Raw genomic sequence first — 57,076 nt, forward strand, 5'->3', positions numbered from 1 at the left:
TGATGATGCTGGCGGTCGAGCAGGACTGGGCACAGGCGTGGACCTACGTCTTCGCCGCTGTCGCGGGCGCCTCGCTGCCCCAGGTCGGCGCGAGCGTGCGGACCCGCTGGTCGCACCTGCTCGACGAGCCCGGGGAGAAGCAGACGGCCTTCGCGCTCGAGGCGGTGCTCGACGAGGTCGTCTTCGTGGTCGGTCCGGTGCTCGTCACGCTGCTGGCCACCGGCTACCACCCGGTCGCCGGGCTCACCTTCGCCCTCGTCAGCGGCGTGCTCGGCACCTTCGCCTTCGCCGCGCAGCGGCGCACCGAGCCCCCGGCCGGGCGCAGCTCGACGACCGGCGGGCCGAAGCCCCCGATGCCGTGGCGGCTGGTGCTGCCGCTGGCGCTGGTCTGCCTCACCCTCGGCGCGCTGTTCGGGGCCGCCGAGGTCACCACCGTCGCGTTCGCGGAGGAGCAGGGGCAGCGCGGGGCGGCCGGCTGGCTGCTGGCGGCGTGGTCGTTCGGGAGCCTGGTGGCCGGCCTCGTCACCGGGGCGATCGCGTGGCGCAGCGGCCCGGACGTACGCCTGCGCTGGGGCTCGGCGGCGATGGCGCTCGCCATGGCGCCCCTGATGTTCGTCTCCTCGATCCCCCTGATGGCTGTCGTGCTGCTCGTCGGCGGGCTCGCGATCGCCCCCACGATGATCGGCGCGATGACGATGGTGGAGCAGGGCGTGCCCTCGGGTCGGCTGACCGAGGGCATGGCGATCCTGCACACCGGGATCGTCGCCGGCGTGGCCCCCGGCGCGAGCATCGCCGGCTTCGTGGTCGACCACAGCGGGGCGTCGGCGGCGTACGCCGTGGCACTCGCCGGCGGCGTGCTCGGCGCGCTGGCCGCGCAGACGGCCCGGCCGTCGCGCGCATTGGCTACCGTTCGGCCATGACGTCGACCCGCTGGCGCAACTGGTCCGGCCTCGAGGAGGCGGCCCCCAGCGAGGTCGCGACGCCCGCGTCCGTCGAGGCCGTCGTCGGGGCCGTACGCCGCGCGCGTGAGGCCGGCACCACGGTCAAGATGGCCGGCACCGGTCACTCGTTCACCGCGATCGCCGCCCCCGAGCACACGCTGCTGCGGCCCGACGGGATGCGCGGCGTCGTCGAGGTCGACCGCGAGGCGATGACCGTGACGGCCCGCGCCGGCACGCCGCTGAAGGACCTCAACCTCGCGCTCGAGCGGCTGGGCCTGTCGCTGCACAACATGGGCGACATCGCCGAGCAGACCCTGGCCGGGGCCACGTCGACGGGCACCCACGGCACGGGTGGCACCGCGGCCGGGCTGTCCGCCCAGCTCGCCGGCCTCGAGCTGGTCACCGGCACCGGTGAGGTGCTGCGCGCCTCGGCCGAGGAGAACGTCGACGTCCTCGAGGTCGCCCGCGTCGGGCTCGGCGCGCTCGGCATCCTCACCAGCCTCACCTTCCACGTCGAGCCGCTCTTCGTGGTCGAGGCGCACGAGCAGCCGATGACCTGGGACGCCGCGCTCGCGTCGTACGACGAGATGGTGGCCGCGGCGCACCACGTCGACATGTACTGGTTCCCCCACACCGACGCGATGGTGGTCAAGCAGAACGTCCGCACCGACCTCGACCCCGGCGAGCAGGACCCGCCGTCGCGCCTGGCGGCGTGGTGGGAGGACGAGCTGGTCTCCAACACCGTCTTCGGCGCGCTGTGCCGCGTCGGCTCCCGGTCGCCGGGCCTGGTCCCGCGGATCAACCGCGTCGCCGGTCGCGCGCTCTCCGAGCGCCGCTACAGCGACCTTGCGCACCGGGTCTTCGTCAGCCCGCGCCGGGTCCGCTTCCGCGAGATGGAGTACGCCGTCCCGCGCGAGGTGGGCCTCGACGTGCTGCGCGAGTGCCGCCGGGTGATCGAGGCCAGCGACTGGCGCGTCGCCTTCCCCGTCGAGGTCCGCACCGCACCGGCCGACGACGTGCCGCTGTCCACCTCCCACGGTCGCGACAGCCTCTACCTCGCCTTCCACGTGCCGGCCGACACCGACCACCGCGCCTACTTCGGTGGCCTCGAGCCGCTGCTGCGCGAGGCCGGCGGGCGACCCCACTGGGGCAAGGTCCACACGTGCGCGGCCGCGGACCTCGCGCCGGCGTACGACCGGTTCGACGACTTCCTCGCGATGCGCGACCGGCTCGACCCGGACCGGGTCTTCGCCAACCCCTACCTCCGGCGCGTGCTGGGCGTCTGAGCCGCCGGGGCGCCTCAGACGTTCGCCGGGCCCTTGGGCAGCGGGGCGCGCCAGCCGCGCACGAGCGCCAGCAGGCGCCAGCCGAGGCAGGTCGTGAACCCTGCCGCGGCGACCACGAGCAGCGGCAGGTCCGTGCGGTCGAGCAGCACCGCGACGCACGCCCCGGCGAGGGCGGGCGTGGCGTATAGGACGCCCTCGAAGATCACCGGCACGCTCCCCGAGAGCACGTCGCGGATCATGCCGCCGCCGATGCCGGTGAGCATGCCCATCAGCGCGGCGGGCAGGGGGTCGAGGCCGTAGTCGACCGCCTTGAGGGCGCCGGTGACGCAGAAGAGCGCGAGCCCGAAGGCGTCGAAGAGGGTGACGACCCTCTCGAGCCGGCCCACCGTGGGGTGGAAGACGAAGGTCAGCAGACCGGCGGCGACCGGCACCAGGAGGTAGCGCCAGTCGGCCAGCGCGGCGGGCGGCGTCGCACCGATCAGGACGTCGCGGATGAAGCCACCGCCGAGCCCGGTGACGCCGCCGAGGACGATCACGGCGAAGAGGTCGAGGTTCTTGCGGACCGCCACGAGCGCCCCCGCCACCGCGAAGGCGAAGATGCCGACGAGGTCGAGGACGACGAGCGTCGCGGCGAACTCGGTCTCGGGCACGCCCGAAGGCTAGATCGCCCCGGCGCCCGCCCGCCAACCGGCCGCGAGGGATGGACGACGCCCACCCCTTGCCGACCCCGTCCCGGCGCGCCGCAGGCGCAACCCGACCCCGGCCCCGCGCTGGCGTAGGCTCGGTGCGATCGGATGCCCCGCATCGATGACCACCTCAGGCAGGAGCCCGCCGTCCATGGCCAAGCTGACGTTCACCGGACGCAGCAAGGACGGCAAGCGCCTGCTGCTGGTGGACGAGTCGGGCCAGGAGCACACCCTGGCCATCGACGCCCGGCTCCGCCGCGCCTTCACCGGCGCACCCGAAAGCAACGGCCAGTTGGAGATCCCGATGGAATCAACCCTCCGTCCCCGCGACATCCAGACGCGCATCCGTGCGGGTGAGTCGCCCGAGGCGGTCGCGCACGCCGCCGGCACGTCGGTCGAGAAGATCATGCCGTTCGCGGCGCCCGTGATGGCCGAGCGCGCCCATGTCGCCGAGCGTGCCCAGCTCGCCTCCGTACGCCGTCGCGCCACCGAGTCCGGGGCCCGGACCCTCGGCGAGGCGGTCGCTGCGCAGCTGCGGGCGCACAACGCCGACCCGGGAAGCGTCGAGTGGGACGCCTTCCGCCGTGAGGACGGCCGCTGGACCCTGACCGGCCTCTACGAGGTCGCGGGCCGCACCGGTGCCGCGACCTTCTCGCACGACCCGCGTGGCAACTTCGTGACCGTCGACGACGAGGACGCGCGCTGGCTGGTCGGTGACGCCGCCCCGGCGGCGCCCGCCGAGCCGGCCTCCGACGACCTCGCCCTCGCCCGCCAGCGCCGCCTCAGCGCGGTCGACGGCGACGTCCCGCTCGGCGAGGACGCCATCGAGATGGTGGCCGACGGCGCCGTGGCCGACGAGGTGGTCGACGAGGACTCCCCCAACGAGACCACCATGGAGATGTCCGGCACCGCACTCGGCTCCGAGCAGTCGATCGAGGCCTACCTCGAGGGCACCGACGGCACGGTGTCCGACGACGCTGCCTCCGATCGCTCGGCCGAGCCCGCGACCGCGCCCGAGCCCGAGACCGAACCCGAGCAGCCTGCCGCGCAGGCACCCGTCGAACCGGCGGCCAAGCCCAAGAAGCGCGGTCGCGCATCCGTCCCGAGCTGGGACGAGATCATGTTCGGTGGCGGCAAGGGCGACTGAGGTGCGGCTGGTCCACCTCAACGTCCATCCCCTGAAGTCCGGAGCGATCCGTCCGGTCGACTCCGCCGACGTGCTGGCCCGCGGCCTGGTCGACGACCGCTCGTGGATGCTCGTCGGGCCCGACAGCCGGGTGGTCTCCGCGCGAGAGGTGCCTGCGCTGTTCCGCATCGTGGCCGACACCCCGGCGACCGACCCGACGGTGTCGTCGGCGCTGCGGCTGCGCGCGGCCGGTCACCCGGACCTGGACGTCGACCCGCCCACGGGGGCCGAGGTGCCGGTGCACCTGTTCTCCCTCGACCTCGCCGCGAGGCCCGCCGGGCCGGAGGCCGATGCGTGGCTGCGAGACGCCCTCGGGACAGACGTACGCCTCGTGTGGTGCCACGACCCGGCGCGCCGCCGCCTGCAGCCCGGCTTCTCCTCCCCCGGCGACCACACGTCCTTCGCCGACTCGTTCCCGGTGACCGTCGCGTCGCTCGCCTCGCTGCGCCGGCTCGACGACTGGATCGTCGAGCGTGCTCTCGAGGTGGGCGAGGAGCCTCCGGAGCCGCTGCCGGTCGAGCGGTTCCGCGCCAACCTGGTCGTCGACGGCGACGAGCCGTTCGCGGAGGACCACTGGGGCGAGGTCCGCGTGGGCGATGTCCGCTTCCGTGTCGCCAAGCCCGTCGGCCGCTGCGTGATGGCCACCCTGGACCCAGCCACGCTCCGCACGGCGAAGGAGCCGACCCGCGCGCTGGCGCGTCACCGCCTCGTCGACAACAAGACGCTGTTCGCCACCCACCTGGTCCCGCTCGACGAGGGCAGGATCCGGGTCGGCGACGAGGTCACCGCACGCTGATCAGCGACCCGTCGCCACCGGGCGCGCGGGGTCGGTGATCCACCCGCTCCAGCTCCCGGGGTAGAGCGCGGCACGGATGCCGGCGACCTCCATCGCCAGCACGTCGTGCGCCGCCGTCACCCCCGACCCGCAGTAGGCGGCGACCGTCGCGGCCTGGGTGGCGCCCACCCGGGCGTACACCTCACGCAGCTCCTCGGGCGAGCGGAACCGGCCGCGGGCGTCCAGGTTGTCGGTCGTCGGCACGTTGACCGCACCCGGGATGTGCCCGGCGACCGGGTCGACGGGCTCGGTCTCACCCACGAACCGCTCCGGTGCGCGGGCGTCGACGAGCACGTCGACGTCGCGCACGTCGTCGGCACCGACGACCGGCATCCGTCCGGGGGAGATCGCGGTGAAGTCGCCCGGCTCCACCAGAGCCACACCGTGCTCGACGGGGTGGCCGCCCTCGCGCCAGGTGGTCCAGCCGCCGTCGAGGACGCGTACGTCGTCGTGGCCGTGGTGGCGCAGCAGCCACCAGGCCCGTGCCGCGGCCCGCCCCTCCCAGTCGTCGAGGACCACCACCGGTCGACCGTGGCGCACGCCCGCGCGCCGCATCGCGGCCTCGAAGGTGCCGACGTCCGGCAGCGGGTGTCGGCCCCCGGCACCCGGTGGGGCGGCCAGGTCGGCGTCGAGGTCGACGTACGCCGCTCCCGGGACGTGGCCGGCCTCGTGCAGGCCACGCCCCGGTGGGCCGCCCATCGCGTAGCGCACGTCGAGCACGGTGACGTCGTCCAGCGTCGCCGCCAGCTCCTCGGGACTGATGAGCGGGCCGAAGTCGTGGTCCATGCCCGGCACGGTAGCCGCCGGTCGGCGCCCGGGCTGTGACAAGATCGGCCGGTCATGGCTGAACTGCACTTCTTCACGGGCACGATGGACTCCGGCAAGTCGACGCTGGCGCTCCAGACCAACCACAACCACGCCGCCCGAGGACGCGTCGGCCGCATCTTCACCACCCACGACCGCTCCGGCGCGGCGGTCGTCTCGAGTCGCCTGGGCCTGACCCACGACGCGCTCGAGGTCGGCACCGACTTCGACTTCTGGGCCTACGTCGTCACCACGCTCACCCGCGGCGGTCGCATCGACTACCTCATCTGCGACGAGGCCCAGTTCTACTCCGCCGACCAGATCGACCAGCTCGCCAAGGTCGTCGACGAGCTCCAGATCGACGTGTTCGCCTTCGGCATCCTCACCGACTTCCGCAGCGTCCTCTTCCCCGGCAGCGCCCGGCTCGTCGAGCTCGCGGACCGGATGAACGTGCTCCAGGTCGAGGCACTGTGCTGGTGCGGCAAGCGCGCCACCCACAACGCGCGCACCGAGAACGGTGCGATGGTCACCGACGGCGAGGTGATCGTCGTTGGCGACGTCGAGCAGGCCGACGAGCCGCCCGCGGACGTGGCCTACGAGGTCCTGTGCCGCCAGCACCACCGCCGCCGGCTCACTGCCGCGCGGGCCAAGGCCGTCAGCCTGGCGCCGGAGCCGCTGCCCTTCGGCTGAGGTCGGTCCTCAGCCCACGAGGATGGGGATCAGCATCTCGGTCGAGGTGAGCGATCCGTGGAGCCCGACGAGGGTGTCCTCGTAGGCGAAGTCGCGGGTCGAGACGATCGCGGTGTCGTCGTGGCAGGCGACCATCACGTCGCCGAGCCGGGGCAGCACCCGCGCGTCGACGGCCCCGAACCACCCGCGGGCGACCGCGTCCTCGCGGGCCAGGACCGTCGCCCGGTCCCCCAGCACCTCGCGCCACGTGGCGAGGACGTCGTCGACGGCGCGCCCGGAGCAGTAGAGGTGGCGGAAGCGGGCCTCGCCGCCGAGCAGCCACACCCCGTCGCGCATCCCGTCGACGGCGTCGACGTCCACGCGCGCCCCGCGCGGGCTGTCGACCATGCCGTGGTCGGCCACCACCAGCAGCCGGGTCGCGGCGGGCAGCGCCTCGCGCAGCTGCTCGGCCTCGGCGTCGACCATGGCGAGCTGCTGGAGCCACTGCGTGGAGGCCACGCCGAACTTGTGGCCCGTCCAGTCGAGGTCGGAGTCGTAGACGTAGGTCAGCGACGGCTGGTGGGCCGACGCGCTGACGGTCGCGGCGATCCGCTCACCGACACGGTCCGCGCCGACGTACGCCGCACCGCGCTGCGAGGCCACGGTGAGCCCGGAGCCGTCGAAGTCGCGCTTGTTGACCGACGTGACGTGCACCCCGGCCTCCGCCAGCCGTCCGAAGGCGGTCGGGTGCGGCTGCCACTCGACCGGGTCGATGGCCTTGTCCCACCCGAGGTGGTTGAGCAGGCGGTCTGTGCCGGGGATGCGGGCGGTGAAGCCCACCAGCCCGTGGGCGCCGGGGACCAGGCCGGTGCCGAGCGAGGTGAGCGAGGTCGCGGTCGTCGACGGGACCCCGGCGGTGCCGGTCGAGCCGCCCTCGAGGAGGGAGGAGAGGTACGGCGCCGCGTGGGCGTGGCGGGCGAGGAGCTCGGCGCCCATGCCGTCGACGAGGAACACGACGTACGACGGCGCGGGCGGCAGCTCGAGGCCGACCGGGTGTCCGTCCAGGGGTGTGCCGAGCGCGCGCGCCACGGACGGCACCACGTCGGCGAGCGAGCGGTCGCCGTACGCCGGCGGGGTGAAGGCGCCCGTCACCGGGGAGCGTTCATCCGCGCGTGCGCGCGGACAGCGCGTCGGAGAAGGCCAGCAGCCCGGCCACGGCGTCCGAGCCCTCGGCAGCCGCGGAGACCCGCAGGGTGTAGTCGTCGCCGGCCAGGGTGCCGGTGTAGCCGTGGTCGGCGTCGCACTCGGGGTCCGAGCACGCGGCGGGCTCGAGGTCGAGTCGACCCACGCCGCCCCACCCGATGGTCAGCACGGCCTCGGCCGGCGGCGCGACGCCCTTCGTCGGGTTGGCCACCATCCGGGTCACGACGACGGTGCGGATCGACGTCAGCGTGACCGCCTCGGTCGTGGTCGAGGTGTAGGGCTCGGGCAGCAGGTCGTCGCCAGGGTGCTCGTCGGTGTGGGCGATCACCAGCCGGGTCGGGGTCAGCAGCAGCGCTGTGAGGTGGCGGCGCACCTCTTCGTGGTCGAAGGTCGTCTCGTGGTGGACGAAGTAGGACACGACCTCCTCACCGCCTGCGGCCGAGAAGACGCCGTCGGCGACGACCTCGGGGTAGTAGCCGGTGCGGTGGATCTCCTTGCGGAGGTCCTGGGAGACGTCCGCGTCACGGGTGGAGCGAGGCATGGTGGCAGTCTGTCACGCAACCGGGCTCAGTCGGGGAGCGTGTCCCCCGGCATCGTGCTCAGGCGGCGCACGAACCAGTCCGAGCGCGCGTCCTGCACCTGCTCGACGCGCACCGACGCACCGAGCACGCTGGCACCCTCGGCACCGGCGAGGACGAGCGGCAGGTGGAGGGCGCGCACCTGCGGCAGGTCGTGCTGGAGCTGGGCGACCTGGCGCACCAGGCGCTCGATCTCGGCGACGTCGACGATCTCGCTGCCGCGGTAGCCGAAGAGCAGCGGCGAGGCCTTGATCTCGCGCACCATGTCCTGGGCGTCGTGGTCGGCCAGCGGCGGGATCCGGTAGGACCGGTCCGCGAGGAGCTCGGTCAGCGGGCCCCCGATGCCGAAGGACAGCACCGGGCCGAAGAGCGGGTCCTCGATGGTCGAGATGGTGACCGGCACCCCGGGGGGTGCGTTGCGCTGCACGACGAAGCCGGCGCGCTCGGGATCGGTGATCACCTCGTTGAGCGAGGTCCAGGCGTGGGCCATCTCGTCGGGGGTGTCGATGTTGCGCCACACGTGCGCGAGGTCCGGGCGGTCACGCAGGTGGTCAGCGGTCGCCTTCAGCACCACGTCCCAGTCCAGCGCCTCCCCCGCCGCCACGGCCTCGTCGACCGACTCGACGGCATAGGTGTCCCACAGGTCGATCCCGTAGGCACCGAGCAGCCGGCGCTGCTCGACGAAGTCGAGGTCGCGGCCCTCCGGGTGCCGCATCAGCACCTCGTTGACGAGGTGCCGGGCGTCGTCGCGGTCGTTGGACGGCAGGTCGCCGACCGTCGACTGCGGCACCCGCAGCCACACGGCGTACTCGACCACGTGGGCGAGCGCGCGCACCGCGGCCTCCACGGCCGGGTACGACGGCACCGACCCGCGGCCGGCGCTCGACCCCGCGACGTCGGGCACGCGCAGCAGCTCGGGCACGCCCTCGGTGCCGAGGAAGGTCGACACGATCGGCTTGTCGGACTGCTCGCCGACGGCGGCCAGGACGTTGGCGACCTCCTCGCGCGCACCGGTCACGTTGAGCGGCGGGATGAAGATGGCCGCGACGGCGTCGACCTCCGGGTCGTCGATCGCGGCGTCGAGCGCGTCCTCGAAGTCCTCGGCCGTCGCGTCGGCGCCGAGCGCTTCCTGGCGGTTGACCACCAGCCCGACGGAATTGGCCGCGTCGGCGGCGAGCAGGCCGAGCGCGTCGGAGTTGCCGACGATCGCCACCCGGCGACCGCGCGGCAGCGGCTGGTGGGCCAGCAGCTGGGCGACGTCGAACATCTCCTCCAACGACTCGACCTGGATGATCCCGGCCTGCCTGAACATCGCGTCGACGGCCTGGGCGGGCGCGCCGATCTTGCGGACCGCGTGGCCCATCGGGACGCCCTGCGAGCTGCGGCCCGACCGCACGGCGACGATCGGCTTGCGGCGGCTGACCCGGCGGGCGATCCGGGAGAACTTGCGCGGGTTTCCGATCGACTCGAGGTAGAGCAGCACCACCTCGGTGGCGTCGTCCTCCTCCCAGTACTGCAGGAGGTCGTTGCCCGAGACGTCGGCGCGGTTGCCGGCACTGACGAAGGTCGTCAGGCCCAGGCCGCGGTTCTGCACCTTCTCCAAGATGGCCGAGCCGAGCGCACCCGACTGGCAGAAGAACCCGGCGCGGCCGCGGGGCGGCATCACCGACGACAGCGAGGCGTTGAGCGAGACGTCCGGGTCGGTGTTGATGATGCCGAGCGCGTTCGGGCCGATCAGGCGCAGGCCGTAGGAGCGCGAGAGGCCCACCAGGCGCCGCTGGCGCATCCGGCCCTCCTCGCCGGTCTCGGCGAAGCCCGACGAGATCACCACCAGCCCGTGGACCCCCTTGGCGGCGCAGTCCAGCACCACGTCCTGCACCGCGTCGGCTGGCACCGCGACGATGGCGACGTCCACGTCATCGGGGATCTCGCCCACCGACTTCCACGCCGGCATGCCCGCGACCGAGTCGGCGCTGGGGTTGACGACGTGGATGCGACCGGAGAAGTTGCCCAGCACGAGATGGCGCACGAGCGCGCGGCCGATCGTGTCCTGGCGGCGGCTGGCGCCGATGATCGCGACCGACTTCGGGGAGAAGAAGCGCTCGATCGAGGCGTACTCCGCGCGGTGCTCGCGCTGCTCCATCACCCCGATCGCCGTGTCGGTGGGGTCGATGCGGAAGACCAGCTCCATCACACCGTCCTCGAAGGCGCTCTTGACCTGGTAGCCGGCGTCCTTGAACGTGTGGATCATCGCTTGGTTGTCGGGCAGCACCTCGGCGACGAACTCCTCGACCCCGCGCTCGCGGCCCGCCTGGGCCAGGTGCTCGAGCAGCAGCTGGCCGATGCCGCGGCCCTGGTGCTTGTCCTCGACCAGGAAAGCGACCTCGGCGTAGCCGGGACGGATCGTGTCGTAGCGGCCCACCGCGATCATCTGCCCGGCCACGGTGAGGATCATGGCGACCCGGTCGCGGTGGTCGACGCGCGTGAAGCGGTCGAGGTCACGCTCGGACAGCTCGGGCATCGGCGAGAAGAAGCGGTAGTACTTCGACTGGTCGGAGACGCGGCTGTAGAACTCCACGAGCAGCTCGCGGTCCTCCGGCTGCATGGGCCGGATGTGCGCCGTCCGGCCGTCGCGCAGCAGCACGTCCGCCTCCCAGTGGCGGGGCGGGGGCGTCGTCCCCACGTCTGTTGCAGCGTCCGCTTCGGTCACGACAGCAATCTATCGGGCACCGGACGAACTCGCTGGCCGAGTGGTCGAGCCATCCCCTTCGGCGAGCCCCGGACCGATCCCCGCCGGTGACCGGGGAGAATGGCGCCCATGGCACGACGTACGAAGCAGGAGCCCCTCCCGGACGACTTCGAGGAGCACATCCTCGACACCGACATCCGCGACGAGATGCAGACGTCGTTCCTGGAGTACGCCTACTCCGTCATCTACTCCCGGGCCCTGCCCGACGCGCGCGACGGCCTCAAGCCGGTGCAGCGCCGCATCCTCTACACGATGGACGACATGTCGCTGCGCCCCGACCGCGGCCACGTGAAGAGCGCCCGCGTCGTCGGCGAGGTCATGGGCCGACTGCACCCCCACGGCGACGGCGCGATCTACGACGCCCTGGTGCGGATGGCGCAGCCGTGGTCGATGCGGCTGCCGACCGTCGACGGTCACGGCAACTTCGGCTCGCCCGACGACTCCCCCGCCGCCATGCGCTACACCGAGTGCCGGATGGCGCCCGCCGCGGTCGCGATGACGGCCTCGATCGACGAGGACACCGTCGACTTCAAGCCCAACTACGACTCGCGCGAGACCGAGCCGGTCGTGCTCCCCGCCGCGATCCCGCACCTGCTGGTCAACGGCGCAGCGGGCATCGCCGTGGGCATGGCGACCAACATCGCCCCCCACAACCTGGTCGAGGTGGTGCAGGCGCTCAAGCACCTCATCACCCACCCCAAGGCCCAGCTCGACGACCTGATGCGCTTCATCCCGGGCCCCGACCTGCCCACCGGCGGCAAGATCGTCGGGCTCGACGGGATCCGCGACGCCTACGAGTCGGGCCGTGGCACCTTCAAGATGCGCGCCACCGCACGGATCGAGTCGGTGACCGCGCGCCGCAAGGGCATCGTGGTCACCGAGCTGCCCTACGGCGTCGGCACCGAGCGCGTGATGGAGCAGATCAAGAAGCTCGTCCTGGCCAAGAAGCTGCAGGGCATCGCCGACATCAAGGACCTCAGCGACCGCGAGCACGGCCTGCGCCTGGTCATCGAGGTCAAGAACGGCTTCGTCCCCGAGGCGATCCTCGAGCAGCTCTACCGCCAGACCGCACTCGAGGACTCCTTCGGCATCAACGCCGTGGCACTCGTCGACGGCCAGCCCCGCACGCTCGGCCTGAAGGAGATGCTCGAGGTCTTCCTCGGCCACCGCTTCGAGGTCGTACGCCGCCGCTCGGCGTTCCGCCGCAAGAAGGCCGCCGACCGGCTCCACCTCGTCGACGGCCTGCTCATCGCCATCCTCGACATCGACGAGGTCATCCAGGTCATCCGCGGCTCGGACAACGCGGCCGCGGCCAAGGAGCGTCTCATCGAGATCTTCGAGCTCTCCGACGTCCAGGCCGACTACATCCTCGACATGCCGCTGCGCCGCCTGACGAAGTTCAGCAAGCTGGAGCTGGAGAAGGAGAAGACCGAGCTCGAGCGCACGATCGAGTACCTCGACGCGATCCTCGCCGACGAGAAGCTGCTGCGGAAGGTCGTCTCCGACGAGCTCACCGACGTCGCCAAGGAGCACGGCACACCGCGACGCACGGTCCTGCTGGCCTCGGCCGGCAACACCGTCACCGCCACCACGCCGGTCGAGGTGGCCGACGACCCGTGCTTCGCGCTGCTGTCGTCCAGCGGCCTGCTCGCCCGTACGACGTCCGGCGCCGCGCCCGGCCAGGGCGAGGGCCGTGCCAGCCACGACGTCGTGACCAGCGCCGTACGCACCACCGCCCGCGGCGAGGTCGGGGTGCTCACCAACCGCGGCCGGTTGCTGCGGGTGGGCGTGCTCGACATGCCCGAGCTGCCCGACTCGGCCAACGACCCGAACCTCCAGGGCGGCTACCCGCTCAGCGAGCTGCTCCCCCTCGGCAGTGGCGAGCGCGCCCTCGCGCTCACCTCGCTGGCCACCGAAGGGCCGGGGCTCGCCCTCGGCACCCGCGACGGCATCGTCAAGCGGGTCAACCCCGAGGTGCTCAACCGCGACGAGTGGGAGGTGATCGGGCTCAAGGAGGACGACGAGGTCATCGGCGCCGTGGAGCTCGTCACCGGCGAGGAGGAGCTGTGCTTCATCTCTTCCGACGCCCAGCTGCTCCACTTCTCTGCGGCCGGCGTGCGCCCGCAGGGCCGCGCGGGTGGCGGCATGGCCGGGATCAAGCTCGGCCCGGGCCAGCACGTCGCCTTCTTCGGCGCGTTCGACCCCACCGACGCCGTGGTCGTCACCGCGTCCGGCTCCTCGACCGCGCTGCCCGGCACCGAGGCCGGCGCCGTCAAGGTCACCCCGTTCACCGAGTACCCCGGCAAGGGCCGCGCCACCGGGGGCGTACGCAGCCACCGCTTCCTCAAGGGCGAGGACACGCTCGTCACCGCCTGGGCCGGGCCGGGCCCGGCCCGCGCTGCCGCGTCCAGCGGCGCACCGGTCGACCTGCCCGAGGCCAACGGTCGCCGCGACGGGTCCGGCGTGCCCGCCCCCCAGCCGATCGCCGCGGTCGCCTCACCGGTGGCCCTTCAGGTCGCCTCCCAGGTCGCCGTGCAGGTCGGCGAGTCCCCGACCACCGCTGTGGAAGGCTGAGCACATGTCAGCCTCCGCCCGCGCCCGTAGCACTGGACGCCTCGCCGCCACGGCCACCTCGGTGCTCCTCGCCCTGCCCCTGCTCGCTGCCTGCTCCGGTGACGAGGGTGGCGCGGAGGCCGAGGGCAAGACGCCCGAGGAGGTCCTGGCCGAGGCCTCGACGCTGCTGTCCGAGACCAGCGGGGTCGACCTCACCCTGTCCACGGACGCCCTGCCCCAGGGTGTCTCCGGCATCACCCGGGCCGTGGGCACGGTGACCGACGCCCCGGCCTTCGAGGGCTCCATCACGGTCGTCTTCGCCGGCCAGACCGTCGACGTGCCGGTCATCGCCGTCGACGACACCGTCTATGCCCAGCTGCCGTTCACGCCGGGATACGACAAGGTCAACCCCAAGGAGTACGGCGCACCCGACCCGTCCGGTCTCGTCGGCGAGGACGGCTTCGCCGGCCTCCTCGGCCTCACCGAGTCGCCCGAGGAGGGCGAGAGCGTGCGCGGCGGAGCGGACAACTCCGAGGTCCTCACCACCTACACCGGCACCGTGCCGGGCCAGGCGATGGAGGCGATCATCCCGTCGTCGTCCGGCGAGTCCTTCGACGTCGAGTGGCAGGTCACCGACGAGGGCGAGCTGCGCACCGCGACCCTCACCGGGGTCTTCTACCCCCGCGCGGAGGAGATGACCTACACCGTCGAGTTCGCCGACTACGGCATCGAGCAGGAGATCGCCGCGCCGTGAGCGTGGGAGAGCAGGCGCAGGTCTCGCGCACCTCGCGGCTGCTCCTCGCGATGGCGGCGGTCGCCGTCGCCTTCGCCGCCGCCGACACCTACGTCGTGGTGCTGGCGCTGCCGGACATGATGACCGGCGTGGGGGTGCCGATCGACCAGCTCCAGCGGGCCGCACCGATCGTCAGCGGCTTCCTGCTGGGCTACGTCGCGATGCTGCCCCTGATCGGCCGCATCGCCGACCTCCGCGGGAGGGTTCCCGTCCTGGTCATGGCGCTCGTGCTCTTCGCCCTCGGCAGCCTGATCACGACGCTGGCCTACGACATGCCCAGCATCGTCGCCGGCCGCTTCCTCCAGGGCGTCGGCGGTGGCGGGCTGGTGCCGGCGACGCTGGCCCTGGTCGCCGACCTCTATCCCGCCGAGCGCCGCGGCGTCCCGCTCGGGATCGTCTCGGCCGTCCAGGAGATCGGGTCCGTGCTGGGCCCGCTCTTCGGCGCCGCGGTCCTCGCCTTCTCCGACTGGCGCGCGATCTTCGCGATCAACCTCGCCGTCGGGCTGGTCCTCGCAGCGGCCATCCGGGCGCTGGCACCCCCCGAACGCACGTCCCGGGGACGGCGCCGCGTCGACGTGGTGGGCCTGCTCCTCCTCGTGGCGACCATGGCCGGCGGGGCAGTCGTGTTCCTGCGGCCGGCTCCCCTGATGCGCGACCTCACGTGGGGCCAGCTGTTCATCCCGTTCGCCGGCGACGGGCGCTGGCTCACGCCGATCGGTGCGGCCACGATGGTGGCGCTGGTGCTGCTCGTGGCGTGGTGCTGGTTCGCCGCGCGGCCTCTGTTCGACCTGCGCGGCTGGGTGCGGGTGCTCGTCGAGGCCGACCTCACCGGCGCCCTGCTCCTCGCCGCCGCCCTGGGCGGGGTGATCCTCGCGTTCGCCACGGCCGACCCCAAGATCGAGGTGTTCTCCCCTCGCGGCCGGTGGTACCTCCTCGGCGCGGCGGTCGCGACCGGAGCCTTCGTCTGGCACGTACGCCGTGCCGCGAACCCGCTCGTGCCCCGCGGGGCGCTGCGGCGTACGCCGGCGTGGGGGGCGCTGCTCGTCAGCTTCTTCGTCGGCGCCGCGCTGATCGCCGCGCTCATCGACATCCCGCTCTTCGCCCGCACCACCGTCTACCCCGACGACCAGCTTCCCGCCGCGCTCGTGCTCGTCCGGTTCCTGCTGGCGCTGCCGGTGGGTGCCGTCGCGGGCGGCTACCTCATCCGCACGGTCTCCCCCGCGATCGTCACCGCGGGCGGGATGCTGATGGCGGCGACGGGCTTCGTGCTCATGACCCGCTGGGGCCTGACCACCATCGAGGAACCGATCGCCAACGTCGCGCTCATCACCGGCGGCCTCGGCTTCGGGCTCGCGCTCGCGCCGGTCAACGCCGCGCTGCTGGCCCACACCGACGACGACGTCCACGGCGTGGCCAGCGCCTTCGTGGTGGTGGCGCGGATGGTCGGCATGCTGGTCGGCATCTCCGCCCTGACGACCATCGGCCTGCGCCGCTACTACGCAGAGCAGGGCGAGGTGCCGCCCGTGCAGGAGGTCTGCGACGGCAAGAGCCGGTGCCAGGAGTTCTCCGACCTGCTGCGCGTGGCCGGGATCGCCCAGGAGCACGCCGTCTTCTGGGGTGCGGCCGGCTGCGCGGTCGTCGCGGCGGTGCTCGCCCTCGTGGTGTTCCGGGGCGTGCGCCCCGACCGGGTCAGCACCCGCGAAGCCCTGTCGGGCCATTGAGCGCAGCTACCGCACCGGCCGGGCTCGCCGCCGCGTTCACGAGGTGTGGTGCACCTCCTGCAAGGCGTACACCGGCGTCTCGATCCCTTCGAAGCGCGCCTTGAGCTGCAGCGCGAGGTAGAGCGAGTAGTGCCGGGACTGGTGGAGGTTGCCGCCGTGCATCCAGAGGTGCTCGACCTGCGTCGGTTTCCACATGTTGCGCTGCTCACCCTCCCACGGACCGGGGTCCTTGGTCGTGTCCGAGCCCAAGCCCCACACCTTGCCGAGGCGGTCGGCGGTCTGCTGGTCGATGAGGTCGGCCACCCAACCGTTCATCGAGCCGTAGCCGGTCGCGAGGACGACCACGTCGGCCGGCAGCTCGGTGCCGTCGGCCAGCACGACCGCGTCCTCGGTGAGGTGGTCGATCTGGCCGTTGACCAGCTTGACGTCCCCGTTGGCGACGAGGTCGGCGGCACCGACGTCGATGTAGTAGCCCGAGCCCCGCCGCAGGTACTTCATGAACAGCCCCGACCCGTCATCACCCCAGTCGTGGTCGAAGCCGGACGCCTCGAGCCGGTCGTAGAAGTCCTTGTCCTTCTCCGCCATCGCCTCGTAGGCGGGGATCTGGAAGGTGTGCAGGATCCGGTAGGGCAGCGAGGCGAAGATCAGGTCGGCCTTCTCCGTGGTGACCCCGGCCGCGACCGCGCGCTCGGAGTAGAGGTCGCCGACGCCGATCTCCATCAGGCTGTCGCTCTTCACGACGTGGGTGGAGCTGCGCTGGACCATCGTCACGTCGACGTCGTTCTCCCACAGCGCCCCGCAGATGTCGAAGGCGGAGTTGTTGCTCCCGATGACGACCACCTTCTTGCCCCGGTAGGCGTCCGGTCCGGGGTGCGCGGACGAATGGTGCAGGTCGCCGGCGAAGACGTCCATGCCTGGCACGTCGGGGATGTTGGGCTTGCCGGACATCCCGGTGGCGAAGACGAGCTCGGTCGGGCGCAGGGTCAGCGGCCTGCCCTCCCGCTCCACCTCGACCGTCCACTGACCCGTCTCCTCGGAGTAGGACGCGCTGGTGGCCGTCGTGCTCGACCAGTAGGGCACCTCCATGATCTTCGTGTAGGACTCGAGCCAGTCGCCGATCTTGTCCTTGGGCGCGAAGACCGGCCAGTTGTCCGGGAACTTCAGGTAGGGCAGGTGGTCGTACCAGACGGGGTCGTGGAGGCACAGCGACTTGTAGCGGTTGCGCCACTGGTCGCCCGGCCGCGGGTGCTTGTCGATCACCAGGCTCGGGACGCCGAGCTGGCGCAGCCGCGCACCGAGGGCGATCCCGCCCTGGCCGCCGCCGATCACGAGGACGTACGGCTGGGTCGTGCTGCCGAGGCTCTCGGCCTCCTCCTGCCGGCGCTCGAGCCACGTCCGACGCTGCTTGTCGGCACCGTGCTCCGCGCCGCGCGGGCGGTGCTCGTTGCGAGGCTCCTCGTGGCCCTTGAGCTCGTAGAGCGTGGTGAGGAAGGTGAACGCGCGGTGCTGGCCCTCCTCCTCGACCAGGCGCACCAGGCCGCGGCCCCGGCCGACCGCGGTCTCGAAGACGAACCACGCGGTGGTCACCCCGTCCGCCTCGTCCGCGGGCTCGTCGAGGGCGAAACCGGACGGGTCGGTGCGCTCCAGGGTGCTGGTGAGCAGGTCGCCCACCCCGTCGCGGCCCTCGACGGTCGTGAGGTTCCAGCTGAAGGAGACGAGGTCCCTCCAGTACGACTCGGTGGCGAACATCGCGGCTGCTCTCGCGGTGTCGCGCGCGGCGAGGGCCGCCTCGAATCCCTCCAGCCAGGCGTGGGCGACCTGGCTCGCGTCGTTCGTGGTGGCGGGTGGCTCCAGGGTCTGGGTCATGGTGTCTCCTTCCGACGTGACCCACGACACACCCGGTCGTAGGATCGGCGGGAGGGTTGCAGGAGGTTGCAACGCCGGGGAGGCCAGGCCGGGAGGCACGATGGGCGACGACGTCGGCAGCTCGCACCGCGCTCGCGACCGGGCACTGACCGACGACACCGCGACTGCTGCCCGTCCGGAGATCAGCGCCTCCTGGCGCCGGGTCCGTGCGGGTGGCCTGGCGCCTGGGGCCGAGCCCGAGGTGGCGCCGCTGTCGGAGGCCGAGGTGGCGTCCCGCCGCTCGACGAGCACGCTCGCTCCCCTGCTGCCGAGCATCACCGCCTCCCTGGAGCCCGTCGTCGACGACGGGCTGCTGATGGTCGTGACCGACTCGGACGGTCGGGTCCTGTGGCGCCGCGGGCGCACTGGCGTACGCCGTCTCGCCGACCGACTCGGCTTCGTGTCCGGGTCGGCCTGGACCGAGGCCAACGTCGGCACCAACGCGATCGGCACCTGTCTCGTCCTCGGCGAGCCAGTGCACATCCGGGGGCCCGAGCACTACGTCGAGTCGCACACACGGTGGAGCTGCGCGGCCGCACCGGTGCGCGACCCGTGGACCGGCGAGACACTCGGCGCGATCGACATCAGCGGACCCGCGCGGTCCGTCCAGCGCTCGGTGCTGGCCCTGGTCGGGGTGAGTGCCCGGCTTGCCGCGGCGGAGGTGCGCACCGAGCACGCGCAGACCCTCGATCGCCTCAGGGCCTACGCCGCACCTGTGGTCGCCCGGGTGGGTGGCCGCGCCCTCGCCGTGGACCCGGCCGGCCACATCGCGGCCGTGACGGGGTTCACCGCTCCGGAGCGCCTGGTGCTCCCCGCCGACTTGTCGGTCGACTCGACGTGGCTGCCCACCCTGGGCGCCGTGACGGTGGAGCCCTTGCCGGGCGGGTGGCTCGTCCGTCTCGGCGCCGAGGTGGCGGCGGCGACCGACCTGGTGCTCGACCTGCGCGAGCGACCGGTGCTGCGGGTCCGCACGCCCAGCCACGCCTGGGAGCACCGGCCCAGCCCCAGGCATGCGGAGATCCTGCTGGCGCTCATCGGCGCCCGCGAGGGGCGAACGGCGGCCGAGCTCGCGGACGACCTGTTCGCCGACCCGACGCGCGTGGTGACGGTGCGCGCGGAGATGTCACGCTTGCGTCGCACCCTGGGGTCACTGCTGGAGGCGCAGCCCTACCGCATCGCGCCTGCGGTCCTGGCCAGCGTGCTGCTCCCCTCCGCTGGCGTGGCCATCGAGGGCTCCGGCGCCCCGGTCGTCTCGGCGATCCAGTCCACCGGACGGCTCCGCGCCTCACGAGGCCGACGCGTTGGATAATGTGCCTCCGTGGACGACTTCGACGACCTGATGCAGGCGAACCGCGGTTTCGCGGACACCTTCGACCTGGGCGGATTCGACGGCAAGGCGCACGCCGGCATCGCCCTCGTCACGTGCATGGACTCGCGCATCGACCCCCTGCGGATGCTCGGGCTCAAGCACGGCGACGCCAAGATCTTCCGCAACCCGGGCGGCCGGGTCACGCCCCAGGCGCTCGAGGCCCTGGTCCTCGGCGTGCACCTGCTCAACGTGCAGCGGATCCTCGTCGTGCCGCACACCCGCTGCGCGATGGCGTCGGCCTCCGAGGCTGAGCTGCGGGTGCGCGTCGGCGAGTCCGCCGGCGTCGACGCCAGCTGGCAGACCTTCGGTGTGGTCGCCGACCAGCTCGAGCAGCTGCGCGAGGACGTCGTCAAGGTCCGCACGCACCCCCTCATCGGCGAGCGCGCGGCAGTCGGCGGCTTCCTCTACGACGTCGACACCGGCCTGCTGACCCAGCACGCCTGAGCCCCCGCCGGGCATCGGTGAGGGATCCCCGGCTGACCGGGGATCCCCGAACTTGTCGGCCCTTGCACGGCCTGACAAGTTCAGGGAGAGCCTGACAACCCACGCGGCGGCGCCGCTCACTCGGGCGCAGAGCCGCCGTACGTCGCTTGGTGCCGCCGGATGGTCTCGGAGATCTCGGCGCGCTTGCGGTCGCCCTGACGGATCCGCTGGGCGTCCTCCATCCCGTGTCGGACCGCCAGCCGGATCACCCAGTAGAGGACGAGCAGCGCCGGCCCCCACACGATGGAGGTCAGGAGGATCTGAGCGACGAGGTCCATGACGGGACACTAGCGAATCCGCTTCCCGATGGTGTCAGGACCGACCGCGTCGGCAGGTCCAGACCGGGCTGTCGGCCGGGCCCGAACCGAGAGCAGACTGCTGTCGTCCACAACCGGAAGGAGGTGGCGAGATGCCCTTGTTCATGGACGTCCACCACATGGAGGGCGGGGTCGCGGTCGGTGACGTCGCCCAGGCGCACATGGCCGACCTGCAGGAGCAGTCCCAGCACGGCGTGACCTACCTGAAGTACTGGGTCAACGAGGCCGAGGGCAAGATCTTCTGCCTCGTCGACGCGCCCGACGCGGAGTCGGCCAACACCGTGCACCGCGAGGCGCACGGCCTGGTCGCCGACGAGATCTACGAGGTCAGCGAGGGGTCCTGACCCGCTGCGACGGGCGGCCTACCTGAGCGTCTGCTTCCCACCGTGCAGCAGCGTGATGAGCTGGGCGACCTTGCCGTCGGTCGCCGCGTCGCGGGCGAAGGACGTCAGGTTCATCACCGGAGCGAACTTCTGCCGCGTCACGGCCTTGGCGTAGGTGAACTCCCGCAGGCCGTCGGGGCCGTGGATCCGGCCGAAGCCCGACTGGCCGACCCCGCCGAACGGCAGCCCCGGCACGGCCGCGAAGGCGATGACGGAGTTCACCGAGGTCATGCCCGAGCGGATGCGGTGGGCGATCGACAGGCCGTTGCTCTTCGAGAAGACCGCCCCGGCCAGGCCGTACTGGGTGGCGTTGGTGAGGCGTACGGCCTCGTCCATGCTCTTCACCGGGTTGATGGCCAGCGTCGGGCCGAAGGTCTCCTCGGTGATCTCCGTGGAGTCCTCGGGCACGTGGGTGAGGATCGTGGGCTGCACGAAGCGCTCCCCCACCGCGTCGGGACCGCCGAGGACGACGCGGGCACCGCGGGCGACCGCGTCCTCGATGTGGCTCCTGATCACGCCCAGCTGGGACGGCATGGTGATCGGGCCGATCTTCGCCCCCGCGTCGGCACCCGCGCGGAGCCCGTCGGCCTGCGCGAGGATCTCGGCCAGGAAGGCGTCGAAGACCTTCTCGTGGACGTAGACCCGCTCGGTGCCGATGCAGGTCTGGCCGGCGTTGGACATCCCGCCCCACAGTGCCGCCTCGGCGGCCTTGGGCAGGTCGGCGTCCTCGTCGACGATCAGCGAGTCCTTGCCGCCGGCCTCGATGACGACCGGGGTGAGGTTCTCCGCGCAGGCCGCCATCACCTTCTTGCCCGTGCGGCCGGAGCCGGTGAAGGCGAGCTTGTCGATCCGCGCACGGCACAGCGCGTTGCCGGTGTCGCCGAGTCCGGTCACCACCTGCAGCACGTCGCGACCGTGCACGACCTCGCGGAAGCTGTCGGCGAGCCACTGGCCGACGCCGGGCGTGAACTCACTGGGCTTGAAGACGACCGAGTTGCCCGCCGCGAGCGCGTAGGCGATCGAGCCCATCGGCGTGAAGACCGGGTAGTTCCACGGCCCGATGACGCCGATCACGCCGAGCGGGTGGTAGGCGACGGTGGCGGCCTGGTTGGCCATCAGCAGGCCGGAGGAGACCTTGCGCGCCCCCAGCACCTTCTTGGCGTTCTTCGCCGCCCACGCGATGTGGTCGATGGCGAGCACGATCTCGAGCTGGGCGTCGCCGTGGGGCTTGCCGGTCTCGCGGTGGACAAGGTCAGCGAGCTGGGCGATGCGCCGGGTCATCACGCTGCGCCACGTCAGCAGGTGGTCGGCACGCTCGTCGAAGGAGAGGTTGCCCCACCAGTCGACGGCGTCGCGGGCGCGCGCCACCGCCGCGTCGACCTCGTCACGCCCCATCACCGGGTGCGTGCCGACGAGGTCGCCGTTGGCCGGGTCGAGCGAGTCGAACGTCTCGGACGCGGTGACCGGAGCGGGGGCGGACGGCTCGAGCGTGGTGCTCATCGGGGTCCCCGCGGCGCTTGCTCGGAGGAGCGGAGCGGAGGAGAGGAACGTCGTGGGGTGATCATCGGGACTCCTTGATGAGGTCGGCGCACTTCTCGCCGATCATGATGGTGGGGGCATTGGTGTTGCCGCGCGGGACGCGTGGCATGACGGAGGCGTCGGCGACCCGGAGGCCCTCGACACCGTGGACCCGGAGCTGCGGGTCCACGACGCTGCCCTCGACCGTGCCCATCGCGCAGGTCGCGACGGGGTGGTAGAGCGTCTGGCCGAGCCGGCCGATCCCCTCGATGATCTCGTCGTCGCTCGGGTCGGCCGAGGCGGGGATCCACGGCTCGTCGACGTAGGTCGCGATGGGCCCCTGGCGCAGGATCTCAAGCGCGGTGCGGAAGCCGCCGATCATGGCCTCGAGGTCGGCGCGGTCGTCGAAGTAGCCCGGGTCGATCTCGGGGTGCCAGGTCGGGTCGGCGGAGCGCAGCTTCACGTGGCCCGAGCTCTGCACGTTGACCAGCGTGACGGCCGTGGTCAGCGCGCGGCGTACGGGCTCGTGCATGCCGTTGTCGTAGAACCCCGTCGGCGCGACGTGGAGCTGGACGTCCGGCAGGTCGAGGTCGTCGCGCGAGGCGTAGAAAGCGCCCGCCTCGCCGACGTTGGAGCTCAACGGGCCCTTGCCGGTCGCCTTCCACTTCAGCAGGTTGCCGACACCGAGCATCTCAGCGATGTCCGTGGTGTCCCGGGTGTAGGTCAGGATCCCCGCAGCCGGGTGGTCCTGGAGCTTCTGGCCGACTCCGGACGACTCGACCGCGACGTCGATGCCCACGTCGCGCAGGTGCGCGCCGGGGCCGATACCGGACAGCATCAGCAGCTGCGGACTGTTGATCGCGCCGCCGCTGAGCACGACCTCGGCCTCGACCCGGGCGACGTGCTCCTCGCCGCCGCGGGTGTACGCCACTCCCACGGCGCGGGTGCCCTCGAGCAGGATCCGGGTCACGAAGGACTCGGTGCGGACGGTGAGGTTGGGGCGCTTGTCGGCGGGGTGGATGTAGGCGTCGGCCACGGACCACCGTCGCCCCTTCCTGCACGTCACCTGGTAGAGGCCGACACCCTCCTGCTCGGCGCCGTTGAAGTCGTCGTTGCGCTTCAGTCCGGCCGCCACACCGGCCTCGACGAACGCCGTGCTCAGCTCGTGGTCGTAGGTGCGGTCCTCGACGTGGAGGGGGCCGTCGGTGCCGTGGAAGCGGCCACCGAGGCGGGTGTTGCCCTCGGACTTCTTGAAGTAGGGCAGCACGTCCTCGAAGCCCCACCCCGTGGCGCCGTAGGCGTCGCGCCACTCGTCGTAGTCGGCGTGGTTGCCGCGGATGTAGATCATCGCGTTCATCGACGAGCACCCGCCGAGGGCCTTCATGCGCGGCCAGTAGGCCCGGCGCCCGTCGAGGTGCTTCTGGGGGGTGGTCTCGTAGTTCCAGTCCCACTTGGTCTTGAACAGCATCGAGAACGCGAGCGGGATGTGGATGTTGTCGTCGTCGTCGGCCGGACCCGCCTCCAGCAGCAGCACCCGGACGTCCGGGTCCTCGGTGAGCCGGGCGGCGACGACACCGCCGGCGCTGCCCGATCCGATGACGACGTAGTCGAACTTCTCGTCGGGCATGTGCTCCCTCTCGACCTGCTGTGACGCGGGCCACAAACCTACTCAGAGGTAGATCGCGACACAACCGCTGTCAGCGTCGGGACGCGTCAAACGTGCGTGGTCGCAAGGCGGAGGAGGCAGCGCGATCTTGGAGCGAAGCGATCGCGCAACGACGACAACGCAGCGAACGCGTGCGTTTCACGCGTCCTACGCGTCCAGGGTCTCGACGTCGACCTCATAGGCACCCTGCACGATGAACTCCTTGCGGGGCGCGACGTCGGATCCCATCAGCAGCTCGAAGACACGGGTGGCCTCGTCGACGTCGTCGATGGTGAGCTTGCGCAGCGTGCGGTGGCGCGGGTCCATGGTGGTCTCGGCCAGCTGGTCGGCGTCCATCTCGCCGAGGCCCTTGTAGCGCTGGACCGGGTCCTTCCAGCGCACGTTCTTCCTCTTCAGCTCGGCGAGGCGGCGCTGCAGCTCGTCGTCGGAGTAGGTGTAGATGTACTTCTCCATCCCCTTCTTGGGGTTGGACAGCTCGATGCGGTGCAGCGGCGGCACGGCCGAGTAGAGCCGGCCGTCGCGCACGAGCTCGGGCATGTACTTGAAGAACAGCGTGGCCAGCAGGCACCGGATGTGGGACCCGTCGGAGTCGGCGTCCGCCATGAGGATGATCCGCCCGTAGCGGGCCGCCTCGAGGTCGAACGTACGCCCGGAGCCGGCACCGACGACCTGGATGATCGAGGCGCACTCGGCGTTCTTGAGCATGTCGCCGACCGAGGCCTTCTGGACGTTGAGGATCTTGCCGCGGATCGGCAGCAGCGCCTGGAACTCGCTGCTGCGGGCGGCCTTGGCGGTGCCCATGGCCGAGTCGCCCTCGACGATGAACAGCTCGGTGCGCTCGGTGTCGCTGCTGCGGCAGTCGAAGAGCTTGGCCGGCAGCGCAGAGGACTCCAGCGCGGTCTTGCGGCGCTGGTTCTCCTTGTGCTGACGCGCCGCCAGTCGCGTCTTGGAGGCTCCGGCGACCTTCTCCATCAGGAGCTTGGCCTGTGCCTTCTCGGCTCGCTTGGTCGAGGTGAGGAACGCCTTGAGCTCCCCCGCCACGACCTTGCGCACCACGCCCCGAGCCGCGGGCGTGCCGAGGATCTCCTTGGTCTGGCCCTCGAACTGCGGCTCCGCCAGGCGCACCGTCACGACGGCGGTGAGGCCCTCCAGGACGTCGTCCTTGATGACGTCGGTGTCCGCGGCCTTGAGCACCTTCGCGGCGCGCATCGCGTCGTTGAAGGTCTTGGTCAGCGCGCTCTCGAAGCCGCTGACGTGCGTGCCGCCCTTGGGCGTGGCGATCACGTTCACGAAGGAACGGACCTCCGTGTCGTAGGCGGTGTCCCAGCGCACGGCGACGTCGACGGTCAGCTCGCGCTCGACCTCCTGCGGCGTCATGTGGCCCTTGTCGTCGAGCAGCGGCACGGTCTCGGTGAAGGTGTCGGTGCCCTGCAGGCGCAGGATGTCGGTGACCGGCTCGCCGTGGGAGAGGAAGTCCACGAACTCGGCGATGCCGCCGTCGTGGCGGAACTTCTCCTCGACCATCTCGTCGGTGCGCTGGTCGCGGATGACCAGCTCGAGGCCCGGCACGATGTACGACGTCTGGCGCGCGCGACCGATCAGGCCCTCCATCTCGAAGCGCGCGTCCTTGGTGAAGATCTGGCGGTCCGGCCAGAACCGGATGCGGGTGCCGGTCTTGCCCTTGGCCACGCGCTTGCCCTTGCGGGTCAGGCCGGACTGCGGGGTGAAGGCCGCCGAGGGACCGTCGCCGTCGAACACGCCGGGGACGCCGCGCTGGAAGGAGAGGCCCTGCTGCGAGGGCGAGCGGTCGACGTCGATGTCCATCCGCTCGGACAGCGCGTTGACGACCGACAGGCCGACCCCGTGCAGGCCGCCCGTGGCGACGTAGGAGCCGCCGCCGAACTTGCCGCCCGCGTGGAGCTTGGTCGCCACGACCTCGACGCCGGAGAGCCCGGTCTTGGGCTCCTTGTCGGTCGGGATGCCGCGCCCGTCGTCGTACACCTCGACGGAGCCGTCGTCGTGCATCGTCACCTCGACGCGGTGCGCGACGCCGGCCAGCGCCTCGTCGACACCGTTGTCGATGATCTCCCACAGGCAGTGCATCAGGCCGCGGGTGTCGGTCGAGCCGATGTACATGCCCGGCCGCTTGCGCACGGCGTCGAGGCCCTCGAGGACCAGGAGGTGTGCTGCGTTGTAGGTGTTGTCTGCCGGTGCTGCCACGGACGTCCTGTCGTGCGGTGCGGGTGGTGCTGCGAACACGCCGAGACTACCCGCGACACGCCGTGGCCCGGCGGAGGCACGCCTGCCCCGGCGAGGGCTCCGGCAGGGCTAGCGTGGGCGACCTCACCAGGTTTCACTTCGGCAACGGCTCGTCCACGGATGGGGACAACGCCCACGGCGGAGGGTGTGACGTGATTGACTGAAAGCCGTTCTCGATCTACACCGCCGGCGGGAATCTTTGTCCCACTGGCTACGTTGGGCCAGACACCGATGAACAAGAAATGAGGCTGACGTGACCACTGCCACCGCACCCACCCAGGCCGTCCTGACGGCCGGTGACCGCTGCGACCGCTGCGGCGCCCAGGCCTACCTCCGCGTGGAGCTCCAGTCCGGAGGTGAGCTGCTCTTCTGCGCCCACCACGCCCGGGAGCACGGCGAGAAGCTCCGTGAGGTCGCCGCCACCGTGCACGACGAGACGCACAAGCTCGGCACGCCGGCTGCGAACCCGGAGGCCTGACCCGCACCCGACCACCCACCGACTTCCCGAACGGCCCCGGACTCAGCTCTCCGGGGCCGTTCTGCGTCCCGGGGCGGGCCCGACCGGATGGACGTCTGGGAGGCTACGCACGTGAGCGCCACCGAGATCCTCCTCGCCCTCGTCATCGCCGTCGGCGTCGTGGGCGTGATCGTCCCCGTCCTGCCCGGCACCGTCCTCGTGCTGGGGGCGGTCCTCGTGTGGGCCCTCGACGTCGGCACCGCGACCGCATGGGCGGTCTTTGCCGTGAGCGCCACGTTCCTCGTCGTGGGCGCGGTCGTGAAGTATCTCGTCCCCGGCCGGCAGCTCAAGGCGTCCGGGGTGCCCAACCGGACCCTGCTCGCCGGAGCCCTGCTGGGCTTCGTCGGCTTCTTCGTGATCCCGGTCGTCGGGCTCTTCGTCGGCTTCGTGCTCGGCGTCTACCTCGCCGAGCGCGCCCGGGTCGGCGGCGCGGTCGCGTGGCCCTCCACCAAGCACGCGCTCCGGGCGGTCGGCGTGTCGATCCTCATCGAGCTCGTGGCGGCCGCCCTGGCGGCCGCGACGTGGGTCGTCGGCGTGGTGGTCACCTGATGGCGGTGCTGTTGTCGCTCGCGGCGGCGCTGGCCTACGGCCTCTCCGACTTCGTCGGCGGCATCGCGTCGAGGCGTACGTCGGCGTGGCCGGTGGCGTTCGTCGGCACGGTGGCGGCCCTGGCGGGCGCAGTCGTCCTGGTGCTGGTGACGCCCGGCTCGCCGACCACCGCGCACCTCTGGTGGGGAGCACTGGCGGGCGTCGGCTCCGGCGCTGGCGGCGCCTTCCTCTACCGCGGGCTGGCCGCCGGCCGGATGGGCGTCGTCGCGCCGATCTCCGCCGTCGGCGCCGCGCTGCTGCCGGTCTGCGTCGGGGTCGCGACCGGTGAGCGCCCGGCCCTGCTCGTGTGGCTGGGCATCGCCGCGGCCGTCCCGGGGATCTGGCTGGTGAGTCGCGAGCCGGGTGCCGGCGACCTCGCTGCCGGGATCCTCGACGGCGTCCTCGCGGGCCTCGGCTTCGGGCTGCTCTTCGCCGCGATGGGCCAGGTCCCGGAGGAGGCCGGCTTCGCGCCCCTGGCCGTGGCGCAGGCCGTGGCCGTGGTCGGCGTGGCGCTCACCGCCACGAGCCTGGGCGGACGCTGGGTGCCGTGGCACCGGTCGCAGGTCTGGGGCGCCGTGGCCGGCCTGCTGGCCTCCGCGGCCGCGGTCGCCTTCCTGCTCGCGACCCAGACCGGGCTGCTCACCGTCGCCTCGGTGGTGACCTCGCTGTATCCCGCGATCACCATCGCCCTCGCCGCCGTGGTCCTGCGCGAGCGCATCCACGGCCCCCAGGGCCTCGGGCTGCTGCTGTGCGGCGTCGCTGTCGGTCTCGTCGCCGCCGGCTGACCGCGGTCAGGCCCCCAGGCCGGACTCGATCGGCAGGCTCCACCGACGGCGCTCCGGCGACCAGTCGACGACCCGGGTCGAGCCGTCCGTCGGGTCGGCCATCTTCACCGACACCCTGACGGTGGCCGGGGTCTCGAGGCACGCGCGGTCGATCCGCACCCGCACCGAGTTCTTGATGCCCCAACTGTACTTCGCGTCGTAGTCGCACTCGACCCGCTCGTCGGTGCCGCGCCACCCCTTCGCGGTGGTGAGCACGTAGTCGGTGCCGTCGTTCAACCCGCTGCTGAGGACGTACTCGGCCCCCTTCTCGCCACGATCGGTGTCGATGAAGACCGACAACCCCGCGGCACTCGAGCGCGTCAGGTCCTGGAAGCGCACCTTCACCACGACGTTGCCGGCGCCGTGCTTGGCCCGCACCGCGCGGACGTCGGTGAGCGAGCCGCTCGCGTCGGCCGGGTCGGACGTGCTGTAGAACTCCGCGTGCGCCGGCGCGGCCACGAGGCTCGCGAGGACGACGGCGGAGCAGGCGGTCAGGGCGGTCCGAGGTCTCATGGCCCCACTGTGGCACCACCACCATCCGCGCTCCACCTACCTGAGGGGGTGGATCGGCCTCCGGGTGGCACGATGGCGCCATGGCGTGCGAGCGGACCGGGGACGTGCGTCGCCGCCGGTCGACGCTCGCCGCAGGCCTCGTCACGGTGCTCACCCTCACTGCCTGCACGCCCCAGGACGGGCCCGACGACGCGGCACCGACCTCGACGCCCTCCTCGACCACCTCGGCACCGCTTCCCTCCCCGACACCACCCCCCGCACCGCCCGTACGCCGCCCGGTGCGGATCGCGGTCGCGGGAGACATCCACTTCGAAGGAGTCCTCGCCGACCGCTTGCGGGACCCGGCGACGGCGCTGGGCCCCGCGGCCGCCGCACTGCGCGCGGCTGACGTCGCGGTCGTGAACCTCGAGACGTCGGTGGGTACGGGCGGTGAGCCGGAGGCGGGCAAGCGCTTCACCTTCTCCGCCGGGCCGGAGGCCCTCGACGCGCTGGCCGCTGCCGGGGTCGACGTCGCGAGCATGGCCAACAACCACGCGCTCGACTTCGGTCGGGCCCGGCTGCCCAGCACCCTGCGCGCGGTCGAGGACGCGGCTCCTGCCCTCGACGTGGTCGGGATCGGCCGCACCGCGCGTCAGGCCTTCCGCCCGGCGCTGGTCGAGGTCGGCGGCACGGTCGTGGCGACCCTTGCCGCCTCCGTCGCCGACCAGGACCCGACCGCCGACCCCACCGGTCGGTGGGCGGCCACCGACGAGCGCCCGGGCGTCGCCACCGCCCTCGACCCGACCCGGCTGCTCGCGACGGTCCGCCGCACCGACCGTCGGGCCGACGTCGTGGTGGCCTACCTCCACTGGGGCGTCCAGGGCCAGCGGTGCCCGAGCGCCGACCAGCGCAGCCTCGCGACCCGGCTCGTGCGAGCGGGCGCCGACGTCGTGGTCGGCAGCCACGCCCACGTCGTCCAGGGCGACGGGCGGCTCGGACAGGGCTACGTCGCCTACGGGCTCGGCAACTTCGCCTGGTACTCCCCCGGCACCGCGACGACCGCCCGCACCGGGGTGCTCAACCTCGCCGTGCGACCGCCTCGCGAGCGGGCCGGGCGTGCCCGCGTCGTGCGTTCGTCCTGGTGGCCGGCCCGGATCGGCGTGGACGGACTGCCGTCACGCGTCCGGGGTGCCGACGCAGAGGCCTTCGCGGCCGAGCGCCGCTCGCTCCGCTCCTGCGCCGGGCTGGGCGGCTGATCCGCCGCTACCTCGGCGCCAGCCACTCCAGGACGAGTCGCCCCACGCGTTCCAGCTGCTCGGCGGACACGACCTCGGGGACGTCCGCCGCCGAGTGGTAGCCGACGTAGGGCGTGGAGCCGAGCCGTGCGGCCGGCAGGCCGTCGCGGACGAAGGACCAGTGGTCGCTGCTGCGCTGCTCGGGGTCCGCGACCACGGGGACCTCGGCGCGGCGGGCCGCGGCGAGCAGGCTGCGCTGGACGGGGTCGGACGCGGTGGCGGAGCCGACCGGCACGCGATCGCCCACGCCCACGCGGTCGAGCGAGACCATCGCGCGCAGTGCCCGGCGCTCCTTCGGTCCCATCAGGGCGACGTAGCGCCGCGAGCCGTAGTGGTGGTCGGCGTCGCTGGGCCCGCGCGGCTCCTCGGCCCCGAAGGCGACGAGCACGACGGGCAGGCGCGTACGCCGCTGCGCGACCGCTTCCGCGACCGCGAGCAGCACGCCGACGCCCGAGGCGTTGTCCTCCGCACCCGGGGCCTGCGGGACGGTGTCGAGGTGCGCACCCACGACCAGGTGCGGGTCGCCCGGCTCCAGCCCGGGCGGTGTCGCGACGACGTTGACCGACCTGCCGGCCGGCACCGCGATGCCCCAGGACTCCCCGGCGGGCACGTCCACGCGCTGGCGTACGACGTCGTAGCCCAGCCGGTCCAGCCGGCGTGACACCCAGCCGGCGGCCTGCCGGTAGGCGGGGCCGGTCGCCTCGCGGGGCCCCACCACCCCGGCCAGGTGGCGTACGGCTGCGACGGCGACTGTCCGGTCGAGGTCACCGGCGCGCACCGGGTCCACGACTGCTACGTCCGGCTCCGGTGCCGCGGACGTCGAGGCGCTCGGGGACGGCGTCGTCGGCTCGGCGCTCGCCTGCGACGGCGGCGGCGCGGGAGGGCGTACGTCGCCGCTCGAGCACCCCGCAACGGCGAACAGCGCCGCCGTGAGGGCGACGCTGCTCGCGAGACGGCGCATGTCCGTCATGGTGTGGATCAGTCCAGGTAGTCGCGCAGGACCTGCGACCGGCTGGGGTGCCGCAGCTTCGACATGGTCTTCGACTCGATCTGGCGGATGCGCTCGCGCGTCACGCCGTACACCTTGCCGATCTCGTCGAGGGTCTTGGGCTGGCCGTCGGTGAGGCCGAATCGCATCGAGACCACGCCGGCCTCGCGCTCGGACAGGGTGTCGAGCACCGCGTGGAGCTGCTCCTGGAGCAGGGTGAACGACACGGCGTCGGCCGGGACGATCGCCTCGGAGTCCTCGATGAGGTCACCGAACTCCGAGTCGCCGTCCTCGCCGAGCGGCGTGTGGAGCGAGATGGGCTCGCGGCCGTACTTCTGGACCTCGATGACCTTCTCGGGGGTCATGTCGAGCTCCTTGGCGAGCTCCTCGGGCGTGGGCTCGCGGCCCAGGTCCTGCAGCATCTGCCGCTGGACGCGGGCGAGCTTGTTGATGACCTCGACCATGTGGACCGGGATGCGGATGGTACGCGCCTGGTCGGCCATGGCGCGGGTGATGGCCTGGCGGATCCACCACGTCGCGTAGGTCGAGAACTTGTAGCCCTTGGTGTAGTCGAACTTCTCGACCGCACGGATCAGGCCGAGGTTGCCCTCCTGGATGAGGTCGAGGAAGAGCATGCCGCGACCGGTGTAGCGCTTGGCCAGCGAGACGACGAGACGCAGGTTGGCCTCGAGGAGGTGGTTCTTGGCACGACGGCCGTCCTCCGCGATCCACTCGTACTCCTCGAGCATCTTGGGGCTGATCCGCCCGCCCTTGCCGAGCTTCTCCTCGGAGAAGAGGCCGGCCTCGATGCGCTTGGCGAGATCGACCTCCATCTCGGCGTTGAGGAGGGGGACCTTGCCGATCTGCTTGAGGTAGTCCTTGACCGGGTCGGCGGTCGCGCCGGCGACCATGACCTGCTGCTCGGGCTCGTCGGTCTCGTCGGCCGCGGAGACGGTGAAGGCCTGCTTCTCGTCCTCCTTGATCGTCGGGTCCTTGGCGACGTCCTTCTCGAACACCTCGTCCGGGATGTCGGGGAGGATCTTCTTGCCGTCGGCCCCGAGGACGGGCGTCTCCGCGCCGAGGTCGACGACCTCGTCGGTGGCGGCAGCCTTCTTGGCGGGCGCCTTCTTCGCGGCGGCCTTCCTGGCAGGTGCCTTCTTCGCCGGCGCCTCGGCGACGGGCGCTGCCGTGGTGGCGGCGGCCTTGGCCGGCGTGGTCTTCGCGGCGGCCTTCTTGGCCGGTGCCTTCTTCGCCGCGGCCGTGCTGGACGAGCGCTTGCTCGTCGCTGCGACCGCGCGCAGGCTGGCGGCGTCGACCTGGACCGAGATCCCCAGACCGCTCAGGTGCACGAGGAGTGCCTTCAGGTGGCGGGGCTCGACACCGGCCTCGTCACTGGCGCGACGTACGTCCTCGGGGGACACGGTGCCGGTGGGGGTCCCGCCGGCGAGCAGGGCGGTGATGGAGGGGTGCGTGAGCACCTCCGCGGGGAGCAACTTGCGTGCGTGTGAAGACACGAACACCTCTCGTCGGACAGCTTCGGGGCGCGGCGAGGCCCGGTGACGTCAAGAGCCGCACCGTCATTCTGCCACGGCCCTCCACGGCCCGTGGCACCCGGTCCCGATCGGAGCTCCGGCGCGGCGAGGTCAGGACCTGGCCTGGGCCTTCTTCGCCTTCTTGAAGTCGCGCACCTTCTGCAAGGAGTCCGCATCGACCACGTCCGCAACCGAGCGGTGGCCCTCGAGGGCGTAGTCACCGACCGCGGCCTCCCACCCCTCAGGGCGTACGCCGAGCTGCTTGGCGAGCAGGGCGACGAAGATCTGGGCCTTCTGCTTGCCGAAGCCCGGCAGCGCCATCACGCGCTTGAGCAGGTCCTTGCCGTCCGCGGCCTCGGTCCACAACCGCGCCGCGTCACCGCCGTAGGTCTCCTCCACGATGCGGGCGAGCTCCTGCAGGCGTGAGGCCATCGACCCCGGGAAGCGGTGGATGGCCGGCGGGGTCGACGCCATCGCGGCGAACTCGTCGGGGTCGGCCGCGGCGATCGCCTCGGGCGCGATCGTGCCGAAGCGGTCCAGCACCTTGGCCGGTCCCCGGAACGCGTGCTCCATCGGGTACTGCTGGTCCAGCATCATCCCGGCCAGCAGGGCGAAGGCGGAGTCGTCGAGAACCTTGTCGGCGGCGGGGTCGCCGGTGATCTGGAAGCCCATGGGTCCATCCTGCCCGACGAGGTGCCGGGACGGGACCTGCCGGGCGGGCCTACTGGGCCTTGACCGCCAGGACCGGGCAGGGGGCGTCGAGGAGCACGCGCTGGGCGTTGCTGCCGAGGATCAGCTTGCCGACCGGCGAGCGGCGTCGCAGGCCGATCACGAGCAGCTCGGCGTTGTTGGCCTCGGCGATGCTGATGAGGTCCTCGGCGGGCTCGAAGCCACGTACGAGCTGGCGGATGTCGTGCTCGACGCCGGCCTCCTCGAGGGTGGCGCGGACCGCTGCCATGTCGTCCTCCGCGCTGCGCGCCCGGGTGCCGTCGAACTCCTGGCCTCCCCGGTGGGAGTTCACCACCACGAGCTTGCTGCCGCGCAGCTTCGCCTCGCTGATGCCAGCAGACAGGGCGGCTTCGCCCTCCGGCTTGGGGACGTACCCGACGACGACGGTGCCCATGGTGTCTCCTCTCGTGGCCGGCAGCGCCACGCCGCCGACCTGTTGGCACCGTAACGGAAACAGGCTGCCTTGGGCAGCCTGTGGACAGGCGCGTTGCGGATGCTCTCCTCCGGCAGGGTGAGGACATGGCGCCTGCACGTGCACGTCCTCGAGGGCCCGTCGTCGCGCTCGAGGCCCCGATCGACCGGACCACCCACGCGGTGCTGCGCGCCGCGACCCTGGAGCTGCTCGAGGTCGAGGCCCGGCGCCACTTCCCGTCCGTCCTGCACGCCGGCGTGCCCGGTCGCACCGCACGCCACTGTGACGACCCGCGCACCACCGACCCGGGCCTGCGGGCCGACGTCGTGCTGGCGCTGCTGCGCCACGCGGCGGCGCTGACGCCGCGTCCCTACCTCTGGCTCACCCGGCCCGGCGAGCTGAGCACGCACGACGAGGACCTGCGCTGGCTCGGTCCTGCCACCTGGGCGACGTCCGCCCTCGGGACGCACACGCCCCTGGTCGTCGTGACGCGTCGCGGCTGGTTCGATCCCGTCAGCGGCGTATGCCGCGAGTGGCGACGCCTGCGCCGACGGGCGTGAGGTCGCCTCAGTCCCAGAGGTGCACGGGCTCGTTGCTGTGCATGCGGTCCTTGTAGTCGAGAAGCGTGGCGCGCAGGGCGTCGAAGCGATCCTCTCCCCCACGTGCGCGCACCCGATCGACGAACCACGCCGCGCCGCTGGTCTCCAGCAGGCACCGCTGCTCGATGATCCCGAGATAGCGGTCGCTCTCCTCGGCGGGCACGCCCCACGCGTCGAGCCCGGCCTTCGCCATGGGCAGCAGGCGGCGCAGCACGAGCTCGGTGGCGCGCGCCTGGCCGATGCCGGGCCAGTAGACCTGGGCGTCGACGCCCATCTGGGCGGCCACGTGGAAGTTCTCCTCCGCCGCCGAGAAGGACATCTGCGACCACAGGGGTCGCTCGCTCTCGGCGAGGAATCGGATCAGCCCGAACCACAGGGCCGCGTTGGCGATCGTGTCGGCCACGGTCGGGCCCGCGGCGAGCAGCCGGTTCTCGACGCGCAGGTGCGGCACACCGTCCGCCACGTCGTAGACCGGCCGGTTCCAGCGGTAGATCGTGCCGTTGTGCAGGCGCAGCTCGTGCAGCAGCGGCGTGCCGCCGGACTCGAGGACCTCGAGCGGGTCCTCCTCGTCGGTCACCGGCAGCAGGGCCGGGAAGTAGCGCACGTTCTCCTCGAAGAGGTCGAAGACCGACGTGATCCACCGCTCGCCGAACCACACGCGCGGTCGTACGCCCTGGGCCTTGAGCTCCTCGCTGCGGGTGTCGGTGGCCTGCTCGAACAGCGGGATGCGGGTCTCACGCCACAGCTCCTTGCCCAGCAGGAACGGGGAGTTGGCCGAGACGGCCAGCTGCACGCCGGCGATCGCCTGGGCGGCGTTCCAGTAGGCCGCAAACTGGTCGGGCGAGGTCTGCACGTGGAACTGCGTGCTGGTGCACGCCGCTTCGGGCACGATCGAGTCCGCGGTCGTGGTGAGCCGCTCGCGTCCCGAGATGCTGATGGTGATGTCCTCCCCGCGGGCGCTGAGGATCTGTTCGGACAGCAGGTTGTAGCGAGGGTTGGCGCTCAGACTGGCGCGGTTCATGTGGCCCTCGGCGAGCGTCGGCAGGATGCCGATCGCGACCTGGTGCGCCCCGACCTGTGCCGCCTTCTCCTCGGCGTCGTTGAGAGAGTGCCGCAGGCTCTGCTCGAAGGTGCTCAGCCCGCCCTCGCGCAGCTTGGCCGGGGCGAGGTTGATCTCGATGTTGAACTGGCCGAGCTCGGTCTGGAAGTCGGGGTCCGCGATCGCCTCGAGCACCTCGGCGTTCTTGAGCGCCGGGTCGCCGGCGTCGTCGATGAGGTTCAGCTCCATCTCGAGCCCGGTCATCGGGTCGTCGGTGTCGAAGCGCGCCTCGCGCAGCATGCGCGCGAAGACGTCGAGGTTGCGGCGCACCTTCTCGCGGTGCCGCGTCCGGTCCGCGCGACTGAACTCCTGCTGGTCGACCTCTTCACCCATGCCCGAACCCTAGTGTCGTGGGCACGGCGCGGGAACCGTCCCGAAGGCTGGTCCAGCGCGCGGGTCAGGCAGCGGGATCCGCGGTCCCGCCCAGGCGGGGTCGCAGCACCTCCCAGTCGTCGGGCGACGTGGCGGACTCGAGCAGCTGGGCGACCAGTCCGGCCAGCGAGTGGTCGGGCTCGACGGCCTGGCAGCGGTCGACCGCGCACCACGCCAGCGCGCCGTCCCCTGCGAGCCAGGCAGCGAAGGCCAGCACGGCGGCCGGAGCGGCCACGTGGGGAGACGGCAGGCGGCGTACGGCATCGGACCACAGCTCGACGGCACCGCGTGCGTCGGTGCGTCCCAGGCAGGCCCACGCCTCATCGCGGAGCGAGCCCGCCGTGACGGTCAGCGCGACGGCCGCCAGCTCGGCGCAGGTGAACCTCGTGCCGGCTGCCAGGTGCCGGCGCGCCAACGTCCCCAGGGCACCGGCGGGCAAGGGCACCGCAGCGCCGATCTCGTCCTCGACCTCACCAGCGAGGACGGGGTCGACCGCGATCGTCGCGCGCAGGGCCTCGCGGCTGGCGTGGGTGACACGGCCGTCGAAGACGGCCTGGGCGGTGAACGGGTGCTCGGCCAGCTCGAACGGCACGCCGCGGTAGGCCGCCAGCGGCGCGCCCGGCAGGACGGCGTACCAGTGGTCGTCGTGGACCCGCAGCACCTCGCGCACCTCGACGCCGGCTGCGGTGAACTCCTCGTGGATCGCCCAGGCGGCCTCGTCGGCCACCGTGGTGTCGTCGTCGTAGACCACGACGACGACCTCGCGCACGCCGTGGCGACGGGCCGGGCGCAGGAGCGCCTCGACGACGTCGTCCACGTCGTCCGGGTCGTGCGGCAGGTCGACGCGGGCCTGCATGCCGCCCGGCGCCCCGGTGCTCACCATCACCACGGAGTGCTCGGGCAGGAACCCGAGGGCAAGGGGGACGAAGGCAGCGATGTCGGCGGGCGTGCGTGCCCGCAGGAGCGTCGGGGGCGGCGAGCCCCGGTCGGCGGAGGTGGATGGGAACGGGGTGCTGTCGGCGGTGTCCATGACGAGGACGTTTCCCGCGACCACCGACCCTCCATGCCCGACCGGGTCCGGCCCTGTGGAGAACCGGTCCCCCAGCGTGCCTGTGGACGGTTCGTGGCCCACGACGCGCCCGCGGAGTCCTTGGCGCGACGCCCTGAGAGGATGGAGCGGTGACCGGACAGACGACGCGGACGACGCGCGGCTGATGCGTTCGACCGCCTCGGTCCTGCACCTCGACCTCGACGCGTTCTTCGCCGCCGTCGAGCAGCGCGACAAGCCGTCGCTGCGCGGCAAGCCGGTGATCGTCGGCGGCACCGGCGGGCGGGGCGTGGTGGCCACGGCGTCCTACGAGGCGCGGACCTTCGGCGTCGGATCGGCGATGTCCGGGCGCGAGGCACGGGCGCGCTGCCCGCACGCGGCGTTCCTCAGCGGCCGTTTCCACGCCTACCGGGAGACCAGCACCCGCGTCATGCAGGTGCTGCGCGAGCTCTCCCCCCTCGTCGAGCCGCTGTCCCTCGACGAGGCCTTCGTCGACCTGGCTGCCGCCGACCTGCCCGACCTCGAGGTCGCCACCGTGACTGCCGCGGGCGAGCGGCTGCGCCAGCGCGTGCACGAGGTGACCGGGGGCCTGACCGCGACCGTGGGCATCGCCTCGTCCAAGTTCCTCGCCAAGGTCGCGAGCGAGCTCGACAAGCCGGACGGGATGACGGTGGTGCCGCCGGGCACCGAGCTGGACCTGCTGCGTCCGATGAAGGTCACCGTCATCCCCGGCGTGGGACCGGCGACCGCCGAGCGGCTGCGGCGTGCGGGCATCCACACGATCGCCGAGCTCGAGGCGGTCGAGGAGGACGAGCTCGTACGCCTGCTGGGCCAGGCGCAGGGACACGGGCTGTGGCACCTGGCGCGCGCCCGCGACCCGCGCCCGGTGCTGGCCGAGCGGGAGGCGAAGTCGATCAGTGTCGAGGGGACCTACGACACCGACCTCAACGACCGCCGGGTCATGGAGGGCCTGCTCACGCGTCAGGCGCGCGACGTCGGCGCCCGGATGCGGAAGAACGGCTTCTCCGGCCGCACCGTGACGATCAAGGTGCGCCTGCACGACTTCACCACCCTCAATCGCTCCAGCACCCTGTCCAGCCCGACCGACGACGGCGCGACGATCGCCCGCATCGCCCGGTCGCTGCTGGCCGACCTCGACACCACCGGGGGTGTGCGGCTCCTCGGAGTCGGTGTCTCCGGGCTGGCCGACTGGGTGCAGGAGGACCTGTTCGGCTCCACACCGGAGGAGGACGAGGCCGAGGAGGTGGCGCTGCCCGAGCCGCCGCGACGCACCTGGCCGCCCGGCGCGGACGTCGTGCACGACGAGATGGGACAGGGCTGGGTCTGGGGATCGGGCTCCGGCGTGGTCACGGTGCGCTTCGAGACCGCCGACACTCCCCCCGGCCCGGTGCGCAGCTTCCGCGACGACGACCCTGCGCTGCACCGGCTCGAACCGCCCGCCGAGGACTGAGCCGGAAGCGGGACCGATCCGTCGACGGGTGTTCACCGGTCGCAGGTTGCGCGCCTCCGCCCGTGTCGGGCCCCCTCGAGGGGCACACAGGTTGAGGGGCTCCAGATGGTATGAGCATCGGGAGCCCCTCGATGTGTCCGGCGGTGGTGGCGTCCGGACCACCGCACCGGCATCCGGTCCCCGCCGACCCCGCCACCGGGCCTGCGCGGCGAGCGAGCTCGCCGGGTGGGACTGATCCTTCGATGCGATCCCCGGCCCCGCCGAAGCGGCACCGGTAGGGAGAGTTCTATGCCCGCGGGCGCCACGGCGCAAGGCTTCAACCCGACAAACCCGCGGTCCCACAGGGTTGCCCACAGAAGTCGGCCCACGATCCACAGAGATGGCGCGCTCCTCCACAGCGGTCGTCGGCCCGCTCTCGCGCGGGCCGCGCATGTTCCGGGCGCAGGAGGGAACCCCTGAGAAGTCCCTGAGAGTTCCGGAATCGTGGAATTCCGGCAGCCACTGGCGCGTCAAGTCAGGTGAAGGCACCGAGCAATCCGTTCGGGAATCCCGCAACGGACACAGGCGTTGGACCAGACGTGCGACACAGGGGTGGCCGCACGAGGAGCAGGAGGACCAGATGAGCACCGCACAGGCCAAGCGCACCACCACCACGCGTGAGATCGAGGGCCGCGACAGCGTCGGCCTTTACCTCGACGAGATCGCCCGCACCCCGCTCCTCGACGCCGAGACCGAGGTCGAGCTGTCCAAGACCATCGAGGCTGGCCTGCTGGCCCAGCACCTCCTCGACACCGGTCGCATCGGTCGCCGCAAGGGCGGCGCCCCGATGAGCGCCAACGAGGAGGAGCTCGAGTGGCTGGCCGAGCAGGGACGCCTCGCGGTGGACCGCTTCATCGAGGCCAACCTCAGGCTCGTCGTCTCCATCGCCCGCAAGTACGGCCGCTCCCAGATGCCGATGCTCGACCTGATCCAGGAGGGCAACACCGGACTGATCCGCGCCGTGGAGAAGTTCGACTACACCAAGGGCTACAAGTTCTCGACGTACGCCACCTGGTGGGTGCGCCAGGCCATCACGCGAGGCATCGCCCAGCAGGCCCGCGTCGTCCGCCTCCCCGTCCACGTCGTCGAGGAGCTCAACCAGGTCGGCAGCGCCCGTCGCACGCTGGAGCGCCAGCTCGGCCGCGACCCGGAGCCGCAGGAGATCGCCACGGAGCTCGGGATGGAGCTCGACCGCGTGCTCGACCTGATGAGCTGGGGGCGCGACCACGTCTCCCTCGACACCCCCGTCGACGAGGACGGCGACACCTCGCTGGGTGACCTGATGGCCCAGGAGACCGCGCCGGGTCCGGACCTCAACTTCCTGGACGTCGAGGCGCGCCAGCGGCTCGAGGACCTCGTGGGGATCCTGGACGAGCGCTCGGCCGACATCGTCCGGGCGCGCTACGGCCTGGCCGACGGCCGTCAGCACAAGCTCGCCGACATCGGCGCACGCCACGGCATCTCTGCCGAGCGGGTCCGCCAGCTCGAGCGGGAGGCGCTCCAGAAGCTCCGCCGCGCCGGCGACCCCGACCTGGCTGCCTGATCGCCTAGTACGACGCGGACAACAGGTCCGCACTCGCGGCCCGTGCCCGTTCGACCACGTCGGCGGGCACGGGCCGCTGTGCTGCCACGCGTGCCTGCCACACCTGGAGCGCCACCACCCGCGCGGCTGCCTCCTCGACCCGCTCGCGCGAGACGTCGCCGGCGATGATCGCGTCGGTGACGATCTGGTGCGTCGTCGCGGTCTCGACCGGCATCAGGAGCAGGTCGGCGCCCGCCTTCAGCGCCTGGAGGGCCGGGGTCGGCCGCCCGCCGACCGCGCCCATGCCGAGCGAGTCGGTGATGGCCACCCCCTCGAAGCCGAGGTCGTCGCGCAGCAGGTCGTACACCTCCGGGGCCATGCTGGCCGGCACGCCGGGCGCGATCGCGGTGAGGTCGAGGTGGCTCAGCATCACTGCGGGGGCGGCCTTGTCGATCGCGGCCTCGAAGGGCGGCAGGTCGTGCGCCTCGATCTCCCCCAGGGGTGAGTCGACGACGGGCAGCGTGTCGTGGCTGTCGCTGGTCGCGGTCCCGTGGCCCGGGAAGTGCTTGACCGTCGAGACGATGCCGGCTGCGTCGTAGCCCTTGATCGCCGACGAGACGGCGTCGGCCGCGAGCTCCGGGTCCGTCGACGGCGAGCGGGCGCCGATCGTCGGGTCGGCGGCGCCGATGGTCACGTCGGCGACGGGGGCGAACACCCAGGTGAAGCCGAGGCCGCGCAGCTCGAGGGCCGTGGTCAGCGCTGCTACGCGGGTGGCCCGGCGCCCCTCCTTGGGGTCGGCGGCGATGGCCTGGCCGGCAGAGGCGAAGTGCGGGAACTCGGTGGCGATGCCCCGCAGGTGGGAGACGTAGCCGCCCTCCTGGTCCACGCCGATCACGGGCGGGAAGTCGCGTCCGTCGTCCGCTGCGGCCTGCGCGATGCCGGCGGTCATCGCCCGCACCTGGTCGAGGTCGGCGACGTTGGCCCCGGTGACCGAGACACCCGCGAGGTGCAGGTCGCGCACCATCCGCGCGGGCTCCGCAGGATCGGTGCCGTGGAAGCGTCCCACGATCACACCGCCGGCGAGCTGCTCGGGGGTCCAGGTGCTGACGAGCTCGCGGGCCGCGTCGAGCTCGCCCACGGTGGGCCCCCAGGAGGTCGGGGCGTCCGGGTCCTCGGTCTCCTCGGCCTCGGGAGACGCGGCGGTGGGCGGGGCGGAGGACGACGGCGCGGAGGTCGCGGGCGCCGCGTCGTCGGACGTCGGGCTGAGGCCGGCGCAGCCGCTCACGAGCAGGACACCCGTCGCGATCACGGCCAGTCGGGGTCGGATCGGAAGCACGCGTGGAGGCTACCGGCCCCACCCACGCGAACCGGAAACGTCAGGCCCGCGCGGCCAGCTCGGCGTACACGTCCTCGACGCGACGGCGCAGGTCGTCGAGCGAGCCGGTGTTGTCGACCACGTGGGTCGCGATCGAGAGCCGCTCCTCCCTCGAGGCTTGCGCGGCGATGCGCGACTCGGCCTCCTCGCGGGTCCATCCGCGGTCACCGACCATGCGTGCCACCCGGACCTCCGTGGGCGCGTCCACCACCATCACGGCATCGAACGAGCCGGCCCGGCCGACCTCGGCCAGCAGCGGGATGTCGTGGACGACCACGGCGTCGGCATCGGCTGCGGCCTCGAGCTCGGCACTGCGCCGGTGGACGAGGGGGTGGATGATCGCCTCGAGGCGCTTGCGGGCACCCGCGTCGGCGAAGACCAGGGCGCCCATCGCCGGCCGGTCCAGGTCTCCCCCGGGCGTCAGCAGTCCGGGCCCGAACTCGGCCACGACCGCCTCCAGCCCCGACGTGCCCTGCGCGACCACCTCGCGCGCGATCGCGTCGGCGTCGATGACCACGGCGCCCAGCTCGGCGAGGATCGCCGACACCGTGCTCTTGCCGGAGGCGATGCCCCCGGTGAGTCCCACCCGGACGGTCACTGGTCCTCCCCCACGACGACGGTCAGCATCTCGTGGAGCGTACGGCGCTGCGCCGGCGTGAGCACGTCCAGGACCCGTTCGGACGCCTCGAGGCGCACCTGCTCGATGCGTCCGACGAGGTCCAGGCCGGCGTCGGTGAGGGTGAGGGTGGTGGCCCGCCGGTCGCTGGGGTCGCCCGCACGCCGCAACCACCCGTGCTCCTCCAGGGCGTCGGCCACCTCGGTGGCCGAGCGCGGAGCGATCCCCAGCTCCTCGGCGAGCACCGAGGGACGCATGCCCCCGGGGCGGGAGGCGAGCACGCGAAGGGCCCGGGACTGCGCCGGGGTGATGTGCCACTCGGCGAGGGCGTCGGCGTACGCACGTCGCACCCGTCGCGCGAGGGCCATGACGAGGTCGCCGGTGTGCTCCTGCGACCCCGGTCGTGGAGAGGGGCGTGCGTCCATGGAATATCTCCGCGTCCTGTCCGGTTGTGACCTCATAGTGAGGTTACCTCACATACATCCCTCGTCCCAGAGAGGAGCTGGTCGCATGGAAGACCTCTCCCGACCCGGATCCCGGTCCGACTCCCCCTCGAGCCGCTCCCGCCGCGGCGGGCGGCCCGACCCCGCCGACGTGCGGCAGCTCGCGGACTCTCCCGTCTCGCTGCGCCGCGTGGCGCGCCTCTTCGCGCCGCATCGCTCGACGCTCACCGTCGTCGTGGCCCTGATCGTGCTGAGCTCGACCGTCTCGCTGGCCCAGCCCTTCCTCGTGCGCCACGTCATCGACGAGGCGCTGCCGCGCCAGGACGTACGCCTCCTGCTGGTCCTGGTCGGCGCGATGCTCGCCGTCGCGATCGCGACCGCCGCGATCGGCGTCGTGCAGACCTGGCTCTCGACCTCCGTCGGCCAGCAGGTGATGCACCGCCTGCGCAGCGACCTCTTCGCCCACCTCCAGCGCCAGTCGCTCGACTTCTTCACCCGCACCCGCGGGGGCGAGGTGCAGTCGCGCCTGGTCAACGACATCGGCAGCATGCAGGGGGTCGTGACCCAGACCGCGACCTCGATCGCCGCCAACGTCACCGTCGTGGCGGGCACGGCGGTCGCGATGGTCGCCCTCAGCTGGCGGCTCGCGCTCATCTCGCTGGTGGTCCTGCCGCCGGCCGTGCTGCTCACCCGGCAGGTCGCGCGGATGCGCCACCGCATCACCGGCGAGAGGCAGCGCCGCCTCGCCGACCTCCACGTCCAGATCGAGGAGGGCCTCTCCGTCAGCGGGGTGCTGCTGTCCAAGACCCTCGGAGCGTCACCGCGCCTCACCGCGAGGTTCGACGAGACCTCGTCCGACCTGGTCGGCCTGGAGATCCGCTCCCGCCTCGCCGGCCGCTGGCGGATGGCGACGATGAACGTCGTCTTCGCTGCCGTGCCGGCCGCGATCTACCTCGCCGCCGGCCTCCCCGCGACGTCGGGTGGGATGACCATCGGCACCCTGGTTGCCTTCATCGCCCTCCAGGGCAACCTCTTCCGCCCGCTGATGGGCCTGCTCAACGTCGGGGTCGACCTGACCGCCTCGATGGCGCTCTTCAGCCGCATCTTCGAGTACGCCGACCTGCCGGTCGACCTCGTCGAGGCGAGCGACCCGACCCGCCTCGAACGCACGTCGGCCCGCGGCGAGGTGCGGTTCGACGGCGTGGGCTTCGGCTACGACCCCGACCGGCCGGTCCTCGCCGGGATCGACCTCGTCGTCTCGGCCGGCTCCACCCTCGCGCTGGTCGGCGAGACCGGCAGCGGCAAGTCGACGCTGGCGTCACTGGTCCCGCGCCTGCGCGACGTCACGACCGGGAGCGTCACCATCGACGGTGTCGACGTCCGCGACCTGGCCTCGGCCGACCTCGCCGAGCTCGTGGGCGTCGTGACGCAGGAGACCTACCTGATGCACGCCAGCGTGCGCGACAACCTGCGCCACGCCCGCCCCGACGCCACCGACGCCGAGATCGAGGACGCCTGCCGCCGTGCCCGCATCCACGAGCTCGTGGCGTCGCTCCCCGACGGCTACGACACCCTCGTGGGCTCCCGCGGCCACCGCTTCTCCGGCGGCGAGCAGCAGCGCCTGGCGATCGCGCGCACCCTCCTGCGCGACCCGGCGGTGCTGGTCCTCGACGAGGCCACCAGCGCGCTGGACAACGAGACCGAGCGGGCCATCCTGGAGACCTTCGCGTCCGTGTCCGCGACCCGCACCACCATCACCATCGCGCACCGACTCTCCACGGTGCGCGACGCCGACCAGATCGCCGTGCTCCACGACGGGCGCGTGGTCGAGCTCGGCACCCACGAGGAGCTGCTGCTCCGCGGTGGCCGCTACGCCGACCTGGTGCGCGGCGGGCTCGAGCGCGAACGCTCGGCCGCCTGAGCGGACGTCATGGGAATCCGGGGTTCGCACCTCGAGATCCCGTGACGTACGCCTCCCGGCCGGCTCAGGCGGACGCCTCCTCGGCGGCCGCCAGCAGCACGCACGTCGCGACGGCGTCCATGGCCTCGGTGACCTCCGCGAGCGGCGGCATCGTGGGCGCGAGGCGGATGTTGGTGTCGTCCGGGTCCTGCTTGTAGGGGAACGACGAGCCCGCAGGGGTCAGCGCGATGCCCGCCTCCTTGGCCAGCGCCACGACGCGCGACGCCGTGCCCGGCACGACGTCGAGGTTGACGAAGTAGCCGCCGGCGGGCTTGTTCCACGTCGCCACGCCGCGCCCGTCGAGGCGCTCGGTCAGCACCCGGTCCACCTCGGCGAACTTCGGCGCGATGATCTCGCGGTGCTTGCGCATGTGCTCGCGCACGCCGTCGGGCGAGCCGAAGAACTCGGCGTGGCGCAGGTGGTTGACCTTGTCGGGTCCGATCGAGCCGTTGCCGAGGTGCCCGAGGTACCACGCGACGTTGGCGGTGGACGCGGCCAGGAAGGCCACGCCTGCGCCGGCGTAGGTGATCTTCGACGTCGAGGCGAACATGATCGGCCGGTGCGGGTGCCCCGCCGCCGAGGCGAGGGTGAGGATGTCGGCGCTCTTCGCCTCGTCCTCGGTCAGGTGGTGCAGCGCGTAGGCGTTGTCCCAGAAGATCTTGAAGTCCGGCGCGGCCGTCGGCATCGCCGCCAGGCGGGCGGCGACGTCCTGGCTCACGACGGCGCCCGTCGGGTTGGCGTACGTCGGCACGATCCACATGCCCTTGATGCTCGGGTCGTCCGCGACCAGCGCGGCGACGGCGTCGACGTCGGGGCCGTCGTCGTGCATCGGCACCGTCACCATCTCGATGCCCAGGCTCTCCAGCAGGGTGAAGTGACGGTCGTAGCCGGGCACCGGGCAGACGAAGCGCACCTTCTCCTCCTGGCTCCACGGCCGCTCGGAGTCGACGCCGCCGAAGAGCATCAGGTAGACGAGGCAGTCACGCATGATCGTGAGACTCGAGTTGCCGCCTGCGACGACCTGGTCGGGCTCGACCCACAGCAGCTCGGCGAACATCTCGCGCAGCTCGCGCAGGCCCTCGAGCCCGCCGTAGTTGCGTACGTCGACACCGGCCGCGTCCTTCGTCGAGGTCGGCAGGTGCAGCAGCGCGTCGGAGAGGTCGAGCTGCTGCGACGACGGCTTGCCGCGCGTCAGGTCGAGCTTCAGCCCGCGCGCCTTCAGCTCCTCGTAGGCGGCGCGCTGCTGCTCGAGCAGGGCGGCGAGGTCGTCGGCGGAGAGGTCGGTCAGCGCAGTCGCGGTCACGCGGGCAAGGCTACCGAGGACCGTCCTGCGGTCCCCCGGGTGGAGCCACGGATCGGGACGCACGACTCAGGCGGTCAGCCGGAACGTACGCCGGTACTCCTGCGGGCTGACCCCGCGCGAGCGACCGAAGTGGTGGCGCAGCGTGGCGGCGTTGCCGAACCCGACCTCTCCGGCGACCCAGTCGACCGGGTGGTCGGTCTGCTCGAGCAGCTCCTGCGCCGCACGCACCCGCTCGCCGAGGATCCAGCTGTAGGGCGTCGTCCCGGTCTCCTCCTTGAAGCGGCGGGCGAAGGTGCGCGCCGACATGTGCACCTGGCGCGCGAGGGTCTCGACGTCGAGGTCCTCGCCCAGGTGCTCGCTGATCCACGCCAGCAGCGGCGCGAGCGCCTCGGACTCACAGACCGGGACCGGCCGGGCGATGAACTGCGCCTGACCGCCGTCGCGGTGCGGCGGCACGACCATCCGCCGGGCGGTGGTGGCGGCCACCTTGGCGCCGAACTGCTGGCGCATCACGTGCAGCGCGGCGTCCAGCGCGGCGGCCGAGCCCGCGCCGGTGACGATCGACCCGTCCTGCACGTAGAGGACGTCGCGGTCCACGATCGCCTCCGGGTGGCGCTCGGCCAGCTCGGCGGCGTAGCGCCAGTGCGTGGTGCATCGACGACCGTCGAGGAGGCCGGCCTGCGCCAGCATGAAGGTCGCCGAGCAGTGAGCGAAGAGCATCGCGCCCCGGTCGTGGGCGTCCAGGAGCAGCTGGGACACCTCCGGGGACGTCTCGAGGTAGTTGCCCTTGGGCGCGAGGCAGACCAGGTCGGCGTCGGCGGCCTCCTCCAGCTCGTGCTCGACCACGAGGTCGAAGCCGGCCCGCGTGCGGAGCCTGCCGGGCTCAGGGGTCACGACGACGAAGTCGAAGACCGGGTTGTCGTCCTCGGGGTGGTAGGGCTCGGCCCACACCTCGCACAGCGCTCCCAGCCCGAACGGCTCGGGCTGGCCCTGCACCACGACGGCGACCTTCTTCATGGCGCCAGCATGCACTGCCGATGGCAGGAACTCAACTGGCAGTGCGATTCCTGCCATGCCCATCGCCCGTCCCCGCGACCGACGGGCGCGGGCGACCCGGCACAATGCGGGGCATGGGCGACGACGGGTTGGTGGAGGGCTCGCGGGTCGCCCTGCTCGTCCCCGGCTCGCCGGCGTACGTCGACCTGGTGCTCGCGCTTCTGGCTGACGGGATCTTCCCGGTCCCGCTCGACCCCGCCCTCACCGCGTCCGAACGCGAGCGCATCCTCGCCCCCATCGAGCCCGACCTCCTCGTCACCTCGCAGGAGCAGGTCGACACCCTGCTGGCCGGTCGCGCGGACCGGAGGAGCTCACTGCCCCGCGGGCGCCCCATCCACTGCACGAGCGGGACCACCGGCACCCCCAAGGGCGTCTGGTCCGGCCTGCTGGACGACGTCGAGGCCTCGGCCCTGGTGGCGGAGGAGCGTGACCTCTGGGGGTTCGACGCGTCCGACGTCAACCTCGTCCTCAGTCCCCTGCACCACTCCGCACCCCTGCGCTTCGCCATGGGGACGCTGCTCGCCGGCGGCCGGATCGAGGTGCCGGGGAAGTTCGACCCGGCAGCCGTGACCGCCGCCATCGAGGCGGCCCGCCCCACGACGATGTTCTGCGTGCCGACGCACCTCCAGCGGCTCCTCGCGCACTGGGACGAGGTCGGCGTACCCGATCTGTCGTCCTTCCGGCTCGTCGCACACGCCGGCGCACCGTGCCCGGCCGCGGTCAAGCACCGGATCGTCGAGCTGTTCCCCGACGGCTCCACGTGGGAGTTCTACGGCTCCACCGAGGGCCAGTTCACCGCGTGCCGGTCCGAGGAGTGGCTCACCCGCCCCGGCACCGTCGGTCGGGCCCGCCCGGGTCGCACCCTGACCACGGACGAGGACGGGCGGATCTGGTGCGCGGTGCCCTCCCACGCCAGGTTCACCTACCTCGGCGCACCCGAGCAGACCGGCGCGGCATGGCGGGACACGCCTTCCGGGCCCGCCTTCACCGTCGGCGACGTCGGCCGGATCGACGCCGACGGCTACGTCCACCTGGACGGACGGCGTACGGACCTGATCATCTCCGGAGGGGTCAACGTCTATCCCCTGGAGGTCGAGAACGCGCTGCGCGAGCACCCGGCCGTCGAGGACGTCGCCGTGTTCGGCGTCGCGGACGAGCGGTGGGGCCAGCGCGTGTGCGCCGCCGTCGTCGGCACCGCCTCACCCGACGACCTCGACGCACACGCACGCCGGGTGCTCGCACCCGCCAAGCGGCCGAAGGACTACGTCACGGTCGGCGAGCTGCCGATGACCGCGACCGGCAAGGTACGCCGCGACGCACTGGCCGACCTCTCCGGCTGACGCGGCCGACCCGGGGTCCGTGCAGGCTCAGGCCGTCCACACGTGCCGGATCTCGTCGACCAGACCGCGCGACTGGCGCAGCCCGGCCTCGGCGGCGTCCTTGCGCCTCGCCGGGTCGAGCAGGTTGCGCCCGAAGGCCGCCAGCGCCTCGGGGTCCGGCGTCACCACCGACCACTCCCGGGGGGCCACGCGCTCGAGCTGCGCCCGGATGGACGTCTTCTTGCTCAGCGACCTCGGCAGGGGCGCCAGCACCACCACGCGCTCGACGTCGCGGGCCACGTCGACGTTGGCGGTCGAGCGCATCCCGCCGTCCATGTAGGACCGACCCCCGATCTCGACCGGCGGCCACACCGTCGGCACGGCACAGCTCGCGGCCACCGCCGAGACGAGGTCGACCCCGGACTCGGCGGTGAAGACGGTGAACTCACCGCTCTCCGCGTCCACTGCCGTGATGCGCAGGTCGCGCTCGGGCCAGGCGTGGACGGGTAGCCGGGAACGGATCACGCCCTCGCGGTCGATGCTCCCGGGCTCGTGGGCCGCGCGCGCCACGCGGCCGACCCGGGCCAGCTTGTCGCGGCCGCTGCCGGGCAGGAGGTAGGGCGGTGCGAGCTTGAGGGCAGCGATGCGCGACAGCCGACCGCCGAGCTCGGCGTCGGGTGGCTCGAGCTGCGCGGCGTAGAGGTCTGCGGGAGGTACGTCGTTGGCGACCTGGGCGCCGACCACCGAGCCGGCGGACGTGCCCACCACGATGTCGGCGTCAGTGAGGTCGATCCCCGCCTCGGCCAGGCCGGCGATGATGCCGATCTCCCACGCGATGCCCGTGATCCCACCGCCGCCGAGGACGAGTGCCGTACGCCCGTGTCCTGTCATGCGGCAGTTCTACCCCACGCACGACAACGGCCCGCCGGGGATCCCGGCGGGCCGTCGTGCTGTGCGTCTCAGATCAGGGGGTCAGCCGATCAGGCCTGGCCACCCGTGAGCTTCTCGCGGAGCGCCTGCAGCGCCTCGTCGGAGGCGAGCGAGCCGCCGGTGTCGCCACCGGACTCGCCACCCTCGGCGACGTCGCCGCCCGAGGAGTAGGACGTGGCCTCGCCGGCCTCGGCCTCGGCGACCTTGGCGTCCGCCTGCTGCTTGACGTGCTGCTCCCAGCGCGCGTGCGCCTTGGCGTACTGGTCCTCCCAGACCGCACGCTGCTCGTCGAAGCCCTCGAGCCACTCGCCCGTCTCGGGGTCGAAGCCCTCGGGGTAGACGTAGTTGCCCTGCTCGTCGTAGGTCGCGGTCATGCCGTAGAGCGTGGGGTCGAACTCCTCCACGTCAGCGGCGGCAGCGGTCTCGTTGGCCTGCTTGAGCGACAGCGAGATCCGGCGACGCTCGAGGTCGATGTCGATGATCTTGACCATGACGTCGTCGTTGACCTGGACGACCTGCTCGGGGATCTCGACGTGACGCTCGGCGAGCTCGGAGATGTGCACCAGGCCCTCGATGCCCTCCTCGACGCGGACGAACGAGCCGAAGGGCACCAGCTTGGTGACCTTGCCCGGCACGATCTGGCCGATCTGGTGGGTGCGGGCGAAGTGCTGCCACGGGTCCTCCTGCGTCGCCTTCAGCGACAGGGAGACACGCTCGCGGTCCATGTCCACGTCGAGGACCTCGACGGTGACCTCGTCGCCCACGGCGACGACCTCGGACGGGTGGTCGATGTGCTTCCACGACAGCTCGGAGACGTGGACCAGGCCGTCGACGCCACCGAGGTCCACGAAGGCACCGAAGTTGACGATCGAGGACACGACACCCTTGCGGATCTGGCCCTTCTGGAGCTGGGTGAGGAACCCGTGACGCACCTCGGACTGGGTCTGCTCGAGCCAGGCACGGCGCGACAGGACCACGTTGTTGCGGTTCTTGTCGAGCTCGATGATCTTGGCCTCGAGGACCTGGCCGACGTAGGGCTGCAGGTCGCGGACGCGACGCATCTCCACGAGCGAGGCGGGCAGGAAGCCGCGCAGGCCGATGTCGATGATGAGGCCACCCTTGACGACCTCGATGACGGTGCCCTCGACGACGCCGTCCTCCTCCTTGACCTGCTCGATGGTGCCCCAGGCACGCTCGTACTGAGCACGCTTCTTGGACAGGATCAGGCGGCCTTCCTTGTCCTCCTTCTGGAGGACCAGGGCCTCGACCTTGTCGCCCACGGAAACGACCTCGTTGGGGTCGACGTCGTGCTTGATCGACAGCTCGCGCGAGGGGATGACGCCCTCGGTCTTGTAGCCGATGTCGAGGAGGACCTCGTCGCGGTCCACCTTGACGATGGTGCCCTCGACGATGTCGCCGTCGTTGAAGTACTTGATGGTCGCGTCGATTGCCGCGAGGAAGTCCTCTTCGGACCCGATGTCGTTGATCGCGACCTGGGGCGCGTCGTAGTCCGGAAGAGTGGAGAGCGTGCTCGTCATATGGAAGGAATTTCCTTGGATGGATGGAGTCGTGCGGACGCGCGCAAAGCCTGTTTCACTGGGCCACGACGGTGACGTGTCACTGACGAGAGCTCGGCGAGCCGGGGTTCGCTCGGTACGGAAACCGGGCAGACGTCTGGCGCAGCACACAAGAGTACGCGCCTGCGACCGCGCACGTCCAACCGGGCAGGCGCCCTCGCGCCACGCTCACCCCACGCTCACGGCACGCTCAGCGGCCGAACGGCCACGCGTGCACGTCAGCGGTCTCCGCGATGGCCAGGAGCAGCGTCTCGGCGCGGTCCGCCACCGGATTCTCCCCCGCCCGTGAGGCGAGGTCCACGAGGGCCCAGAGATCAGCGGCGCGGGCGCCCTCGAGGACGCCGACCGGGTCTCCCCCGCGCACCGCGACCCAGGCGTCGAGGACCGCGGCGACGTACGCCGGGTGGCGCTCGAAGCGGAGCAGGTTCCCGAGGTCCGTCCACGGGTGGCCGGCGTGGGCGTACTCCCAGTCGAGCACCGCGGTGACCTCGAGGCCCTCGGGGGCGACCAAGACGTTCTTGGGGTTGAGGTCGCCGTGCACGAGGCTGGCACGCCCCACCTCGTCCAGCAGGTCCTGCGCGGGTCCGCAGACGTCGGACAGGGCATCCAGCCGCGCGTCCGACCACCCGCGCAGGCGGCTGGCCGCCCACTCGAGCAGGTCGTCGGCGGGGAAGCGTCCCAGCCGCAGCTCGGCGTCGACGAACGGACCGGGTCGCAGCTGGGGCATCCCGGCGAGCGCGGCCGCCACGTCGCCCAGCGACCGGCCGAGACGGGTCAGCCCGTCGGTGTCGCCGTTGTCCACCAGACGCTGCACGGCGAGGTCGCCGCGCTCGCCGGGCACGAAGGACGTCACCAACAGGCCCGGGACGTCCTCCTCGGTGACCCCGCGGCGCACCTCCAGAACGTCCGGCACAGGCACCAGGCCGCGCACGAGTCGCAGCACGGACCGGTCGACCTCCGGGGCCGCGGCCCCGCGCCGGTCACCGGGCGGGTAGATCCGTACGACGACCCGCTCGCCGGCGGCGTCGGCGACGAAGGTGCGGCCGGAGTGGCCCCCGGGCAGAGGCGTCAACGACGTCGTGGACTCACTCACCGACTCATCGTGGCACGGGGTCGCCAGGCCGCGTACCGGCGGTCTCCTCCCAGTGGGCAACGTTTGTGTCACCTTCTCGTGGATTGCTCGTTCATCTGGATAGATCGCTTCCAGACGTCGCGTGGATCTCCCGAAGATCTACGGACGCCGAGCACCCAGGGGGTTCCAGATGCAGGCACGACAGCACCGGTCACGGGGCCGGTTCTCCAGAGGAGCGGCCATCACCGTGGCCCTCGCACTACCCGGGTCGTTGCTGGCCCTGACCCAGTCGCCCGCCTCGGCGGCGCCGCTCCCGGCGGCCTACTCCGCCGACGCCCACGCCGACATCGTCGACCTCTCCGCACAGGTCCTCGACGCCGGAGACCTCGCGGGCCTGGTCGTCGGGCACAGCCGCAGCACCGTCACCAGCACGACCACCGACGGCACCTCGAGCGCCGAGTCGGCCAACCTCGACGCCGGCCTGCTCTTCAACGGCTTGCAGATCTCGCCCGACAGCGTCTCCGTCGCGGCGCCGCCCAGCGCCGACCCACCGCCAGAGGACCTCCTGGACATCCCCGTCGAGCTCGTCGCGGACGTCGGGGTCGTCAGCGGTGACGTCCGGGCCGCGTGGGCGGGCGCCGACGCCTGCGTGCCGGCCGTCGGCGGCGAGCGCGTCCTCTCGGACTCGCGCACGACCCTGGCCGGCGTGACGCTCGTCGACGCACCCGAGCCCGTCGGCACCCTGGCGGAGGTCACCGCGTCCGAGACCCGGACACGGACCGCCCTCGTCGACGACGCCGACGGCTCGGACGTCGTCTCCACCGCCACGACCACCGTCGGCGACATCGACCTGCTGGGGGGCGCCGTCACGGTGGACGTGACCAACCCCGTGGTCCTGCAGGCACGCTCCGACGGCACGACCGGGTCGGCCGGCTTCGTCAGCCCGCCCACCATCACCGCAACGGTCGGCGGCAACGCCATCGACATCCCCCTCAACGCGACCCCGCAGGAGATCGAGCTGCCGGTGCTGCTCGAGCCCCTCGTCGACCTCACCATCACTGCGTTCACCCCGACGAACCAGTCCTCCGGCGCGACGGGCGAGGCCACGTTGGACGCCCTCCTGCGCATCGACCTGCAGGTGGCCAACGCCGTTCCGCTCCTGCCGGCAGTCGCCGACGTGTCGCTCGCCGTGGCACCGATGGCTGTGCGGGCGAGCGCGCCCAGCGGCGGCGTCGAGTGCGCCTCGGTCGACGAGGACGCCCCGGCCGCGCCGGTGATCGAGGCACCTGCCGAGGGTGACGTGACCGACGACGCCACGCCCGAGTTCTCGGGCACCGCCGAACCGGGCTCGACGGTCGTCGTGGAGGACTCCGACGGCAACCAGGTCTGCACCGACGTCGCCGAGGACGGCGCGTGGAGCTGCGCGCCGGCCACGGCCCTTCCCGACGGCGAGGACACCTACTCCGCCACGGCCACGGACGCGGCCGGCAACACCTCCGCGCCGGACACGGTCACCTTCGAGGTCGACACCACGACCACCGTGGACGTCCTGGCTCCCGCCGACGGATCGACCACCGCCGACCCGACGCCCGAGGTCTCGGGCACCGGCGAGGCCGGGGCGACGATCACCGTCACCGAGGGCGGCCGCCCGGTCTGCACCACGACCGTGCAGGCCGACGGCACCTGGTCGTGCACCCCGACCCTGCCGCTGCTCCCCGGCGCGCACACGTTCACCGTGACGGCCGAGGACCAGCTGGGCAACACCGACACCGCCACGACCACGTTCACCGTGGACCCCGACGCCGCGGACACGACGGCGCCCGACGCCCCGGTCATCGAGACCCCGGCCGACGGCGACCTCACCAGCGACGCGACGCCTGAGTTCTCGGGCACCGCGGAGCCCGGCTCCACGGTCGTCGTGGAGGACTCCGAGGGCAACGAGATCTGCACGACCACTGCAGGTCCGGTGACCGGTTCCTGGAGCTGTACGCCGACCGCACCGCTGCCCGAGGGCGAGGACACCTACTCCGCCACGGCGACGGACGCGGCGGGCAACACCTCCGCGCCGGACACGGTCACCTTCGAGGTCGACACCACGACCACGGTGGACGTCCTGACGCCCGCCGACGGGTCCACCACCTCTGACCCGACGCCCGTGGTCTCGGGCACCGGCGAGGTCGGTGCGACGATCACCGTCACCGAAGGCGGGCTCACGGTCTGCAGCACGACCGTGCAGTCCGACGGCACCTGGTCGTGCGACCCGACGCTGCCGCTGCTCCCCGGCGAGCACACCCTCACGGTCACCGCCGAAGACCCGGCGGGCAACACCGACACCGCGACGACGACCGTCACGATCGTGCCCGACAGCGGTGACACCGTCCCGCCGGCCGCGCCCGTGATCGTCGCGCCCGCCGAGGGCACGTCGGTCCAGGACACCACGCCGCTGATCAGTGGCACCGGTGAGCCCGGCGCCACCGTGACCGTCACGGAGGGCTCGACCGTCCTCTGCACCGCGGTGGTCGCCACCAACGGCACGTGGTCGTGCTCGCCCACGGTCGCGCTGCCCCTCGGGCCGCACACCGTGAGCGCCACCCAGGCGGACGCCGACGGCAACGTCAGCCCCGCCGACACCGTGTCCTTCACGATCGTCGGCGCCACCACGCCGACGCCCCCGCCGCCGGGTGACACCGACGGCGACGGGCTGTCCGACGGCCAGGAGGGGACGATCGGGACCGACCCGAACAACCCCGACACCGACAACGACGGCCTCACCGACGGCCAGGAGGTCAACGTCCACGGCACCGACCCGCTCGACGCCGACACGGACAACGACGGGCTGAGCGACGGCGCCGAGGTCAACGTCCACGGCACCGACCCCCAGGACCGCGACACCGACAACGACCGCATCACCGATGGTCGCGAGGTCAGCGGCGTGCGCATCAAGGAGCGCTTCGAGGTCTGCGGCAAGAAGGCGCGTACGGCGATCCTCGTGCGCACCGACCCGCTGTCGAAGGACACCGACAAGGACGGCCTCACCGACGGCAAGGAGGTCCGCGGCTACAAGATCAAGCAGAAGGTGCGGACCAAGAAGAAGACCTTCGTCATCGGCAAGACCCGTTCCAACCCGACGAAGAAAGACACCGACCGCGACGGCCTGAAGGACAAGGTCGAGCTGACCGGCAAGGCCAACAAGCGCTTCGGCAAGGACCGGACCGACCCGTCCAAGTGCGACACCGACAAGGGCGGCGTCCGCGACGGCGCCGAGGTGAAGGCGAAGTCCAACCCCGCCGACTGGCGCTCGGGACCGCGTGACCCGCGGATCCGCAGCGGCCGGATCGTGGGCCGCCTCGGCGACTCCTTCGGGATCGGCTGAGCGGAGCAACGACGACCGGGTCCCCGGGCAGGCACCTGCCCGGGGACCCGGTCGTGCCGTGTGTGCAGCACTAGGCTTGCGCTCGTGGACGATCACCTGCCCCAGTCGGTCCGCGTCGAGCGGCGATCGGTCTCCGAGCAGGAGTCGCGGCGCGCCAACGGCCCCGACTGGGACCGCTACGCCGACGAGTACCAGGCCACGCACGGCACCTTCCTCGGTGACGCCGGCTTCGTGTGGGGGCCGGAGGGCCACACCGAGGAGGATCTGCAGGTCCTCGGTGACGTCGCCGACCTCGACGTGCTCGAGGTCGGCAGCGGGGCCGGTCAGTGCTCGCGCTGGGTGCGCACCCGCGGCGGCCGTGGCTTCGGCCTCGACCTCTCCCACCGCCAGCTCCAGCACTCGCTGCGGCTCGACGAGGAGACCGGCATCGCCGTCCCGTCGGTGCGGGGCACCGCCACCCACCTCCCCTTCGCCCCGGCGAGCTTCGACGTCGTCTTCTGCTCCTTCGGTGCACTCCAGTTCGTCAGCGACATCGCGGACGCCGTGGCCGAGGTCGCCCGCGTGCTGCGTCCGGGCGGCCGCTTCGCCTTCTCGGTCACCCACCCCACCCGCTGGATGTTCCCCGACGACCCGGGCGAGGCGGGGCTGACGGCCACCCAGTCCTACTGGGACCGCACGCCCTACGTCGAGATCGACGACGCCACCGGCGTGGTGTCCTACGTCGAGCACCACCGGACCCTCGGTGACTGGGTCCGGCTGCTCGCCGGCCACGGCTTCGTCCTGGCCGACCTCGTCGAGCCCGAGTGGCCTGCCGACCACGACCGCGTGTGGGGCGGGTGGTCACGCGCCCGCGGCGTGCTGACGCCGGGGACGGCGATCTTCGTGGCGAGGCTGCCCGCCTGAGCGGTGACCACGGCCACGGGCCCAACCCGCAAGCAGGGAGGCAGGGGTGACGTACGTCCACAGGCGCCGGCGGGGACGGGTCCCGGCTACGAGGGTGCGGCGGAGCTCTTGGCACTCGTCCCAGAACACCGATCCCTCGGCGAGCGACGGGGGCTCCGGTGCGAAGACCGCCGCGTCAGCCCTGCGAGCGAGGTCGAGTCCCGCTCCGAGCCCCCTAGCCTGCGCCACTCTGCTCCACGCCTCGGGCACCGGCGTCCCGCGGTCCTGCGCGGCATCCAGCACCTCCTGCCAGCCGTGGACGTACACGCCCGACCACGACGACGTACGACGTCGCCGGGACCGACGCACCCACTTGGCCAGCGGGACCAGCAGCAGCGTGAGAAGGAGGGCCACGACGACACCGGCGAGCAGGAGGGCGACCTGCAATCGTGGCGGCGGGGCGCCGTCCTCCGCGTCCTCGCCGTCCTCGACTGCCGCGGGCATCGACTCGTCGGGGGTGTCGTTCTCACCGCCGTCGCGCGCGCCGGCGCCGTCCAGGAGGTCGGCCACGAAACCCTCCGGGTCGTCGCCAGCGGCGTCGGCATCGTCGTTGCTGAGGATGTCGGCGCCTACATACCGCCTGGGTTCGAGCGTGTGCCAGGTGCCGTCGGCCAGCTGGAGCTCGACCCAAACTCCGACGTCCTGGTGCTCCACAATGCCCCTGTTGCCCGGCACGGCGCCCGTGACCACACGGCCGGGGACGCCAAGCCTCGACGCTCCCAGCGCCATCAGCGCCGCGTACTGGAACGGCGTCCCCGTCATGTCACGGGAGCCGAGCATCCCGCGACCGAGGTCGTCGGGTCCCTGCAGGGAAGGACCGGTGAACCGCGTGGCGCCGTTGGCGCGGAGGTAGCGCGCGAGCAGCAGGACGCGCTCAAGTCGTGACAGGTCCGGGCGTACGAAGGGCTCGAGGTGGCGGTCGAGGTACTCCCCTGCAGGCTGGCGCTGGTCCGCGGTCGCCTGATGAGCCCTGTCGTCCAGCGTGAGCGAGTCGTCGCCGAGCACCGAGGAGAACGTGTAGGAGTCGCGGGGATCGACCCCGCCCACCACGAACGCGCTGGCGGTCGCCGTGTTGTAGCGGACGTCCTCGAGCTGGCTGCGACCGTCGAACTCCTCGAGGTCGAGCCGGGTGAGGTCGCCCAGCAGCGGCAGCCAGTCCCCGGAGTACCCCGCGCGCATCTCGATGCCGACCTCGATCGACTCTCCGTCGCGGACGGCGGACAGGTCGCGCCCGATGCGCTTGAAGGTGCCGAAGCCGTCGCTGCCCGGGGACACGTCGGCAGGCGCCCACAGGTAGCCGTCGTAGTGGTCGAGGACGGCGAACCTGAGGCGCCGTCCGTCCGGAACTCCGGTGGCACGGAACAGCTGCCGATGGCGTCCGACCTGCGGAGGAAGGGCGGAGGACGCCGCGCCGCTGACCAGGTCGCTGTTGCCGTCACCTCGCAGCAGGACGCGGTCGTCCTCGTTGCGGTCGGGCACGATCACGCTGGACAGCAGGGAGACCGTGACGACGACGGCCAGCGCCGTGACGGTCGTCGCCCACGACCCGCGGGGATCCCCCACGAGCGCCTCGTTGCGTCGCGCCCGGACGGAGACCCACACCACCAGGACGACAGCCAGGACGATGCCGCGAGGGACGAGCAGCGACGGAACGAGCACGCCCACCGGGATCGCCCCGG

General features: G+C 72.3%; 48 protein-coding genes (2 of these 48 cut by a window edge). 22 read left to right on the forward strand and 26 right to left on the reverse strand.

What is annotated here, in order from left to right; translation table 11 throughout:
- Together IRX98_RS03500 and IRX98_RS03505 are read left to right on the forward strand one after the other, a co-directional pair.
- Positions 1 to 920 carry the 3' portion of an MFS transporter gene (locus tag IRX98_RS03500; RefSeq protein ID WP_224273889.1) on the forward strand. The gene continues 277 nt to the left of window position 1, outside the view, so 920 of the gene's 1,197 nt are visible here — the last part of the coding sequence; its start codon lies off the left edge, out of view; it ends in the stop codon at positions 918 to 920.
- On the forward strand, positions 917 to 2,227 hold the full coding sequence (locus IRX98_RS03505) for a D-arabinono-1,4-lactone oxidase (protein ID WP_224273890.1): 1,311 nt from the start codon (positions 917 to 919) through the stop codon (positions 2,225 to 2,227). The genes IRX98_RS03500 and IRX98_RS03505 overlap by 4 nt, the downstream gene beginning before the upstream one ends.
- Positions 2,228 to 2,241: 14 nt before the next feature.
- Here the strand turns inward: IRX98_RS03505 and IRX98_RS03510 are convergent, their stop codons facing one another.
- A complete protein-coding gene (locus tag IRX98_RS03510; protein ID WP_224273891.1) occupies positions 2,242 to 2,877 on the reverse strand; it encodes a trimeric intracellular cation channel family protein in 636 nt (211 codons plus the stop codon).
- Between the two features lie 187 nt (positions 2,878 to 3,064).
- Between IRX98_RS03510 and sepH the strand changes: the two genes are divergently transcribed.
- On the forward strand, positions 3,065 to 4,060 hold the full coding sequence (gene sepH, locus IRX98_RS03515) for a septation protein SepH (RefSeq protein WP_224273893.1): 996 nt from the start codon (positions 3,065 to 3,067) through the stop codon (positions 4,058 to 4,060).
- A gap of 1 nt (position 4,061) precedes the next feature.
- Positions 4,062 to 4,895 carry an MOSC domain-containing protein gene (locus IRX98_RS03520; protein WP_224273894.1) on the forward strand — a complete coding sequence of 278 codons (834 nt, stop codon included), beginning with the start codon at positions 4,062 to 4,064 and terminating at the stop codon, positions 4,893 to 4,895.
- Here IRX98_RS03520 and IRX98_RS03525 read toward each other — a convergent pair whose 3' ends face one another.
- Entirely contained in the window at positions 4,896 to 5,720 is an 825-nt protein-coding gene (locus IRX98_RS03525) for a sulfurtransferase (protein ID WP_224273895.1), read from the reverse strand.
- Between the two features lie 54 nt (positions 5,721 to 5,774).
- On the opposite strand from IRX98_RS03525, the gene IRX98_RS03530 reads away from it, so the two are divergent.
- Positions 5,775 to 6,428 carry a thymidine kinase gene (locus IRX98_RS03530; RefSeq protein WP_207085240.1) on the forward strand — a complete coding sequence of 218 codons (654 nt, stop codon included), beginning with the start codon at positions 5,775 to 5,777 and terminating at the stop codon, positions 6,426 to 6,428.
- A 9-nt stretch (positions 6,429 to 6,437) separates the two neighbouring features.
- On the opposite strand, the gene IRX98_RS03535 is transcribed toward IRX98_RS03530, so the two are convergent.
- From IRX98_RS03535 to IRX98_RS03545, 3 genes are read right to left on the reverse strand one after another with little or no spacing between them, the layout of a single operon-like run.
- The gene (locus IRX98_RS03535) at positions 6,438 to 7,559 is read right to left on the reverse strand and encodes an alkaline phosphatase family protein (RefSeq protein WP_224273896.1); all 1,122 of its coding nucleotides are present in this window, start codon (positions 7,557 to 7,559) and stop codon (positions 6,438 to 6,440) included.
- Positions 7,560 to 7,569: 10 nt separating this feature from the next.
- Positions 7,570 to 8,151, reverse strand: coding sequence for a DUF5998 family protein (locus IRX98_RS03540; protein WP_207085238.1), 582 nt, complete (start codon positions 8,149 to 8,151; stop codon positions 7,570 to 7,572).
- Positions 8,152 to 8,177: 26 nt separating this feature from the next.
- Positions 8,178 to 10,898, reverse strand: a complete 2,721-nt coding sequence (locus IRX98_RS03545; protein WP_224273897.1) for a bifunctional acetate--CoA ligase family protein/GNAT family N-acetyltransferase — start codon at positions 10,896 to 10,898, stop codon at positions 8,178 to 8,180.
- 108 nt (positions 10,899 to 11,006) lie between these two features.
- On the opposite strand from IRX98_RS03545, the gene IRX98_RS03550 reads away from it, so the two are divergent.
- From IRX98_RS03550 to IRX98_RS03560, 3 genes are read left to right on the forward strand one after another with little or no spacing between them, the layout of a single operon-like run.
- Positions 11,007 to 13,511 carry a DNA gyrase/topoisomerase IV subunit A gene (locus IRX98_RS03550; protein WP_224273898.1) on the forward strand — a complete coding sequence of 835 codons (2,505 nt, stop codon included), beginning with the start codon at positions 11,007 to 11,009 and terminating at the stop codon, positions 13,509 to 13,511.
- A gap of 4 nt (positions 13,512 to 13,515) precedes the next feature.
- Positions 13,516 to 14,244, forward strand: coding sequence for an LppX_LprAFG lipoprotein (locus IRX98_RS03555; protein WP_224273899.1), 729 nt, complete (start codon positions 13,516 to 13,518; stop codon positions 14,242 to 14,244).
- Positions 14,241 to 16,004: an MFS transporter gene (locus tag IRX98_RS03560; protein WP_224273901.1), complete on the forward strand. Its 1,764-nt coding sequence runs from the start codon at positions 14,241 to 14,243 to the stop codon at positions 16,002 to 16,004. Before IRX98_RS03555 ends, IRX98_RS03560 begins: the two co-directional genes overlap by 4 nt.
- A 36-nt stretch (positions 16,005 to 16,040) precedes the next feature.
- Here IRX98_RS03560 and IRX98_RS03565 read toward each other — a convergent pair whose 3' ends face one another.
- Complete coding sequence (locus tag IRX98_RS03565) at positions 16,041 to 17,870, reverse strand: flavin-containing monooxygenase (RefSeq protein ID WP_224273903.1); 1,830 nt, start codon at positions 17,868 to 17,870, stop codon at positions 16,041 to 16,043.
- Between the two features lie 100 nt (positions 17,871 to 17,970).
- On the opposite strand from IRX98_RS03565, the gene IRX98_RS03570 reads away from it, so the two are divergent.
- On the forward strand, positions 17,971 to 19,218 hold the full coding sequence (locus IRX98_RS03570) for a GAF domain-containing protein (protein WP_224273905.1): 1,248 nt from the start codon (positions 17,971 to 17,973) through the stop codon (positions 19,216 to 19,218).
- A gap of 9 nt (positions 19,219 to 19,227) precedes the next feature.
- Positions 19,228 to 19,722 carry a beta-class carbonic anhydrase gene (locus IRX98_RS03575; RefSeq protein WP_224273908.1) on the forward strand — a complete coding sequence of 165 codons (495 nt, stop codon included), beginning with the start codon at positions 19,228 to 19,230 and terminating at the stop codon, positions 19,720 to 19,722.
- Between the two features lie 116 nt (positions 19,723 to 19,838).
- Here IRX98_RS03575 and IRX98_RS03580 read toward each other — a convergent pair whose 3' ends face one another.
- The gene (locus IRX98_RS03580; RefSeq protein WP_224273910.1) at positions 19,839 to 20,039 is read right to left on the reverse strand and encodes a hypothetical protein; all 201 of its coding nucleotides are present in this window, start codon (positions 20,037 to 20,039) and stop codon (positions 19,839 to 19,841) included.
- A gap of 131 nt (positions 20,040 to 20,170) precedes the next feature.
- Here IRX98_RS03580 and IRX98_RS03585 point away from each other — a divergent pair, with 131 nt between their 5' ends.
- Complete coding sequence (locus IRX98_RS03585; RefSeq protein ID WP_224273912.1) at positions 20,171 to 20,422, forward strand: DUF4242 domain-containing protein; 252 nt, start codon at positions 20,171 to 20,173, stop codon at positions 20,420 to 20,422.
- A gap of 18 nt (positions 20,423 to 20,440) precedes the next feature.
- On the opposite strand, the gene IRX98_RS03590 is transcribed toward IRX98_RS03585, so the two are convergent.
- The 3 genes from IRX98_RS03590 to IRX98_RS03600 all read right to left on the reverse strand — a co-directional run bounded on the left by IRX98_RS03590 (position 20,441) and on the right by IRX98_RS03600 (position 25,865).
- Complete coding sequence (locus tag IRX98_RS03590; protein WP_224273914.1) at positions 20,441 to 21,961, reverse strand: aldehyde dehydrogenase family protein; 1,521 nt, start codon at positions 21,959 to 21,961, stop codon at positions 20,441 to 20,443.
- Positions 21,962 to 22,022: 61 nt separating this feature from the next.
- Positions 22,023 to 23,606 carry a GMC family oxidoreductase gene (locus IRX98_RS03595; protein WP_224273916.1) on the reverse strand — a complete coding sequence of 528 codons (1,584 nt, stop codon included), beginning with the start codon at positions 23,604 to 23,606 and terminating at the stop codon, positions 22,023 to 22,025.
- A 186-nt stretch (positions 23,607 to 23,792) separates the two neighbouring features.
- Positions 23,793 to 25,865, reverse strand: coding sequence for a DNA gyrase/topoisomerase IV subunit B (locus IRX98_RS03600; protein ID WP_224273919.1), 2,073 nt, complete (start codon positions 25,863 to 25,865; stop codon positions 23,793 to 23,795).
- A 292-nt stretch (positions 25,866 to 26,157) separates the two neighbouring features.
- Here IRX98_RS03600 and IRX98_RS03605 point away from each other — a divergent pair, with 292 nt between their 5' ends.
- From IRX98_RS03605 to IRX98_RS03615, 3 genes are all read left to right on the forward strand, one after another.
- The gene (locus IRX98_RS03605; protein ID WP_207085228.1) at positions 26,158 to 26,382 is read left to right on the forward strand and encodes a DUF7455 domain-containing protein; all 225 of its coding nucleotides are present in this window, start codon (positions 26,158 to 26,160) and stop codon (positions 26,380 to 26,382) included.
- A gap of 111 nt (positions 26,383 to 26,493) precedes the next feature.
- The gene (locus IRX98_RS03610; RefSeq protein WP_224273921.1) at positions 26,494 to 26,970 is read left to right on the forward strand and encodes a DUF456 domain-containing protein; all 477 of its coding nucleotides are present in this window, start codon (positions 26,494 to 26,496) and stop codon (positions 26,968 to 26,970) included.
- The gene (locus tag IRX98_RS03615) at positions 26,970 to 27,794 is read left to right on the forward strand and encodes an EamA family transporter (protein WP_224273922.1); all 825 of its coding nucleotides are present in this window, start codon (positions 26,970 to 26,972) and stop codon (positions 27,792 to 27,794) included. Before IRX98_RS03610 ends, IRX98_RS03615 begins: the two co-directional genes overlap by 1 nt.
- Positions 27,795 to 27,800: 6 nt before the next feature.
- On the opposite strand, the gene IRX98_RS03620 is transcribed toward IRX98_RS03615, so the two are convergent.
- A complete protein-coding gene (locus IRX98_RS03620) occupies positions 27,801 to 28,346 on the reverse strand; it encodes a hypothetical protein (protein ID WP_224273923.1) in 546 nt (181 codons plus the stop codon).
- A gap of 80 nt (positions 28,347 to 28,426) precedes the next feature.
- On the opposite strand from IRX98_RS03620, the gene IRX98_RS03625 reads away from it, so the two are divergent.
- Positions 28,427 to 29,581 carry a CapA family protein gene (locus tag IRX98_RS03625; protein WP_224273924.1) on the forward strand — a complete coding sequence of 385 codons (1,155 nt, stop codon included), beginning with the start codon at positions 28,427 to 28,429 and terminating at the stop codon, positions 29,579 to 29,581.
- 7 nt (positions 29,582 to 29,588) lie between these two features.
- On the opposite strand, the gene IRX98_RS03630 is transcribed toward IRX98_RS03625, so the two are convergent.
- The 4 genes from IRX98_RS03630 to IRX98_RS03645 all read right to left on the reverse strand — a co-directional run bounded on the left by IRX98_RS03630 (position 29,589) and on the right by IRX98_RS03645 (position 33,263).
- Positions 29,589 to 30,581, reverse strand: a complete 993-nt coding sequence (locus IRX98_RS03630; protein WP_224273925.1) for a M28 family metallopeptidase — start codon at positions 30,579 to 30,581, stop codon at positions 29,589 to 29,591.
- A gap of 17 nt (positions 30,582 to 30,598) precedes the next feature.
- Entirely contained in the window at positions 30,599 to 31,936 is a 1,338-nt protein-coding gene (locus IRX98_RS03635; RefSeq protein ID WP_372456011.1) for an RNA polymerase sigma factor, read from the reverse strand.
- 315 nt (positions 31,937 to 32,251) lie between these two features.
- Positions 32,252 to 32,812, reverse strand: a complete 561-nt coding sequence (locus IRX98_RS03640; RefSeq protein WP_224273927.1) for an HhH-GPD-type base excision DNA repair protein — start codon at positions 32,810 to 32,812, stop codon at positions 32,252 to 32,254.
- Positions 32,813 to 32,861: 49 nt separating this feature from the next.
- Positions 32,862 to 33,263 carry a universal stress protein gene (locus tag IRX98_RS03645; RefSeq protein ID WP_207085221.1) on the reverse strand — a complete coding sequence of 134 codons (402 nt, stop codon included), beginning with the start codon at positions 33,261 to 33,263 and terminating at the stop codon, positions 32,862 to 32,864.
- A gap of 125 nt (positions 33,264 to 33,388) precedes the next feature.
- Between IRX98_RS03645 and IRX98_RS03650 the strand changes: the two genes are divergently transcribed.
- Positions 33,389 to 33,841: a hypothetical protein gene (locus tag IRX98_RS03650; protein WP_224273929.1), complete on the forward strand. Its 453-nt coding sequence runs from the start codon at positions 33,389 to 33,391 to the stop codon at positions 33,839 to 33,841.
- Between the two features lie 7 nt (positions 33,842 to 33,848).
- Here the strand turns inward: IRX98_RS03650 and IRX98_RS03655 are convergent, their stop codons facing one another.
- Both IRX98_RS03655 and IRX98_RS03660 read right to left on the reverse strand, forming a co-directional pair.
- Positions 33,849 to 35,312, reverse strand: a complete 1,464-nt coding sequence (locus IRX98_RS03655; RefSeq protein ID WP_224273931.1) for a glutamate-cysteine ligase family protein — start codon at positions 35,310 to 35,312, stop codon at positions 33,849 to 33,851.
- A gap of 64 nt (positions 35,313 to 35,376) precedes the next feature.
- Positions 35,377 to 36,381 carry a DUF4192 domain-containing protein gene (locus IRX98_RS03660; RefSeq protein ID WP_224273933.1) on the reverse strand — a complete coding sequence of 335 codons (1,005 nt, stop codon included), beginning with the start codon at positions 36,379 to 36,381 and terminating at the stop codon, positions 35,377 to 35,379.
- A gap of 184 nt (positions 36,382 to 36,565) precedes the next feature.
- On the opposite strand from IRX98_RS03660, the gene IRX98_RS03665 reads away from it, so the two are divergent.
- Complete coding sequence (locus tag IRX98_RS03665) at positions 36,566 to 37,870, forward strand: DNA polymerase IV (RefSeq protein WP_224273935.1); 1,305 nt, start codon at positions 36,566 to 36,568, stop codon at positions 37,868 to 37,870.
- A gap of 619 nt (positions 37,871 to 38,489) precedes the next feature.
- The gene (locus IRX98_RS03670) at positions 38,490 to 39,452 is read left to right on the forward strand and encodes a sigma-70 family RNA polymerase sigma factor (RefSeq protein ID WP_207085216.1); all 963 of its coding nucleotides are present in this window, start codon (positions 38,490 to 38,492) and stop codon (positions 39,450 to 39,452) included.
- Positions 39,453 to 39,456: 4 nt separating this feature from the next.
- Here the strand turns inward: IRX98_RS03670 and IRX98_RS03675 are convergent, their stop codons facing one another.
- The 3 genes from IRX98_RS03675 to IRX98_RS03685 are packed head-to-tail and all read right to left on the reverse strand — an operon-like array spanning position 39,457 to position 41,847.
- Positions 39,457 to 40,767: a glycoside hydrolase family 3 N-terminal domain-containing protein gene (locus IRX98_RS03675; protein WP_224273937.1), complete on the reverse strand. Its 1,311-nt coding sequence runs from the start codon at positions 40,765 to 40,767 to the stop codon at positions 39,457 to 39,459.
- 40 nt (positions 40,768 to 40,807) lie between these two features.
- Positions 40,808 to 41,404, reverse strand: a complete 597-nt coding sequence (coaE, locus tag IRX98_RS03680; protein ID WP_224273938.1) for a dephospho-CoA kinase — start codon at positions 41,402 to 41,404, stop codon at positions 40,808 to 40,810.
- A complete protein-coding gene (locus tag IRX98_RS03685; protein ID WP_224273939.1) occupies positions 41,401 to 41,847 on the reverse strand; it encodes a MarR family winged helix-turn-helix transcriptional regulator in 447 nt (148 codons plus the stop codon). The genes coaE and IRX98_RS03685 overlap by 4 nt, the downstream gene beginning before the upstream one ends.
- An 85-nt stretch (positions 41,848 to 41,932) precedes the next feature.
- Between IRX98_RS03685 and IRX98_RS03690 the strand changes: the two genes are divergently transcribed.
- Entirely contained in the window at positions 41,933 to 43,786 is a 1,854-nt protein-coding gene (locus tag IRX98_RS03690) for an ABC transporter ATP-binding protein (RefSeq protein WP_308044392.1), read from the forward strand.
- Positions 43,787 to 43,850: 64 nt separating this feature from the next.
- On the opposite strand, the gene IRX98_RS03695 is transcribed toward IRX98_RS03690, so the two are convergent.
- Positions 43,851 to 45,128: an aspartate aminotransferase type Ic gene (locus tag IRX98_RS03695; RefSeq protein WP_224273940.1), complete on the reverse strand. Its 1,278-nt coding sequence runs from the start codon at positions 45,126 to 45,128 to the stop codon at positions 43,851 to 43,853.
- Between the two features lie 66 nt (positions 45,129 to 45,194).
- Positions 45,195 to 46,145 (reverse strand): GlxA family transcriptional regulator, encoded by a 951-nt coding sequence (locus IRX98_RS03700; protein WP_224273941.1) that lies wholly within the window; start codon positions 46,143 to 46,145, stop codon positions 45,195 to 45,197.
- A gap of 113 nt (positions 46,146 to 46,258) precedes the next feature.
- Between IRX98_RS03700 and IRX98_RS03705 the strand changes: the two genes are divergently transcribed.
- Positions 46,259 to 47,524 carry a class I adenylate-forming enzyme family protein gene (locus tag IRX98_RS03705; protein ID WP_224273942.1) on the forward strand — a complete coding sequence of 422 codons (1,266 nt, stop codon included), beginning with the start codon at positions 46,259 to 46,261 and terminating at the stop codon, positions 47,522 to 47,524.
- Between the two features lie 27 nt (positions 47,525 to 47,551).
- Here IRX98_RS03705 and IRX98_RS03710 read toward each other — a convergent pair whose 3' ends face one another.
- From IRX98_RS03710 to IRX98_RS03720, 3 genes are all read right to left on the reverse strand, one after another.
- Complete coding sequence (locus IRX98_RS03710; RefSeq protein ID WP_224273944.1) at positions 47,552 to 48,394, reverse strand: patatin-like phospholipase family protein; 843 nt, start codon at positions 48,392 to 48,394, stop codon at positions 47,552 to 47,554.
- 89 nt (positions 48,395 to 48,483) lie between these two features.
- Entirely contained in the window at positions 48,484 to 49,971 is a 1,488-nt protein-coding gene (gene rpsA, locus IRX98_RS03715) for a 30S ribosomal protein S1 (protein ID WP_224273945.1), read from the reverse strand.
- Positions 49,972 to 50,200: 229 nt separating this feature from the next.
- Positions 50,201 to 51,103 (reverse strand): phosphotransferase family protein, encoded by a 903-nt coding sequence (locus IRX98_RS03720; protein ID WP_224273946.1) that lies wholly within the window; start codon positions 51,101 to 51,103, stop codon positions 50,201 to 50,203.
- Between the two features lie 226 nt (positions 51,104 to 51,329).
- On the opposite strand from IRX98_RS03720, the gene IRX98_RS03725 reads away from it, so the two are divergent.
- Together IRX98_RS03725 and IRX98_RS03730 are read left to right on the forward strand one after the other, a co-directional pair.
- Positions 51,330 to 54,455 carry an Ig-like domain-containing protein gene (locus IRX98_RS03725; RefSeq protein WP_224273947.1) on the forward strand — a complete coding sequence of 1,042 codons (3,126 nt, stop codon included), beginning with the start codon at positions 51,330 to 51,332 and terminating at the stop codon, positions 54,453 to 54,455.
- An 84-nt stretch (positions 54,456 to 54,539) separates the two neighbouring features.
- Positions 54,540 to 55,358, forward strand: a complete 819-nt coding sequence (locus tag IRX98_RS03730) for a class I SAM-dependent methyltransferase (protein ID WP_224273948.1) — start codon at positions 54,540 to 54,542, stop codon at positions 55,356 to 55,358.
- On the opposite strand, the gene IRX98_RS03735 is transcribed toward IRX98_RS03730, so the two are convergent.
- Positions 55,296 to 57,076 carry the 3' portion of a transglutaminase-like domain-containing protein gene (locus tag IRX98_RS03735; RefSeq protein ID WP_224273949.1) on the reverse strand. Its footprint extends 481 nt past the window's final position, so the window shows 1,781 of its 2,262 coding nt (coding positions 482-2,262); its start codon lies beyond the right edge, outside the window; the stop codon is at positions 55,296 to 55,298. The two genes, IRX98_RS03730 and IRX98_RS03735, sit on opposite strands and share 63 nt — an antisense overlap.

The sequence above is a fragment of the Nocardioides lacusdianchii genome, assembly GCF_020102855.1.
Classification (GTDB): Bacteria; Actinomycetota; Actinomycetes; order Propionibacteriales; family Nocardioidaceae; genus Nocardioides; species Nocardioides lacusdianchii.

Excerpts from the sequence above, each read along its gene's own strand:
- IRX98_RS03505 (WP_224273890.1), top strand. The coding sequence starts at position 917 with ATGACGTCGACCCGCTGGCGCAACTGGTCCGGCCTCGAGGAGGCGGCC.
- sepH (WP_224273893.1), top strand. The coding sequence starts at position 3,065 with ATGGCCAAGCTGACGTTCACCGGACGCAGCAAGGACGGCAAGCGCCTG.
- IRX98_RS03525 (WP_224273895.1), bottom strand. The coding sequence starts at position 5,720 with ATGGACCACGACTTCGGCCCGCTCATCAGTCCCGAGGAGCTGGCGGCG.
- IRX98_RS03530 (WP_207085240.1), top strand. The coding sequence starts at position 5,775 with ATGGCTGAACTGCACTTCTTCACGGGCACGATGGACTCCGGCAAGTCG.
- IRX98_RS03540 (WP_207085238.1), bottom strand. The coding sequence starts at position 8,151 with ATGCCTCGCTCCACCCGTGACGCGGACGTCTCCCAGGACCTCCGCAAG.
- IRX98_RS03550 (WP_224273898.1), top strand. The coding sequence starts at position 11,007 with ATGGCACGACGTACGAAGCAGGAGCCCCTCCCGGACGACTTCGAGGAG.
- IRX98_RS03555 (WP_224273899.1), top strand. The coding sequence starts at position 13,516 with ATGTCAGCCTCCGCCCGCGCCCGTAGCACTGGACGCCTCGCCGCCACG.
- IRX98_RS03565 (WP_224273903.1), bottom strand. The coding sequence starts at position 17,870 with ATGACCCAGACCCTGGAGCCACCCGCCACCACGAACGACGCGAGCCAG.
- IRX98_RS03570 (WP_224273905.1), top strand. The coding sequence starts at position 17,971 with ATGGGCGACGACGTCGGCAGCTCGCACCGCGCTCGCGACCGGGCACTG.
- IRX98_RS03580 (WP_224273910.1), bottom strand. The coding sequence starts at position 20,039 with ATGGACCTCGTCGCTCAGATCCTCCTGACCTCCATCGTGTGGGGGCCG.
- IRX98_RS03585 (WP_224273912.1), top strand. The coding sequence starts at position 20,171 with ATGCCCTTGTTCATGGACGTCCACCACATGGAGGGCGGGGTCGCGGTC.
- IRX98_RS03590 (WP_224273914.1), bottom strand. The coding sequence starts at position 21,961 with ATGAGCACCACGCTCGAGCCGTCCGCCCCCGCTCCGGTCACCGCGTCC.
- IRX98_RS03595 (WP_224273916.1), bottom strand. The coding sequence starts at position 23,606 with ATGCCCGACGAGAAGTTCGACTACGTCGTCATCGGATCGGGCAGCGCC.
- IRX98_RS03615 (WP_224273922.1), top strand. The coding sequence starts at position 26,970 with ATGGCGGTGCTGTTGTCGCTCGCGGCGGCGCTGGCCTACGGCCTCTCC.
- IRX98_RS03620 (WP_224273923.1), bottom strand. The coding sequence starts at position 28,346 with ATGAGACCTCGGACCGCCCTGACCGCCTGCTCCGCCGTCGTCCTCGCG.
- IRX98_RS03625 (WP_224273924.1), top strand. The coding sequence starts at position 28,427 with ATGGCGTGCGAGCGGACCGGGGACGTGCGTCGCCGCCGGTCGACGCTC.
- IRX98_RS03630 (WP_224273925.1), bottom strand. The coding sequence starts at position 30,581 with ATGCGCCGTCTCGCGAGCAGCGTCGCCCTCACGGCGGCGCTGTTCGCC.
- IRX98_RS03640 (WP_224273927.1), bottom strand. The coding sequence starts at position 32,812 with ATGGGCTTCCAGATCACCGGCGACCCCGCCGCCGACAAGGTTCTCGAC.
- IRX98_RS03645 (WP_207085221.1), bottom strand. The coding sequence starts at position 33,263 with ATGGGCACCGTCGTCGTCGGGTACGTCCCCAAGCCGGAGGGCGAAGCC.
- IRX98_RS03650 (WP_224273929.1), top strand. The coding sequence starts at position 33,389 with ATGGCGCCTGCACGTGCACGTCCTCGAGGGCCCGTCGTCGCGCTCGAG.
- IRX98_RS03655 (WP_224273931.1), bottom strand. The coding sequence starts at position 35,312 with ATGGGTGAAGAGGTCGACCAGCAGGAGTTCAGTCGCGCGGACCGGACG.
- IRX98_RS03660 (WP_224273933.1), bottom strand. The coding sequence starts at position 36,381 with ATGGACACCGCCGACAGCACCCCGTTCCCATCCACCTCCGCCGACCGG.
- IRX98_RS03665 (WP_224273935.1), top strand. The coding sequence starts at position 36,566 with ATGCGTTCGACCGCCTCGGTCCTGCACCTCGACCTCGACGCGTTCTTC.
- IRX98_RS03670 (WP_207085216.1), top strand. The coding sequence starts at position 38,490 with ATGAGCACCGCACAGGCCAAGCGCACCACCACCACGCGTGAGATCGAG.
- IRX98_RS03685 (WP_224273939.1), bottom strand. The coding sequence starts at position 41,847 with ATGGACGCACGCCCCTCTCCACGACCGGGGTCGCAGGAGCACACCGGC.
- IRX98_RS03690 (WP_308044392.1), top strand. The coding sequence starts at position 41,933 with ATGGAAGACCTCTCCCGACCCGGATCCCGGTCCGACTCCCCCTCGAGC.
- IRX98_RS03700 (WP_224273941.1), bottom strand. The coding sequence starts at position 46,145 with ATGAAGAAGGTCGCCGTCGTGGTGCAGGGCCAGCCCGAGCCGTTCGGG.
- IRX98_RS03705 (WP_224273942.1), top strand. The coding sequence starts at position 46,259 with ATGGGCGACGACGGGTTGGTGGAGGGCTCGCGGGTCGCCCTGCTCGTC.
- IRX98_RS03710 (WP_224273944.1), bottom strand. The coding sequence starts at position 48,394 with ATGACAGGACACGGGCGTACGGCACTCGTCCTCGGCGGCGGTGGGATC.
- rpsA (WP_224273945.1), bottom strand. The coding sequence starts at position 49,971 with ATGACGAGCACGCTCTCCACTCTTCCGGACTACGACGCGCCCCAGGTC.